Origin of the sequence: Nocardia sp. NPDC058705 (genome assembly GCF_042749305.1) — a bacterium.
Classification (GTDB): domain Bacteria; phylum Actinomycetota; class Actinomycetes; order Mycobacteriales; family Mycobacteriaceae; genus Nocardia.
This window is the reverse complement of the sequence record NZ_JBHYRN010000037.1, coordinates 1-52,801: the sequence shown is the minus strand read 5'-3', so window position 1 is coordinate 52,801 and position 52,801 is coordinate 1. Positions and strand designations below refer to the sequence as shown.

The window sequence follows — 52,801 nt, the reverse complement described above, 5'->3', positions numbered from 1 at the left end:
TGATCAGTCAGGCGCTCAACGTCCTACCTCGTGTCTCGAACCGCTGGGCGGCTGAGTCGGTGTCCGTGTCGCTCTGACTCGAATAAAGTTACGTGTCGACAATTGCAATGTCAAATCCCCTAGTCAGGGGATATTTTCGCGGTGTTCATGTAGGAAAGGGCGTATGGCGGACGAAGATAGTGGGGAGCGTCGGCGGTTGCGGCGCATCGCAAGGGCCGGACTTCTGTTGGCAGGTGGCCTCGTGTTGGTGACCGCGGGGGCGAACACTGCGACGTGGACTTTGTCGTCCGGTCATAGAAGTGATGTGTCGGCCGCGCCGAGCGCGCCGGTCGTGATCGTCCCGGGCGCCAGGGTCGCGCCGGATGGAACTCCGATGGCCTATCTACGGGGACGCCTCGATGTGGCTATCGAGTTGGTCGAGGCGGGCAAGGCCGGACAGATTCTGCTGTCCGGGGATGCCGGCGGCTCGTCGGGCGACGAGATCGCGTCGATGACGCGCTATCTCCTCGACCACGGCATCGACCCCGCCATTGTTCGGTCGGATGGTGCCGGTCTTTCCACCCGGGAGACCTGTGAGCGGGCGAAGTCGATGTTCCGGGTCGACCGGGCGATCATTGTCAGCCAGTATCAGCATCTGCCGCGCGCGGTGGCGCTGTGCCGGGCGGCAGATATCGAGGCCGAGGGCGTGGTCGCCTATTGCGACTGCAGGCGCGTCACCGAGGTACGCAACAACGTTCGTGAATGGCTGGCAGCACCGAAAGCCGTCGCGGAGATGATTCTGCGCTGATCGCGCGCCTGGACCGCAACGCGTCCACGAACCGACGCCACCGCGCAGGCCGTAGCTCAGGTGGTGCTGTGACCAGGTGAGGGGTCACCGGCACGTAAGGCGGGCCTGCCAGCAGGGTTCGACACGCTTGTCGGATCTGTTCGCGGATCGTCGTCGGATCGGCGAAGTCCAAGTACTCGGACAATGCCTCGAACTCGCGGGCCAGGCTTTCCAGTTCCGGTGCGAGCGGCTCCGGGTATCCAGCCACTTCCATAAGGTCCGCCGTGATCCAGCCCAGGTGATGGGCCAGCGAGCCCTCATCGGCCAGCAGAGCTGTCGTGTGGTCGCGCGCCCGGCCGACCCTGACATCGACCTCCCACGCCGCCCAGTCGTGCACCACATCCAGTTCGGCCAGCGCAGTGCGGAACAGTTCGGGCGCTGCGCCGCAGTCGGTTCGGTGCAGACAGGCCAGCTCGAGCAGCGCGGGGCTGTCGAGCCCCCGTGCGAGGGCCTCGGCAGCGACCATCGACAGGTCCTGCTCGTGCAGCTCACGGAGCACGAACAGGTCTGCGGCGCGGGCTAAGTCGTCCATGGTCCCAGCGTGCGCGGCCGACGATGGCGCGGTCAAAGGGTTTTCCCGGGTTTCGAGTCCGTCGGCGGGGCGGCGGACGCTTGCCGCGGCGGTAGGACCAGCGCCGATGTTCGCGCCACGGCGGGCGGGAGCGTCGGGGTAGCGTGCCGGTGCAATCCTGATCGCGTACCGTGAGCGGGGTTGTCTGCAATGATCGCCGACCGGATTGGGGTGCATCGTGGGCGGTTCCGAGCACGCCGCGCGGCTCGTGCGTTTCTGGCAGACCGTGGAATTGTTCGGTCCGCAGCTGGTGCCCGACGTCGAGACCGACGGATTGGTAGTCGATCTCGCGGCGGATGAACTCGCGCCGTGGGAGAACCCGGCCGCCCTGCCCGCATTGAAGACCGGGCGGGTGTGGCAGTTCATCGTGTACGGCGGCCTGTTCGAAGTGGGGCGCGCGCGGGAAGCGCTGGTGCGGACCTTCGGCGAGGATCAACTCGAAGCCGACGCTCGGCGGGCCGGGACCACAGCGGCTTTCGCGGCGACGCTGACCGACAGCGGAGTGGTCGTCGGGGGTTCGGCAACGTTGTCGGGGCTGGCCTGGGCGATCAATCGGCTGCGGGCGCCGGGTCCGAACGATGCGGGCTGGGCCGACGGGTTCGAGCACGATGCGGCGGCGTTCACCGCCGCACTCGACACGCTGTCACGCGAGGCGCAGCCCGATGCCGAGCAGACCGGTCCGGCGCCGCGGTGGCGTGCGCTGGATGTCGCGGGCCGGGGTGTGGCGGCTTCGGTGCTCGCGGCAGGAGCGGATGGGGTTATCTCGCCCGGGCTCGCCGGGATGTCGGCGTTGGCGTTCGCCGAGCGGTTCGCCGGTGAGCCGGGTGCCGACGACATTGTCGAGGCGCCCCGGCTGACCGGGCGTGATCTGCAGACGTTCACCGGCGAACTGTGTGCCGCGCTGGGGATTCGGTCGGAGTTACGGGCCGGCGGTGTGCGGGTGGAGTGCGTGCAGGTCGCGGCGCGTGATGCCGACAACGATGCCGTCGAGGACCGGTTGAACAGCGGGTTGGGCGACGATCTCGCCGCACTCGCGAAGGCCGTGGACCGCGGCGATATCGGAGCGGCGCTGCGCGACTACCTCGCCGCAGCGCAAGCATTGCCCGTCGACAAGCGGATCGATGTGCGGGAACGACAGGACGCGGTGGTCGAAGGGCTACTCCCCCAACATATTCCGGACGGGCGCTGGCCGGGCGACCCGCTGGTGTCGGGACAGCAGTTCGCGGTCGATCGAGCACTGTCCGAATTGCGGGGCGAGTCCGGGATTTTCGCGGTGCACGGTGCGCCGGGTACTGGTACGACGACCATGCTGCGCGACCTGCTGGCCGGGATTCTGGTCGAGCGAGCCGCGCAACTGGCGGCTTTCGACGATCCGATGGCGGTGTTCGCCGGGGTCACCGAGCAGGTGCAGGTGGCGAAGAACTACACGGTGGGCGCGCATCGGCTCGCGAACTGTGTGACCGGGTTCGAGGTGGTACTGGCGACGGACAGCGACGGGACCGCGGCCGATGTGGTGACCGAGATCCAGCAGCGTGGCGCGATCGACGGCGAACTCAACCACTTCACCGGCCTGGCCGAACTCGTCGGTGGCGAACCGGCGTGGGGGTTGGTGGCCGCGGCGCTGGGCGGGGCGCGCCGGACGTTCGCCGAACAGTTCTGGTTCGGGGATCGGTTCGCGGCCGAGCGGAAGACCGGAACCCCGAACGGCGGCATGCTCGACATTCTCAAACAGGCTGAGGCCGACCCGGATTCGATTCCGGATTGGTCGACCGCGGTGCGGGACTTCACGACTCGTCGCACCGAAGTGCGCAGGCTCGCGCAGGAGCGTCAGGACGTGGCCGACGCGGTCGCCGAACTGCCTGCGATGAACGCGGGTTTGCAGACGATGTCGGCAGAGATCGCCAATGCTGATGACGCACATGCGCATTGGCGCGAACGCCACCAGCTGGCGACCGAGCATCTGCGGGCCGCGCAGGCCGCCCATCACCGGGCAGGCAAGTTCCTCACCGAGCACGGCGGGCAGAAGCCGGGGTTCGTGGCGTCGCTGTCGACGGGGTTCCGGTCGGGTCGGCGGTGGAGTGCGCGCAGCAATGAACTGCTGCGGGAACGGCATATCGCCGAGGCGGACATGCGGCGGCGCCAGACCGAAGTCGAGTACACGCGCGAGCAGTGGGCGACGGCGGCCGAACACGGGCGCACGCTGATTCGTGAGCATGTCGAGTTGACCGAGCGGCGGGCCGCGGCACTCGAGGTGATCGAACGTGGGCGCGAGAACTGGTCGCGCACAATCCCGTTCGGTGATGTCGCGGGCGATGACGAGCAGTTCCAGTTGTGCAATCCGTGGGCGGACGAGCAGTACGCGGACGCGCGGCGTGAGCTGTTCCTGTCGGCATTGAAACTGCATCGAGCGTTCCTGCTCAATGCGGCGCCACGGGTTCGCGACAATCTGATCGTCGCCATCGCATTGATCCGCGGTGAGCTCGCCGCTGAACCGAAGCCGGAAACCATTGCGGCAGCGTGGCAGACGCTGTTCTTCGCGGTGCCGATGATCACGACGACCTTCACCGCACTACCGCGCTTGTTCGCCGGGCTCGGGTCCGAGGCGCTCGGGTGGTTGTTCGTCGACGACGCCGGTCAGGCCGCACCGCAGTCGGTGGCAGGCGGGTTGTGGCGGGCTCGGCGGGCGGTGATCGTCGGTGATCATCGTCAGCTGGGACCTGTTGGGGCGCTGCCTACTTCGGCGCAGGAAGCGTTGGTGCGGCAGTACGGGCTCGATGCGGAATGGATGCCCGATCAGGCCTCGGCGCGTCAGGCGGCCGATCGTGGGGTGCGGTACGGGACCTGGTTGACGCCGTCGGATTCGGTGGCGCCGGTCTGGGTCGGCGCGCCGTTGCGGGTGCATCGGCGCAGTGACAGGGCGATTTTCGAGCTCACCCATCACATCGCCTACGACGACGACCTGCTCGTATTCGGTACGCCGGATCGGCCGGCGTTCCCCGGTCAGGATCGGTGGATCGACGTCAGATCCGCACGGGCCGAAGGTAATTGGATACCCGGTGAGGGTGCAGCCCTCGGCGCGTTGCTCGCGCAGTTGACCGACGACGGGGTACCACCGAACGATATCCGTGTAGTCAGTCCGTTCCGGGATGTCGCGGACGGCGCACGTGAGGTCGCGCGGGAGGTGCTCGGGGTGGAGTTCGCGGAGCGCCAAGTGGGCACTGTCCATGCGATGCACGGCAATTCGGCCGAGGTGGTTGTGTTGATCCTGGGGACCTCGCCCGCCGCGGGCGGGTCGCGACGGTGGGCGGCGACGAATCCGAACGTGCTCAACGCGGCGGTGTCGCGGGCGCGGCGGCGGGTCTACGTGATCGGCAACTACCGATTGTGGAGCAGCCAGCGGTATTTCGCCGATCTCGCCCAACGCTGGACGGTGCAGACCGACGAGTTGGCCGATCAGGCGATGAGCCGGTAGAACCGCCAGAAGCCGAAATCTTCGATCGGGAGAACATCCACGGCGGTGAAACCTGCTTTGTCGGCGTACTCGGCCAAGGTCGTGGTGCGCATGACGGTGCCGGTACCGGCGGAATCGGCGTGGGCCATGCCGTCTGGCAGGCAGATCAGCAGGCTGAATCCGTACATCAGGCGATCGATGTCGCTCGCGGGTGCGGCGAATTCCGGGTCGACGGCTTCGTCCATGATGATCACCGCCCCGCCCGGACGCAGGGCTTTGCGCATCGCGGTCAGTACCTCCACCGGGTGCGGCATGTCGTGCAGGCATTCGAAGGCGAACAGCGCGTCATAGGTGGATTCGGGGAGGTCAGCGGCGGCGTCGGCATGGTGGAAGCGGACACGGTCGCCTAGGTCGGCGGCGTTGCGCGTGGCCATCTCAACCGAGGGTTGGTCGATGTCGTACCCGTCCACCGTCAGGTTCGGGTAGGCGCGAGCAAGGGCGATCGCGGACCAGCCGCCGCCTGAGCCGATGTCGGCCACGCGGGCGTCGGGGCGCGAGAGCAGGGCGTGGACGTCGGCGACGCCGGCCAGGTCGGTGGCGAGGCGCTGTTCGAACCAGGGGCGGTTCATGTCGGACTGCGATTCGCGCATCTCGGTGCCATATTCGGACCAGCCGACCCCACCGCCGTCGCGATAGGCCTGCACCAGCGCGGGCATCTGCACGGCGGCGCCCGCGAGCATCCGAGCAAGTGGCGCAAGGTAATCGAGGCTGCTCGGATCGGTGAGAACCTCCGCCGCTGCGGCGGGAAGCGCGAACCGCCCATCCGCGGTCACCGTCAGAATTCCGGTCGCCGCCTGCTGCTCGAGCCACTCCCGCGCATACCGGCGATCCCCACCCGCGCGTGCCGTCAACTCCACCGCATCAGCGGGTCCGCCGTCGGCCAACGCCCGATACCACCCGAGCCGATCCCCGAGATGCACGGCGAGAATGTCGACCGTTCCGAGCGCCGCTCCGAACAACCGCTCGGCGAACTCCCCACTGGTCTGCTCCACTGCGCTCACCGGTCAACCTCCTGCATCGATGCGACACGGATCGACGCCGACCCGCTGATACGAACTACGGGTCGGCGCGCCGAAAGGTTCAGCAGCAGGTCAGGGAGCTACGGCGAGTCGAACAGCAGGCCGCCGGTGTCGACGGTGGTGCCGATGGAGTCAGTGTAGACGGCGTCCTTGCCGGAGTCCATCACCACGACCGGGCAGATGACGGAGTAACCAGCAGCGGCAATTTTCGTCGGGTCGAAGGCGACGATGGGGGCACCGGCTGCCACCGTGTCGCCTTCGGCGGCGATGAGTTCGAAGCCTTCGCCCTTCAGTTTCACCGTGTCGATGCCGAGGTGAACCAGGACTCCCACCCCGTGACCGAGGACGACGAAGGCGTGGGGGTGCAGTTTGACGATCTTGCCGGAGATGGGGGCCGTCACCGTGAGTGTGCCGCGGGTGCGGTCGGGGTCGAGGGCGACGCCGGAGCCGACGATCTGTTCGGCGAAGACCTGATCGGGCACCTCGGACAGGGCCACGACCTTGCCTGGCAAGGGGGCAATGACCGGGATGCTCACAGAATGTCCTCGATGTCGTCGGCGAGAGTGTCCGCCTCGGGACCTACCACGACCTGCACAACCGAGCCCGACTTGAGGACACCGTGTGCGCCCGCGGCCTTGAGTGCGGCCTCGTCGACCAAGCTGCCGTCCTTCACCTCGGTACGCAACCGGGTGATGCAGGCCTCGATCTCGACGATGTTGTCCGCGCCGCCCAAGCCCTGGACGATCGCTTCCGCTTTGGACATATGTTCTCCCTTTCCGCGGTGGTTGCCAGTACCAGTATGGGAGCCTCGAATGTGCGCCACATCATATTCAGCGGTTGACATCCGAGGTCCACCTGGTCAAACTGACAACTGGTTATGACCGGACAGTACCCGTGAGGGACACCGGTTCACAACAGTTAACCCGGATCGGCCGGCCAGCCGGTCCTCCCTCGCCGAGACCGCCGGGAAGCCGGCACGAAGAAGGTCGACATGACTGCCGTTTCCGACACCCCCAAACAAGAATCGAAAGTGTTCGCGGGTTTGCAGCGCCTCGGTCGCAGCCTCATGCTGCCGATCGCGGTGCTCCCCGCGGCGGGCATCCTGCTGCGGCTCGGCCAGGACGATCTCCTCGGCCGCTTCTCCGCGATGGAGAACACCGCCTCGGTCATCTCGGCGGCCGGACAGGCCGTATTCACCTGGCTGCCGCTGATTTTCGCCGTCGGTATCGCGATCGGCTGGGCCAAGAAAGCCGACGGATCGACGGCGCTGGCCGCGGTGGTCGGCTACATGGTGATCAACGGCGTGTTCGAGGCGATGTCGCCGATCGTGCTCGAGGGCAAAACCGACCCAAAGGGTGCGCAGGCGCTGATCAACTACGGCGTCCTCGGTGGCATCGTGATGGGTCTGCTGTCGGCGATCCTGTGGCAGCGGTACTACCGCACGAAATTGCCCGACTACCTCGGCTTCTTCAACGGCAGGCGGCTGGTGCCGATCCTGACCGCGTTCACCGGCCTGACCGTCGGCGTCGCCATGTCGTTCGCGTACCCCGCATTCAACTCGGCGCTCACCTGGGTGGGTGAGGGCGTCGCGGACAACTCGGTCGTCGGTGGCGGCATCTACGGCGCGGCCAACCGCCTGCTCATCCCGACCGGTCTGCACCACATCCTGAACTCGACGGTCTGGTTCCTCGTCGGCGACTACACCGACGCCTCCGGCGAGCTCGTGCGCGGTGACCTCAACCGCTTCTTTGCAGGCGATCCGAGCGCGGGCACGTTCATGACGGGCTTCTTCCCGATCATGATGTTCGCGCTGCCCGCGGCCGCGCTCGCCATCTGGCGCAATGCGCGTCCGTCGCAGAAGAAGCTGGTCGGCGGCATCATGCTGTCCACCGGTCTCACCGCGTTCGTCACTGGCATCACCGAGCCGCTGGAGTTCTCCTTCATGTTCGTGGCGTGGCCGCTGTACGTGGTGCACGCGCTGTTGACGGGTACGTCGTTGGCGCTGGTGAACGCGCTCGGCATCCATGACGGGTTCACATTCTCCGCCGGTGCGATCGACTATCTGCTGAACTTCGGTAAGGCCACCAACGCCTGGATGCTGATCCCGATCGGGCTCGGCTACGCGGTGATCTACTACGTGCTGTTCAGTTTCGTGATCAAGAAGTGGAACCTGCGCACGCCCGGTCGCGAGGCCGAAACCGATGTCGAGGTCGGCGCGCCCGACACGGCCGTGCTCGAAGCGGAGACTGCCGCGACCGCCACCGGCGATACTCGAACCGACGCACCATCGGTCGCCGAAGTCGAAACCGACCTACACAAGAAGCTGGACAAGAAGCCGGAAGGTGAGTGAGGCAATGAGCACCCGCACCGTCATCGTCGGATCCGAGGTGGGGCTGCACGCGCGGCCCGCCGCGAAACTCACCCAGGCCGTGCAGGCCGCGGGGGTGCCGGTGCGGATTTCGTTGGGAGGCGGCGAACCGGTCGATGCGGCCAGCGTGCTCGCGGTGATGACACTGGGCGCGGGCCACGGAGCGGAGGTGACCTTGCACGCCGAGGGCGCCGACGCGGTGCTCGACCGGTTGGCGACCCTGATCGCCTCGGATCTGGATGCCGCCTGATGCCGGAACAGGTGATCCGGGGTCTCGGGGTGAGTCCTGGCGTGGTGTGCGCACCGTGGTTGCGGTTCGGTTCGCAGCTCGAGACCTCGGCGCAGGATCCGGTCGGCGGCTCTGTCACCGAGGAACTGGCGCGGGTCAAGGATGCGCTCGGTGGCGTGTCCGACGAGATGGCTGCCAGGGCCGCGCGGGTGAGTGGTGTTGCGGCGGAGATTCTTTCGATGTCGGCGACGATGGCCCGCGATCCGGGCATCGTCGCCGCCACCGAGAAGGAACTCACCGCCGGAATGCCGACCGCACACGCGGTGCACCTGGCGTTCGAGGGGTTCTGCGCGAAGCTGGAAGCGCTCGGCGGGTACATGGCCGAGCGGGCAACGGATCTGCGTGATATCGGCGGGCGGACCGTGGCGGTGCTGCTCGGGTTGCCGATGCCGGGCATTCCGGAACCGGGGTATCCGTTCGTGCTGGTCGCGCGGGATCTCGCGCCTGCCGACACCGCGATGCTGGGTGACAGTGACGTGGTCGGCTTGCTCACCACCGAAGGCGGGCCGACGAGCCACACCGCGATTCTCGCGAAGTCCCTTGCTTTGCCCGCGGTGGTGAATTGCCCTGATACCGACCAACTCGTCGAAGGCGCGCCGGTGCTGCTCGACGGCGCCACCGGTGCGGTCGTGATCGACCCGAGTGCGGAACAGCAGCGGGCCGCGCTCGAGCAGGCTGCGGCGGACAAGGCTCGGATCGCTGCGGCCAGTGGGCCGGGACGTACCGCCGATGGGTCGCCGGTGCAGCTGCTGGTGAACATCGGCACCGTCGATGACGCGGTGAAAGCGGGGCCGGTCGACAGTGAGGGGGTGGGGCTGTTCCGCACCGAGTTCATGTATCTCGGGAAGACAGCCGAACCGTCTTTGGATGAGCAGACTGCCTCGTACACAGCGGTTCTCGAACAGTTCGCCGGGCGACGAGTGGTGGTGCGAACCCTCGATGCCGGGTCGGACAAGCCGCTGCCGTTTCTCGACCTCGGCACCGAGGAGAACCCGGCGCTCGGTGTGCGCGGATTGCGGATCGGCACGGTATTTCCCGAGACGCTGTCCACGCAGCTCACAGCGCTGGCCCGCGCAGGCGCGGCGACCGGGGCCGAGCTGTGGGTGATGGCGCCGATGGTGGCCACCGCCGACGAGGCAGCCGGATTCGCCACGCTGGCACGGGAATCCGGGCTGACGAAGGTCGGGGCGATGATCGAGATCCCGGCGGCCGCATTGCGGGCCGCCGATCTGCTCGCGCATCTCGACTTCGTCAGTATCGGGACCAATGATCTGAGCCAGTACACGTGTGCGGTGGATCGGATGGCGGGTGGGCTGGCGCAGCTGCTCGATCCGTGGCAGCCGGCGGTGCTGGATTTGATCGCGATGGTCGGCGCAGCCGGTGCGGCGGCGGGCAAGTCGGTCGGGGTGTGTGGTGAGGCGGCCTCGGATCCGACGCTGGCGCCGGTGCTGGTGGGGCTCGGCGTGTCGAGTTTGTCGATGTCGGTGCCCGCCTTACCCGCGGTGCGGGCGGCGTTGGCCGCGGTGGATATGCAGCGGTGCCAGGATGCGGCGGATGCGGCGTGTGCGGCACGGAATCCGCAGATGGCGCGGGATGCGGTCGCGGCGATCATCGGGCGGGCGTGAAAAGAGTTGTCGGGGACGCGGTCCGGCCGTCGGCCGGATCGCGGTGTGGTGTTCGGCGGCGGTCCTCGATCGCTGCCGGTAGTCGAAAGGGTTCGTGGTGACGGGGTTCGTGCGCGGTCGACTCGTCGGGACGGCCGCGGGTGACATCGCCGATGGTGTGGTCGAGTTCGATGAGGGGCTGATCACCTGGGTCGGTGCGGCTGCGGATCATCCCGCGCCCGAACATCTTCCGGCGTCGAGCTCTGATCTGGTGCTTCCGGGTTTGATCGATCTGCACTGCCACGGTGGGGCCGGGTTCGGGTTTCCCAATGCCGACGCCGAAGGTGCCCGGGTCGCGGCGGCGCATCATCGGGCTCATGGCACCACCGGGTTGATGGGCAGTTTGGTGTCGGATCAGCCGGAGGTGCTGGTCGCGCAGGCGGCGATGCTGGCCGATCTCGTCGAGGACGGGGCGTTGCTCGGGGTGCATCTCGAGGGTCCGTTCATCAATGCGAGCCGGTGTGGCGCACAGGATCCCGCGGCGATCATCCCCGGCGACCCCCTGCTGTTCGAGCGGATCTACGCGGCGGCGCGTGGCACGGTGCGGTCGATGACCTTGGCTCCCGAGACCGCGCATTTCGATGAACTGCTGGCTGCGATGCGGCGTCATGATGTGCTGCCGAGCCTCGGGCACACCGACGCCGATGCCGCGACCACCGCGTCGCGCATTGCCGAAGCAGGCGGTCCGATCACCGCCACGCACCTGTTCAACGGGATGCCCGCACTGCATCACCGCTCCCCCGGGCCCGTCGCCGCCTGCCTGGCCGCGGCCGGGCGCGGTGAGATGGTGGTCGAATTGATCGCTGACGGTGTGCATTTGGCGCCGGAGACGGTGGCGATGGTGTTCGACACCGTCGGGCCGGACCAGATCGCGCTGGTGTCCGACGCGATGGCGGCGGCGGGTATGAGCGACGGCGACTACCACCTCGGGGCACTCGACGTTCGGGTTCATGACGGTGTCGCCCGGCTTGCGAGCGACGGCGGTGCACCCGGAGCGATCGCGGGTGGCACAGCTCGACTCGTCGATGTGCTGCGCTGGACCGTGCTGGCGGCCGGCGTTCCCCTGTCCGACGCGGTCATCTCCGCGACCCGCACGCCCGCTCGCGTTCTAGGCCTCGCGGGCGAACGCGGCAGTCTCACCGTCGGTGCACGCGCCGACATTCTCGTCACCGACCAGTCATTGCAGCCGCGACGGGTGTTCGTCGCCGGAACGGAAGGAAGCTGATGGAAATCGTGATCCGGGCGGACGAAAACGAGGTGGCGCGCACGGTCGCCGATATCGTCGGCGGCTATGTGCAGGGCGGCAATGCGATCCTCGGTCTGGCCACCGGATCGTCGCCGCTGGGGAGCTACCAGGAGCTGGCGCGCCGGTACCGCGAGGGTGAGCTGGACTTCTCCACGGCGAGCGCCTTCCTGCTCGACGAGTACGTCGGTTTGCCGAAAAACCATCCGCAGTCGTACTTTTCGGTGATCCGGTCGGAGTTCGTCGACCATGTGAACCTGGATCCGGCGCGGGTGCTGAGCCCGAACGGGGAAGCAGGTGACGTCGCGGGCGAGGGACGGCGGTACGACGCGGCCATCGCCGCGGCGGGTGGGGTCGACGTGCAATTGCTGGGAATCGGCACCGACGGGCACATCGGATTCAACGAGCCCGGATCGGCGCTGACCTCGCGCACGCGGGTGAAGACGCTCACCGAGCAGACGCGCGAGGACAACGCCCGCTTCTTCGACGGGCCGCAGGACGTGCCGCATCACGTGCTCACTCAGGGCCTCGGCACCATCAACGAGGCCGGGCACCTGGTGATGATCGCGCTCGGCGCGGGCAAGGCCGACGCGATCGCCGCCGCCGCCGAAGGGCCCTTGTCGGCGTTCTGCCCGGCCTCGGTCATGCAGTGGCATCCCCATGTCACGGTGGTGATCGACGAGGCGGCGGCGAGCAAGCTGAAGTTGGCGGATTACTACAAGTACGCGCTGGCGAACAAGCCCGCCTGGCAGCCGTTCTGACGTGACCGCGCTCGAGTTCGCGGTACAGGACGTGGCGGGTGCGCTCGGCGCTCGCCGGGTCGGGGCGGATCGGGTGGAATTGTGTGCGGCGCTGGGCAGTACGGGTGGGCTGACGCCGAGCATCGGGACGATCGAGGCGGTGGTGGGGACCGGGATTCCCGTCCACGTACTGATCCGGTGCCGGGCAGGCGGTTTCGTGTATAACGATGCCGAGGAGCTCGCGGTGATGAATGCTGATGCGCGCGCGGCAGTTTCGGCCGGAGCAGCCGGTCTGGTGGTCGGTGCGCTCACCCCTGACCACCGGGTCGATGTCGAGGGACTGCGCCGTGTTCTCGACAATGTTGGTGACATAGAGCTGACCTTTCATCGTGGGATAGATCAGATCCGCGACCGCGAGGCCGCGCTCGACACGTTGATCGCCGCAGGCATGACCAGGGTGCTCACCTCGGGTGGAGCAGCCACCTGCGCCGAGGGAGTCGATGAACTCGCCGCGATGGTCGAGCACGCGGCAGGGCGCATCCAGATCATGGCCGGTGGTGGGATCACCGTCGGTGACATTCCGGCACTACAGCGAGCCGGCGTAGACGCGATCCACCTCTCGGCCCGACGCGTCATCGCTGACGACGGCGGGCCAGGAGGCGGCGGCACAGCCGGTCATGAGCAGCTCGACGAGGACCTCGCGGCCGCCGCAGCCGCTCGGCTGTTCGCCGCGCGCGGCCCAACGACCCCGGGGCGCCCCTCCGCCTGAATCGCGCTACTCGATCACACACTGCCACGCGACTCAGGCGAGCTCAGCTGGGGTTTGCCCGGCTTTCGGGTCGACCGCCAGCTGACTGGTGTTTGTGCCCCCGGTCCGATCAGGCGCGCTCGGCCAGGATTAATTCTGCTTCGCCAGGGTTGCAGTCGAAGGCCGCTTGTACTGCCGCGACAGCCTTTTCGTGTTCGCCAGCAGCTACCAACTGGTCGATCTCGACCCACTGATCGGTGGGCGGAGCGACCGAGGGATCGAGGCGGCGGTCGAGGCGTTCCCACATGCTCGCCACGGTGGGGTCGTCGGCCAGTAGTCCACCGAGGTGGGCTTTGAAGGTGGGGTGTTCGGTGCGGTACATGCCCATCCAACTGCTGGCGGGCGGGCTGGCCTCGGCATTGGCGGTGCGGTCGGCGAGTTTGAGGATCACCGCGCGCGGGTGGGCGGCGATCTTGTCGTAGGCGTTCTGGTTTCGCGCCTTGCGGTCGGGGCCGATGCCGGTGACCGCCCACACCAGGTCGAGAACCGCACGGCCGAACCGGGCTTCGACATCCTCCGCGGTGACCGGGGTGTCCTCGATGACGTCGTGGAGCCACGCGGCCTGCGCTAGTTCACCGTCGTAACCGAAGTCGTCGAGGACACCGCGGACTGCGGCGAGATGGGTGGCATAGGGATGGTCGCCGTAGCGCTGATCGCCGTGTGCCGCGATCGCGAACTCCCGTGCTTCGATTTCGCGCTGATCGAACTCCATGCCGCACCCCCGTGCTCGAATGATCGTGTCGAGACCGACCCTAGCCGAGGGCACCGACAGGTTTCGCCGGATCAGTGGTGGACCACCGGTTTCACCGCGGTGAGGATGCCGGTCTGGTCGCGGCTTTGCCGATAGGTGAGCTCGGTGAAGCCGACCGCCTCGACCTGATCGGTGTAGTGGCGGATGTCGGCGTCGGCGAACGGGTCACCACCGCGGCCGAGAAACAGCGAGAGCACCGCCCGCATGCGGGGTGACGGCGACGCGTCGGCGAGCAGGAGTCGTCCGCCGGGCCGCAGCACCCGCCACATTTCGGCGATCGCGGCATCTCGGCGTGACTCGGGAATGTGGTGCATGACGAAAGTGCAGGTGACCACGTCGAATTCGGCATCGGGCAGCGGTAGTTCCTGCGCGGGTCCGACGACGTAGCGGTGCTGGGCGGCGCGATCACGGTCGCTGTTGTCGGCAACCGCTGTCGCCGAGGGGTCGACGCCGACAGCGGCACCGGTCGGCCCGGTCGCCCCACCGAGTGCGCGAACGAGTTTGCCAGGGCCACAACCGATATCGAGCGCGTGATCGCCCGGTCGCGCACCGGCGAGGGTGACGAATTCGGCGAGCAGTCGACGATGTCTACCGAGGAAGAACACCGAGGTGAACGCGTTGTAGCGGCGCAGGCCTTCGATGACGAGACCGGTGTCGGAGTCGTTGACGAACATGGGGGTGAGAAGCTGGTTTCGGGACATGAGTTCATGGTCGGGCGTGGCCGCACACGTCACCAGGAGCAGAATCGCCGGAGGTGTCCGTTATCGAACAGATCCGGGGAAACCGTGCAGGAGGAAGCGATGGCCGAGCACCCCGATCGCCGGGTTCGACGCACCAGGGACAGCCTGCACAAGGCGTTGATCGAGCTGATGATCGAGCGCGGCTACGACAAGGTGACCGTCAGCGACATCATCGGCCGCGCCGATGTGGGGCGGTCCACCTTCTACGCGCACTACCGCGACAAGGACGACCTGCTGCTGGTGAGCTGCACCGAATTCCTGCGCCGCGAGATCATCCGCACGACCACGCCCGGTTCCCCACTCGCGCCGCTGCGCGTGATGTTCCATCTCGCCGCGCAGTATCCCGAGGTCTATCGCCCGCTGATCGGACCGAAGGCGACCGCGACCGTCGTGCGCGCCTACCAGCAGTGTGTCGCCGAACTGGTCGGTGAACTCCTCGGCGACCAGCCGCCGGGCACGATCGAATTCCTCTCGTGGGGGTTGCTCGGCGTGCTCGGCCCGGTGATCGAGCCGACCTCACCGACACCGCCCGCCCAGGCTTGGCAGCGGTTCGAAACGCTAGCGCTGTACGGGCTCAGCGGGTCCGGCGCAGGTCCGGCCACGGTGGACGACGCAGAACCGCCAGTGTCGCGATGACTCCGGTGAGCAGACCGATCCACTCCCCCAATTGAGCGATGCGATTGGAGTCCATCGCGGGCGTCCAGTGCGCGCGTCCCTCGTGGACGACGAACAACCCGATCGGGCGGGGGTGCCGCAGGAGACCGCCACCGCGCGAGACAGTGATGACGGTCGTGCCGTCGGCCGTGTCGAACGGCTCGCCGAACACCACCGGCGGCTCGGCCACCAGTTGTTCGACGCGATCTCTGATCGTCATCGCAATCCTGTCTCGTCGTCCGGCATTGTGATCGAACATACGCGCCGCGCGTATCCGCCGCAGAGGTTCGCGCCCCGCGGCGCGTCGGCGTGGCTAGTGTTGCGAATACCCTTGCCACACAGGCCTTTCCGATTCGAGCGTCATCACGGGCACCCCGGCATGTGCCGCCTCACGAGAGCCCCGGCGCTGGGCTGCCATGATGGTCGGGTCATGTCCGTGACGGAAGGTGCACCGATGTCAGAGCAGACACTGTCGACACCATGGTCGCGATCGCTGGGGCTGCGCGTGCCGGTGGTGAACGCGCCGATGGGCGGCGCGGCGGGCGGACGGCTCGCGGCGGCGGTGCGCGCGGCGGGCGGGCTCGGGATGATCGGGATGGGTAGTGCGGGGTCGGTGACGGCGTTGCGGCGCGAGTTGGCCGTCGCGGGGACGCCGGACGGGATCGGGCTCGTCGACTGGGTCGCCGCCCGCGAAACCGGGTTGCTCGAAGCCGCGATCGCCGCAGGCCCACGGATCATCTCGGTCAGTTTCGGGACCGATTTCTCCTGGGTTCCACAGGTGCGGGCCGCGGGTATCCTCGCCGTCACCCAGGTGTACGACGCGCCCGGCGCGCACCGAGCCCAGGATGCGGGCATCGACGTGCTGGTGGCGCGCGGCAGTGAAGGTGGTGGTCACGGCGCCGACCGGCTGGCTCTGCTGCCGCTGCTCGACGCCGTCCTCGACATCGCGACCGTCCCGGTCCTGGCCGCCGGTGGTATCGGCTCCGGGCGCACGCTCGCGGCCGTGCTCGCGGCGGGTGCCGCGGGCGCATGGCTGGGGACCTGTCTGGCCGCCGCCGAGGAATCGCTGCTGTCCGAATCCGCCCGCCTCGCGATGCTGGCCGCGGATGCCGGCAGCACCACCGTCACCACCGCGTTCGACGAGGCACTCGAGCTGCCATGGCCATCGATCTATCCGGCGCGCGTGCTGCGCAACGAGTTCACGGACCCGTGGTCGGGACTCGACGAGCTGCCGGATTCCGAACGCCTCCGCGCGGCGATCGCGGCCGACGATCCCCGGCTCGCGCCCGTCGACGCAGGTCAGGGTGTTGGCCTGGTGACCCACATCGAGCCTGCCGCCGCCGTTGTCGACCGACTGTGCGGGGACGCTGCCGAACTACTGAGAACACACCGCGAGTAGACGACCAGCCACCTGTGGTCGTCCGCCGGTTGCGAAAATATGCAGATCGGTCTAGTTTTGCGGGTGTGGGCAAAAAGGGAACCGAAACGCGGTGCAAGTTGATCAAAGCGACGCGCTCGCTGATCGAGTCGCACGGCTACTTCGGCGCCGGACTCAACCAGATCGTGCAGGAGAGCGGAGCGCCGCGCGGATCGCTGTACTTCCACTTCCCCGGCGGCAAGGACGAATTGGTGGCCGCGGCGCTCGCCGCGAGCGGTGCCGATATCGCGGCGATCATCCGCACGATCGAGGCGACGGATGCGCGGGATTTCGCGCGAAAGATGGTGAACTTGCTCGGCGATCAGCTGGAAGCCTCGGACTGGACCATCGGATGTCCGGTCGCGACCGTCGCCCTGGACACCGCGTCCACCAATGCGGCTGTGCAGCAAGCCTGTTCGGCGACCTACCGACTGTGGGAAGAGGCGATTCGGGAGCGGCTGATCGGATTCGGCCATCCCGAACCCGAGCGGATCACCACGGTCGCGCTCGCCTTGATCGAAGGGGGGCTGGTGCTGGCTCGCACGCATCGGTCCCGCCAACCGCTTCGACACCTCGCCGACACCATCGACGTGTTGATCTGAGTTCGCCTCGACCTCTGGTCGCATCGCTTCAAAATATGTAAATCGGTCTACTGAAAGTAGGACACCATGGCACATACCGACTCGGTCGTCTTCGGCGCCGCCGGATTCATCGGCCGCTCACTGGTCGCCGAACTGCTGCGGGCCGGGCACACCGTCACCGCGGCGCTGCGTGCGGGCAGTCAGGATCGACTGCGGACCTGGCTCGACGCGCACAGCGTCGACACCGCCGGCCTACACATCACGACCACCGATATCGGCGAACCAGATCTCGCACTGGGCGACGCCGTCGACGGGGTGCGCGATGTGTACAACGCGGCGGCGTTGATGAAGTTCGGACTGGATGCGGAGGTGGCACGTCGGGTCAATCTCGACGGTGCGGTTCACGTGCTGGAATGGGCTGCGCGCCAACCGGATCTGCGACGCATCGTGCACATCGCCGGCTATCGCGCCGTCGAGGGAGCCGCGCCCGACTACGGCGACGGCGCGTACGAGGCGTCGAAGGTCGAGGCGGACCGCTTGCTGCGGCGGATCGCGGCCGAGCGTGACATCCCGCTGACCATGGCGAATCCGGCCGGGGTGCTCGGGCCGGGCCAGTTCTTCGGACTCTCCGACATCATCGACAATCTCTGGCAGGGGCGGCTGCCCGCACTGCCTGGCTCCGCCGACACCTTCGTTCCGGTCGTCGATCTCGACTACGTGGCCCGGTTCATCGTCGGGCTACCGACGCAGCCGGACACAGCAGGACAGTCGTATCTACTACTGGATGCGACGACTCCCGCACTGCCCGAACTGATTCGGCTCGTCGCCGACCATCTGCATGTTGCCGCGCCACGCTTCACACTGCCGACGGCGCTGATCCGCCGACTGCCCCGGGCCGTGACCCATGCCCATCCCGAAGCGCTGTCCTTCCTCAGCACAGACCGGTACGAAACCAGCGAAAGTGATGTCGTCGCACGGCGTCTCGGCATCAGCCATCCGCCGGTCGGTGACCTGCTGCGCACTTATGCGGACGGGATCGTCGCCAGCCGCAACGGCACCGGCACGCCCGCACCTCAATCCGGCTTTCGCGACGGCACATGGATGATCGGCGAGCAGGTCGAGCCGGAATATGTCCTGCTGCACGGTATTCCGCTCGACAGCGACTCGTGGACGGATGTCGCGCGGGAGTTGGATGCTCCGGTGTTGGCGGCCGACCTCCCCGGGCTCGGGCGCTCGGCGGCGTCTTCGCAGTCGACCGGTGACTGGATGGAGGAACTGATGGCGCCGGTGCGGACTCGACCTGTCATCGTCGGCCATTCGTTGGGGGCATGGGCCGCAATCGAATTCGCGCTGCGCCATCCCGATCGGGTGGCTCGGCTCGTGCTCATCTCACCGGCGTTCCTGCAGCGGCCTGCTTCTCGGATCACGGGTTCACCCATCGCCGCTGAGGTCGTCAAACGGATGTCGGCGGCGACATTGGCTGCGCGACTGGGCATTCCGGATGGATCCGCCGTCACCTCAGCTGTCGCTGACTTGCGGCGGCCCGGCGTCGCCCAGCGCACCTTCGCGGCCCTGCGCGCAGCGGGTGCTTCGCGAGACGAGCTCGCCGCTGCGCTGGCCCGTGTCACGGTTCCGGTCGACATCATCGTCGGTTCGGACGACCCGCTGGTCGAGCCGACCGACCGGCCCGTCATCACCATTGCCGGCGCTGGCCACTACCCACAGTTGACTCATCCCGGCTCGGTCGCGCGTGCGGTGCAGGGCGAACAGGTCTCCGCCGCAACATAAACCGCTGGCTCACCCGATCGGGGCAAGCTCGATGCGAAGCGTGGGGTCGTTCAACATGTCCGGCTGGAGTGCGATCGCTTCCGCTGTTCGCCACCTCGCGTGCCAGGTGGGAACGCCGCCGGGCAGATTCAGCTCGCGCGGCGTGGTGAGCAGGGGCAGATCCAGGCGAGCGGAAGTGACGGTGACGGTCGCGTTCGTCGGCGTGTGCGACCACACGTCGTCGACCGCGTTGGTGATTCGGACACCCAGTCGGTGGCCGGTGGCCAGGCGGGCGTCTTGCCAGAGCAGCCGTACCGCGGATTCAGCACGGACCTGAGCGATGCCGCGGGTGATGACGGTGGCGTGACCGTCGGGCGCGATGTCGTAAAGCTCCAGTGCGACAGTCGCTTCGGGCGGGCCGGACAGGGTCAGCGCGGCGGTGGCTCGGCCTGCGAGGTGGACAGGCTCGGATACCGGCGCCGAGATCGACCAGATTTCGCGGTCAGCACCGGGTAGCAGACCACGATCGCTGTAGGCACCGGTGCGCAATGTGACCGACTCGCTCCGGGAATCCGTTGGCGGCCAGACGGTTTCGCTGCGCCATCCACCGTCGAACTGGCCCACGGTCACGGGCGGACCCGGCACCTCGACATCGGCACCCGCCACGTGTTTGTCCAGGAAGGCGTAGAGCTCCGAGGCGAAGTGGGGTGTGGCGCACCTTTCGCTGCAGTCCGAATGGCCCCACTGCCCGAACCAGGCGCGGTGCTCGCCAGGGCCTCTGGCTTCCCACGCCTCGATGATGCGGTCGGCTCGGGTGTTGGCATCGAGGAAGCCCTGGCCGAGGAACATCGGGATGGTGTTGCCGCGGACCGCCTCGACCATGTCGCGCTCGCGCCAGTCCGGGTTGGCGCCGTTGTGGTCGGTGGTGAGGGCGAGGTAGCGGGCGGCGCAGTCCTGTGTCATCGCCACGGCGTTGGCCTTGTATTCGTCGCTGTCGGCCGGGTGGCCGGGGGTCGACGCGACGGCCAGGTGTTCGGCGCCCGTGGTGTCGGCGGGGCGAATTCCGTCCTCGGTCAACGGTTTTCCGCCGAACTTCCACGCGGTGCCCTGCATGTAGAGGTAGGAGTACGGGTCGACAACCGGCGCGAATGCCGCCACCGCCGCCAGCCCCTTCGGCTTCGCGGCCAGCGCCATCATCCCGGTCCACCCCTCATACGACGTCCCGACCATGCCGACGCGACCCGTCGACCACGGCCTGCTCGCCGCCCACTCCACCGCCGCCGCCACATCCGACCGCTCCCCCGGACCACCGTAATCCGGGCACCCGTTGGACCCACCGAACCCGCGCAGATCGACGATCACATACGTGTATCCGGCCCGCAGCGCCCATTCGACCGGCAAGTTCTCGGTCGACGGCCCACCCTCCGGTCGCGGCAGGGACAGATATGCCAGATGCGCCCGATACGGACTGGCGGTGAGCAGCACCGGAGTTCGCTCGTCGGCCGCCACCCCGGGCGGTCGCAAGACGTCGGCATGCAGTCGTGTCCCGTCGGGCGCGGTGAAATACTCCTGCGTCCACGTGTACGCCGACTCGGCGCTCACCGGCGCCGCCATCCCGAGCACCAACGCCACCCCGACCACTACCCGAGCCGCCACCACACCCAATTTCACCCCCGGACTATTGCCGGTCCCCGGCCCGGCGTCCAGCCCCGATTATCCGGGGCGCCGATTATCGGCCCGCTCGAGCATCCAGCTCGGCGAGCAACTCCACACTGTCTCGATAGAGAGCCTGCTGCGCCGGTTCGTCACAGGACGCCGCGGAGGATCGCGCCGGTGCTCGGCGTACCAGATATTGACCGGTCATACCCTCGCGGTCCGGTGCCGCGACCAGCCAAGCGAGATCCGCACCGGACGCGCGCGGTGTGCGAACGCTAGGCAAGACGACAAGGGCGCGGGCGATCGTCCTCCAGGCAATCCGTTGGAAAGCGCTTGCGTCCCTGGCCAATCCGGTTCCCGGCATCAGGCCTGGATCGAACGCGTTCACCGTGATGCCACGCGGAGCCAGCTCGCGGGCGAGGTAGTACGCGGTCCGCACGTTCGCCAGCTTCGAGGTGGTATAGCGGCGGCGAGCGTCACGCTGGGCGGATTCGCTCGGCGATGGCGGGTAGGCCAGATCGCGTGCGGTGTCGTCCAGCGGGTGCGGCATCCCGGTGAACTGGTCGGGATCATGAGTTCCCGAGGACACCAAAATGATTCGGGCGGGCGCGGTGAAGTGGTCGAGCAGGTCGGTGATGAGGCCGAGGTGACCGAGGTGGTTGGTGGCGAAGGTCGCCTCCATGCCGTCCGCGGTGAGGGTTCTGCGGGTGAACTGCACGCCCGCGTTGCACACCAGACCGAACAGCGGTGGTCGGTCTGCGGCAACGAGTTCGGTGACGAACGCGCCGACCGACGCACGCGAGGACAGGTCGAGCGCCATCCCGTGTGCGCCGATCCTCGCGGCCATGTCGCGAGTTCGAGACGCATCGCGCCCGGTGATCACCACCGTGTTGCGCGGGTCGCGGGCGAGGTCCTTGGCACATTCGTAGCCGAGCCCGCTGGTACCGCCGGTCACCACGATCATTCTGTCACTTGATGTCATATGGCATAGTCTGCCATATTCTGACGCCATGCGACACTGTCTCGATGTCGCTGCGGGATCTCAAACGGGAACGGACCAGGCAGTCCATCGTCGACACCGCGTTCCGCCTGTTCGCCGAACGAGGCTTCGACGGCGTCACGGTCGCCGAGATCGCGGCCGCCGCGGAAGTCGGCACCCGCACCCTGCACCGCTACTTCGCCAGCAAAGAAGAACTGGTCTTCCCCGAAGACGACGACCTGCGCGCCGACCTGACCCGCCTACTCGCCGAACGCCCTGCCGGCGAACACCCCGAAACCACCCTCGCCGTCGTCATCGGGCCCCTGATCGACAGATTCGGCGGCGAACAACTCACCACAGCACGCACCCGCGACGCCCTGATCGCCGACTCCCCCGCCCTGCGCGCCCGCGACCTGGCCAAACAAGCCGCCGTGGAACAGCTCATCGAACAGCATCTGGCCCGCCAGCTCGGCGTCGCCCTCGATTCCGATGTCCGCCCAGCACTCTGGGCCAAGATCGGTATCGCATGTTTCTTCTCCGCGTACCGAGTCTGGCTCGCGCAGGGCGGCGACCTCGCCGACCATCTCGCCGCCGCCCGCGCGGCACTGGCCGATTCTGTTGCGCGACACCCATGATGGGTGCTCGAACCCGACTTCGACCTCGGCAATGCCTCAAATACCGCTTCGCTGGCGCGCCGACGATCGGGTGGAGCTCGACCTGCTCAGCCGGTCGACGACGAGCTGGTCGACGCTGAATCGTCCCGGCCCCGTCAACAGCAATGCCAACGACGCAGCACCGAGAATCAGGACGAATTCGTATCCGCCGTTCTCGACGAAGAATCCGTTCGACGCATGCGCGAAGATCCACGCGCCACCCATGATGAACACATATCCGGCAGCGACGACGCGGGTGAGGGCACCCGCGATGAACAGTAGCGAACCGAAGGTCAGCCAGATCGGCACGAACCGACCACTCATCTCGTTGAGGGGAATGCCGGCCTCGCCCTGCATCGCGACGATGTTCGATAGTCCGGTCTGAAAATCATCGAGCCCGTGCACCAGGAACACGACCGCGATCCCTAGCCGCAGAACAAGCTTCCCTGCGTCATCGGCGAGCGGTGAACTATCGGTGAGCAATGTGGTCTTCATTGTTGGCCTTCCGCACTGAACCGGATGTTTCGGACATGTCCATCGCAACAGAGGACTGTCCGCCGAGGAAGGACAGATCGGGTTGCCGCCTATACCCTCGGGGTATGGGGGATCTCGAAGTGAGAGAACTTCGATACTTCGTCGCCGTCGCCGAGCACTCGACGTTCTCGGGTGCCGCGGCGGCACTGGGAATGGCGCAGCCACCACTCTCGCGAGCGATCCGTCTGCTCGAACGGCGACTCGGCGTCGAGCTCTTCCTCCGGAGCGCACAGGGCGTCACCCTGACCGACGCGGGACAGACGTTGCTCGACGAGTCGTTTCGCGCGCTGGCCGCCATCGAGTCGGCGGCGGCCCGCACTCAGCGCGCAGGAATGAACCGATCGACGCTGGTCGCGGCCGCGAAACCTGGAATGGCATCCGGTTTGTTGAGGCGCGCCATCGACGCATTCGCTGGGGCGCACGAGAGTCCGGTGGTGGAGATCCTCGTCGCTGGCCACCGCCGCCAAGCCGACATGGTGCGCGACGGTCGAGCTGACGTCGCGATCGTCGGGTCGCCGTTCGACAGCCGTGGCCTCGAATCCGAGGTGCTCACCGAGGAGCCCCGCATCGCGGTGGTCGCCGCCGACCACCGCCTTGCCGCCCGGCGCGAACTGCGCTGCCGAGATCTGCTCGGCGAGACCATCCCGGTATTCCAGGACGCCACCCCGGACGAACGCCTCTACTGGTCCGGTCGGGACCTGCGCAATCCCGTCGAGTTCGCCGAACCAGTCGAAGCCCGCACCACCGAGGTAGGTGACATCACCCAGGTCATCGAGCTCGTCGCGCTGGGACACGCGGTCGCCCTGCTGCCACTGTCTGTGGCGAATGCCTATCCACGGACAGACATCGTCCACCTCCCCACCATCGACGCGAGCCCGCATGTGAACTCGGTCGTGTGGCCGGCGGGATCGAGATCGCGATCGGTGGCCGAATTCGTCTGTTTCACAGTCGAATTCGCCAGGACAGAGCAGGCAAGCCTGCGCCGCGGCGCTTCCTGACACCGGCGCGTTCTCACAGCCAGTACAGGCAGATCTTCCCGGAGAGATGCGACTCCCGCACGCTGGGGGTCATGCCGTGAAAGGGGGTGCGGGTGTTGAGGGAGTCAGCGAGGGCGGCGAAGAATTCGAGCAGCGTGTCGGCCCACAGGGTGCCTTCGAAAGCGCCTGAGCCGATACCCAATTCGATGACGTGACCGTAGGTCGGTCCGGGGCGGTGCTCGACGAACAAGATGCCGGCGTCGATGGAGTGTGCGATCGGAACCCATTGGTGGGCATGGCCGTAGAGGTCTTCCTCGCCGATGCCCGATGCTCGGTTCTCGGCGCTGAAGGTGGTTCGCCACTCGTGCCCGGCGAGGATCTGGTCGACCGAGTCGAGCATGTACCCCATCGGCAGGAAGTCGACGCCTTCTGCGGAACCCCCGTATTCGGCGTACACAGTGCCGTTGTGATGTTCGAGCAGCGCACGGACATCGGGGTGCAGCGCGAAACCGTGGGCTGCTTCCAGGTGCGCGATCTGCTCGGCGGTGGCGCCCGGCTGTAGGGTCGCAACGGCGGTGGGCGAGTACACGCCGAGGAGATGGCGGAAACGGGTCCATACCTGGTCGAAGGTAGGTGGCGCGGGGGTCATACGGTAAGCCTTCACACTCAACTGTTCTGTGCAACAGTCCCTTTAGTACACGTCAGCCGCGCGTCCGTCACTACGATCTGGTAGCTGCCACGACGCCGACAGCGTCCGGCCGTTCTACTACCCGGCGATCAGAGCTAGTCGTCGGGCGAGGCGCGCCGGTTGCGTTTGGTGACGCCGCGACGCTTCTTCGCCGAAATCCGACGTTCCTTCGCTCCACGCGAAGGTTTGGTTGGGCGGCGAACCGGTGGCGGGGCGGCAGCGGCGTCACGCAGTAGCGAAGCCAGGCGTTCGCGGGCGGTAGCACGGTTCTGCAACTGCGCACGCTGCTCCGAAGCGGCAACCGTGAGTACCCCGTTGACCAGACGAGTAGCCAGACGGTCGAGCATCCGGGTGCGCAACCACTCCGGCACCGAGGGCGAATTGGCGAGGTCGAACGACAGCTCGACCCGGCTGTCGGTGGTGTTGACGTGCTGCCCTCCCGGACCCGACGACCGCGAGAACCGCTCGCGCAACTCGGACCCTGGTATCACCAGTCCCCGAGTCACGATCAGGTCCTCCGCCATGATCCGACGCCGTTCTCTCCGATTCGCGAGTCGACTCGACCATGTCGGTCCAGTAGCGAGCTTGCCGTTCACGATAGCGATGAGGTCGTCGACGTGCTGCGAGCAGGGCGTCTGTCTATTCGGGTCTGCGACGCAGAGTAGGGCACCCCGAAGCTGTCGACACCTCCGCGCTGGTGACGTAGCGGAGTTCTGCAGGCTTGCCGTCGACGCCGAGCATCACGACTTCGTAGACGAGTCCAGGTTGGCGTGGTCTGGGGATATCGTCAGCCGGTGGAGGAGGAAGGTAGTAGATGGCGCGGTTTCCGAGTTTGTTGACCGTGTAGTTGCGCGTTCCTGCGAGTGGGCCGTCGAGGAGGAGACCTGCACAGAAGGGGATCCGGGGTGCGTGGATAACGAGGTCCAGGTCGAAGCGGGTTTTGATCTCGTCATCGGTCAGGCCCGGCTCGATACGTCGGCTTCGGCCGTCATCGAGGAGGAGCAGGCGGCGACCCTCGTTATCTGGGGGAAGCGCGCTCACTACCCCAATTCGATCAGCCACGCCGCATTCTCCGTCAGGCCCTTCTCTGCTGAACGAACACAGAAACCTGGCCGTCCAGCAGGCGGCGTATTTCCTCGTCCGGATATAGGGTGCTCCGGCTCGTCTGCTGGAACGCAAGCATGAACGCCGACATCTCAGCGGCGATCGGCGACTGCCGGAGGAGAACTGCGGCAGCTCCCTCGGGGACGCCCTTCGGCGGCTGGCCTTCCGCGATGGCGCGCACCATCGCGGCGCGTGTCTGCCGGTCGTCCCGACGGAGCCCGTACAGGGCGGTGAGCAGCCAGTTCGACAGGTAGGTGGCGGTGAAGCCGCGGTCATAGCTCTGGTGCTGGTCGAAGAACGCGGCTTCCCGCGGCGCGAGGTCGAACCCGGCGGAGAGGGCGAGGCCGTAGTCGGCGAAGTAGAGGCGGTGACCGTCGGTCAGGATGTTGTGGAAGTGTGCGTCGAGGTGCAGGAGCCCGCGGCTGTTCATGAACGCGGTGCCCGCGGCAAGCTCGCGCTCCACCATGGCGCAGGCCCGGTCGGTGGCCGCGTCGCCCGCCTCGATCTGGGTGTTCAGCCATTCGTGCAGGGTTTGTGGGATGTACTCCAGGAACAGTGCGATGCTCGCCGAAGAGTCACGCACGGCCTCGATCCGGTGGCGGATCTGGGGTCGGCCGTCCCAGTAGGTGACGGCGCGATCGATGTCGGCGAGCTCGGTCGGCAGCGGCGTCGCGTCGGGCAGTACCCGCCAGTGGTACATCAGCGGGAAACTCTCGCCTTCGGCGGCGAGCACCCAATTCGTCGTCATGGTGTGTACGGCGAGCTCGCGCCAGGCCCCGAAGCCCGCTCCACCGATGAGGCCGACGCCGTAGTGGTAGAACATCGGCACATCGAACATGTTCGCGGTGGACCGGACGTGTTCCGGCTGCCGTTCCAGGTCGGTGAGGGGCACTCGCTTCACGAAAACCGGAGTTCCGGCGATCTCCAGCAGCGCTGACTTCCCGCCGATACCGGAACCGATCGGCACGGCCGCATCCACGAGCTCGCGCAGCGCGTGATCGCTGTGCAGGGCCAGGGCTGTGGAGACGGCACTGTGGGCGTGCAGACGTTCCGGGCGTGACATGTCACGGGTCGCCGCCGCGTCGCGGGATATCGCCTCTCTGCCGCGCATCACCACCTCCCCCTTCACTCGCGATTCCCCCGCAACAATATTCAGTCTGCCCGAGCGGAATTCCGGCACCGATCCGTTCGACCTGCTCGGTCGATTCCTTACCGAATGCGACTGCGTCGCTTGAACATTCGCATATTCCACGTCGCATGCTGATCGAATCGGTCACGACAGTACTTGAAATCCTTGCGGCGCAGTACTTTTCCAGTTTCGGTGTCAGTAAACCCGGAAGTTGGTGATGCTCGGGGTGTGGGGGAGGTCGGTGGTGAGGGTGAATTCGACTTGGCCCGGTCCGGTCACGAGGCGGAGGTTGCCTACGACAGGGGCCGACCAGAAGAAGGGTTGCCAGGCACCGAGGGACGTGGAGGCTTGGCCGGTGGCGCCGGTGTCGAGATTGCGCCAGTGGACTGTCGGGGCCAGGGTGCACCAGGGGGCGGGGACGCCGAAGACTTTCAGCCAGCCTTTGAGCTGGAGATCTACTGTGCCGGGGACGTCGCCGTCGGGGTAGACGTTGCCTACCGCCCAGACGTCGCCGGAGCAGCCGAGGCCGTGGGCGCCCGTAATGGTCATGGGGAGCTCGACCGGGATGTAGTTCGAGGCTGCGGCGGGCGCACTGGTGGCGATGAGCGCGGCTACTACCGCGCCACCGGCGAGGGCGATCTTGGCACTTTTCCGATGCGACATTTCAGCCTTTCAACTGCGATTGCTGCAAGGGCGATGGCACGAGGCTCGAATCCATTGTTACATCGGCTAGCGCATTAGCGTCGTTACCGCGGCGAACAAGAGATCCCCGGGCACCTGTGGCCCCGATGCCGAGCTCGACGAGTACTGCTGATCAGCTGGATCGAAGGTCGGCCCGGTCGTGTTTCGTGCGAGCTCGCGCGACATCGTCGGCGTGCCTGCGGATCCACGCCATGAACGGCTCCAGCGATTCGGCAAGGCTGTGTCCCAGCGGGGTGAGTTCGTAGCTCACTCGTGGCGGCGTAGCGGGTTCCACGGTGCGTGTGACCAGACCGTCGCGTACCAGCGTGCGCAATGTCTGCGAGAGCATTTTGTCGCTGATGCCCTCGATCTCGCTCTGTAGCTCGAAGAACCGTAATGGCCGCTCGCGCAAGATGTGCAGGATGGGGCTGACCCAGCGGCCTGCGAGGTCGACGGTCTCGCGCCACGCGCACTCGGGGTGAAATCCGTCACCCACGCCACCGGCATCGGACTGCGAGACCTGCGGGCCTACCGTCATTTCGGCAGCTTACCTCCAGGTAGGTCCTCGCCTGGGACTCGCTCGGCTGCCTACCCTCCTGGCATGTCGACAGTCGTTTTCGGAGCAAGTGGAAATGTCGGGCGCCATGTGGTGGGCCGCCTGAATTCCGTTGCCGCACACGTTCGAATGGTCAGCCGTGACCCCGATGCCGCTCGGTTTCCGATGGGGGCCGAGGTGGTCGCGGCCGATCTGGATCGGCCCGAAACGCTGCCTGCCGCTCTCGAAGGCGTAGACAATGCCTTCCTGTACGCGCGGCCCGCGGGACTGGACGGCTTCGTCGCGGCAGCCGAAGCTGCGGGGGTGCGCCACGTCGTGCTGCTGTCGTCCGCGGCGGCCACGGATCCCGACCCCGAGTCGAATCCGATTGCCTGGACGCACTTTCGGTGCGAGTCCGCGCTGCGAGACTCGACATTGACGTGGACGTTCCTGCGGCCCGGCATGTTCGCCACGAACCTGATCTGGTGGTGGCAGGAGTCCATCCGGAAACACGATGTGGTGCACCTGCCCTATCCCGATGCGCGGATAGCCGCCGTGCACGAAAAGGACTTGGCCGCAATGGCAGTCACGGCACTGACCGTGCCTGGACACCGCCAGGCCGCCTACCCGGTGACCGGACCCGAGGCGATCACCATGCGCGAACAGGTGCGCTACATCGCCGCGGCCGTCGGCCGGAACATCGCGGTCGTGGAGTCGTCGGTCGAACAGGCGCGGGCAGAGCTGGAGCGGACCGTGCCGCCGGTTGTCGCCACGGCGATCCTGGCAGGGTGGCGGGAGGCCACCGAGATCGCGCCCCCGGTGTCGACCACGGTCGCGGACGTTACCGGTTGTCCCGCACAAACTTTCGAGGAATGGGTACGCGACCATGCGGCCGACTTCAGTCGCGGTTGATGTCAGGCGGTGATGGCGTCTATCGCCGACACGGCGGGCTATAGGCCTGTCTCATTCGCTCTGCGTCGGTGTCCAGTCGCGGATTGCGGCGACGAACCGCCCCCAGTCCTGGCCGACCAGAGTGACCAGTGTGGGGCCGGTCCCTCGTCGGTGTAGTGCACGGTGTGGCCGCCGATATCGACGAATCGGCTGTCGAACGGGAACAGTTCGTCGTCGACCCAGCCGGGCCGCACGCTCTCGGTGATATCGGCCATGGCGGGCGGCTCGGTGGTGCGGTCAGCTTCTCGCGCTCACCGCTGGGCCGACGGGATCAGGCCGGGGGCCGTTTTGAAGGAGATCGCCTCCATCAGCGGTTTGCGTTTCGTGTTCTGGAACGCCGCGACGCGCCACTGCCCGGACGACTCGCGGACCAGGGTGTAGGTCTGCAGCTTGGTCAACTTCTTGGGGCGGGCGCCTTTGTACGAGTCGCCGCGTCCGGTGACCACGGCCGTGTCGGGGCCGAGGAATCGAACATCGAGGATTTCGTCGGCGAGCTGGGTTCCCTCGAGGTACTTGGCGAACAGCGTGCGGTGGCTTTCGACGATGTCACGCCGCCCCTGGTAGTAGGTGCCGACGAAGGTGATGTACGTGGCGTCCTGTGTGAAGGCCGCTCCGTAGGCCTCGGCGTCGTGGCGACGCCAGGCGTCTACGAGGCCGGCGATCACCTCGGTAACCGCGCGCCGATCGTCCTGGGTGCTGGTGGCCATGATTTCCTCCGGGTAGGGTTCAAGTTATCTGCATGCAGTAAGTATCTGCACGCGTGCAACTATCAGAGTAGGAGGCTTCGAGCTTCATGGCAACCAGTGCACAGCAGAACTCCGAAGAGGAGGTCTTCCGTGCCTACCTCGATGCCGTGGGACTGCACGGCATGGCAGGCGCGGCAGCGGCGGGACTACACGCTTCCGAGTGGTACGCGCTCAGCCAGCTCGCACTGGCAGGCACCCTGACCTCCGGACAGCTGTCGGAGCGAACCGGCCTGACGACCGGCGCGACCACCCGCCTCATCGACCGACTGGAACGGGCGGGTTACGTCCGCCGAACAGTCGACCCGACCGACCGCCGCAAGGTCGTCGTCGAGCCGGTCACCGAGGCTCTCGCGGGAATCGGTGAGCTGGTGGCACCCGCACGCCGCAGAATCGCCCAGGTCCTCGACCGCTACACACCGGAGCAGCGCGCAGTGCTCTTCGACTACTTCGCGCACGCCGCACCCGCCTTCCGTGAAGCAACCGAGGAGATTCGAGCAGGCCGATCGCAAACAGCCGAGTGATCACAGGGCCCGCAGCACGACGATTTACAGTCCGCCGATCCACGTCGAGTGTCATCACTGGTCGCAAACCTCGAAAAAGCACGAATCCCCCTGGCCGATAGCCAGGGGGATTCGCTGCGGACCTACTGCGGAAAGAAGGGGCTGTTTCACCCCTTCACGCAGGTCAACGATCACACGTCGTAGTAGAGCTCGAACTCGTACGGGTGCGGGCGCAGGTTGACCGGGGCGATTTCGTTGTCGCGCTTGAGCTGGATCCAGGTCTCGATGAGGTCGGGAGTGAACACGTTGCCCTCGGTGAGGTAATCGTGGTCGTTCTCCAGACGGTCGATGACCGCCGACAGGCTGGTGGGGGCCTGCGGGATGTTCTTGGCCTCCTCCGGCGGGAGCTCGTAGAGGTCCTTGTCGACCGGGGCCATCGGCTCGATCTTGTTCTTGATGCCGTCCAGGCCGGCCATCATCATGGCGGCGAAGGCCAGGTACGGGTTGCCCGAGGAGTCCGGCGCGCGGAACTCGATGCGCTTGGCCTTCGGGTTGTTGCCGGTCACCGGGATACGCACGGCGGCCGAGCGGTTGCGCTGCGAGTACACCAGGTTGATGGGGGCCTCGTAGCCCGGCACCAGACGGTGGTAGGAGTTCACGGTCGGGTTGGTGAACGCCAGCAGCGACGGGGCGTGGTGCAGGATGCCGCCGATGTAGTGACGCGCCAGGTCCGACAGGCCGCCGTAGCCGGCCTCGTCGTGGAACAGCGGCTTGCCGTCCTTCCACAGCGACTGGTGCACGTGCATGCCCGAGCCGTTGTCACCGAAGAGGGGCTTGGGCATGAAGGTGACCGACTTGCCGGCCTTCCACGCGGTGTTCTTCACGATGTACTTGAACAGCTGCAGGTCGTCCGCAGCCGAGAGCAGCGTGCCGAACTTGTAGTTGATCTCGGCCTGACCGGCGGTGCCGACCTCGTGGTGGCCGCGCTCGAGCTCGAAGCCCGCGTTCTGCAGGTTGGTCGAGATCTCGTCGCGCAGGTCGACGTAGTGGTCGTACGGGGCGACGGGGAAGTAACCACCCTTGTTCCGGACCTTGTAGCCGAGGTTGCGGCTGCCGTCCGGGTTGAACTCCTTGCCGGTGTTCCACGAACCCGAGACGGACTCGATCTCGTAGAACGAGCCGTTCATCTCCGAGCCGTAGCGGATGCCGTCGAAGATGTAGAACTCGGCCTCGGCACCGAAGAACGCGGTGTCGGCGATACCGGTCGAGCGCAGGAACTCCTCGGCCTTGCGCGCGATGTTGCGCGGGTCGCGGGAGTAGGCCTCACGGGTGAACGGGTCGTGCACGAAGAAGTTCATGTTGAGCGTCTTCGCGTTGCGGAACGGGTCGATCCGGGCGGTGCTGAAGTCGGGGAGCAGGAGCATGTCCGACTCGTCGATCGACTGGAAGCCACGCACCGAGGAGCCGTCGAACGCCAGACCCTCTTCCGCCAGGTCGGCGGTGAACGCCTTGGCCGGGATCGAGAAGTGCTGCTGGACGCCGGGCAGGTCGGAGAAGCGGATATCGACGTATTCGATGTCCTCTTCCTTGATGTACTGGATGACCTCTTCGGCCGTGCTGAACGTCACTTGCTCTCCTTACGAATCGGTTCCCAGCCAGTCGCGATGCTGGCCCTTTCGAACGACCTGCGCGCAGTCGCTACGAAGGGGTTCGTCGCGACCTGACGCTAAGGACGCGGTGTTTCCCAACAGTCAAGGCTGTGTTTCGCCAGTGTTACGCGAACCGGATGCCTGGGTGATGTCAGCCATCCGGGCGCGTCCTTCACGCTAATCCTGCCATCCGCGCGATCACGCGCTGACGTGACCTCCATTAATGCGGTCGTGGGCGGCCGATCGCGCGCCTCTATCCTGGGAGCCATGGCGCGTATTACCGGCACATGGCTCTCCGGCCCCCCGGCCGACCCCGGCGGCTCGGAAACACCCGGCTACCCGGGCGAGCTGTACGGGCTGCCGCGCGAGGGGGCAGGCTCGCTGGCACCGACCTGGCGCCGGGTGGTCGCGCTGTTCATCGACTGGTTCATGGCGGTCGGAGTCGCGGCGGTGATCACGGGCAGCTTCGTGTCGTCGTCGGTGCCGCTGCTGGTGTGGTTCGTGGTCGGCGTGGCAGCGGTGACGCTGTTCGGGTTCACGCCGGGCCAGTACTTCATGAAACTGCGAGTGATGCGGATCGACGCGGCCGTGCCGGTCGGGTTCGTGCGCGCGCTTGCCCGGCAGGTGCTCGTGGTGTTCGTGATCCCCGCCCTGTTCACCGACGCCGACGGTCGCGGCATGCACGACCAGGCCACCGGCACAGCACTGGTCAACGCCCGCTGAAACGCCGCGAGCCCGCCACCTGCGATCAGGTGACGGGCTCGTGACGATAGTGCGGATCAGCGGCGACGGATCGCGCGCTGCATGCCCTTCATCTTCGCGCCGGGGGGCATCGGGCCCTTCGGCATCGCGGGACCGCTGCGCGAGCTCAGGGCCGTGAGCCTGCCCTCGATCTGGTCGATCCGCTTGACGTCGATGTTGCGCGGCAGCTTGGTGAGGTGTTTCTGCAGCTCCTTGAGAGGAATCTGGCCTTCCTCGTTGCCGACGATGACTTCGTAGATGGGGGTGTCACCGACCAGGCGGGCGGTGCGCTTCTTCTCCTGCTGGATGAGCGACTTGACCCGCTGCGGCGAACCCTCGGCGACGAAGATCACGCCGGGCAGGCCGATGACGCGGTGCACGGCGTCGAGCTGGGTGGTCGCGGCGACGCCGTTGGCGACCCGCCACTTGCCCTGCAGGTTCTCCAACACCCACGCCGCGGCGCCCGCCTGACCTTCGGCCTTGCGGTACACGTTCTTCTGCACGCGGCGCCCGAACAGGATGAATGCCAGCAGCACACCCAGCAGCAGACCCAGCGGCAGCAGGAACCACTGCATGTCGAAGATCAGCCCGATGAGGAAGAAGATCACCGTGGTGCCGACCAGTGCGCCGATCATCAGCGGCAGCAGCGCCTTGTCTTCCTTGCGCTGCATGTTGAACGCCTGCCACAACTGCTGACGACGTTCGCGTGATGCCTGCTTACGGGCCGCTTTAGCCGCGGCCCTGGCTTCCTTCGACGGCTTGCCGCCCTTGCCTCCTGCCATGGTGTCAGCTTAGATGGCGCGTCGCCGGAGCGTCTGACCGCATCACACCGCACGACGATCCCGGCGTTTCGGGCGTCTTTGCCGGGCGCAGGGCGGCGTGGCGGGCCACAATGGCACGGATGCGCCCGATCACCGAAAACCCCGCCCTGTCCCCTGTCACCGAGGGCGTCGACGACGAGGTCGCCCGGCGGCTGGCCGTCGCGCTGCAGTGCGTGACGGTGTCGACCGAAGATCCCGCGCACACCGCCGACGCGGAGTTCGTCCGCCTGGCCGCCCACCTGGAAACCTCGTTTCCCCGCGTGCACACCGACCTGGCGTTGACCACCTTCGGGCACAGCAGGCTCTACCGCTGGGACGGCGCCGAGCCGGGCGCGGTGTCGGCGATCCTGCTCGGCCATCAGGACGTGGTGCCGGTCGACGACGAGCAACGCTGGACCCATCCCCCGTTCGCCGGTGTCGTCGACGACGAATTCATCTGGGGCCGTGGGGCGATCGACGACAAGAGCCGCGTATTGGCCGTGCTGGAAGCGGTCGAATCGGCCCTGGAAGCCGGAATTCGCCCGCGCCACACCATGTTCCTGGCCTTCGGGCACGACGAAGAGGTCTTCGGCGACGGCGGCGCGGTGCGGATGGCCCAGCACCTGCGCGACCAGAACGTGCGTGCCGAACTACTCCTCGACGAGGGCGGAGTGATCACCGAAGGTGTCGCCGACGGCGTCGACCGGCCGGTGGCCAGCATCATGCTCGGCGAGAAAGGCTATGCGACGGTGCGGCTTTCGGTCACCGAGACCGGCGGCCACTCCTCGATGCCGGGCAAGCAGACCGCGGTGGGACGGCTGGCACGCGCGGTCGCCCGGGTGCAGGATCATCCGATGCCGCTGCGGCTCACCCCGGTGATCAGCGACATGCTCGCCCGCATGCGCGAAGCGCTGCCCGAACCGCGACGCCGACTGCTCGAACTCACCGATGCGCGCGGGCTGTCCAAACTGACCGGACCGCTCATCGCCCGGATCATGGCGACCGGCCCGACCACCGAGGCCCTTGTTCGCACCACCACCGCACCCACGGTGATCAGCGGCGGAGTGAAGGCCAATGTGCTCCCGCAGAGCGCCGAGGCACTGGTGAATTTCCGTATCCTGCCCGGTGATTCGGTGGCGGCCGTGCTCGCGCACTGCACCCGGGTGATCCGCGATATCGGGGTGGCGATCGACCTCGTCGGACCCGCGTCGGAGCCCTCGCAGTTCAGCGAACCCGGACCGGCCTTCGACCTGATCGCCGAGCTGGCGTCGAGCCTGGTGCCCGGAATCGTGACGACCACCGGAATCGTGCCCGGCGCCACCGATTCACGCCACTACGACGGTCTGGCCGTCACCCGCTGCAATTTCGCGCCGATCGTGTTGACCTCGGCCGACCTCGAACGGATCCACGGAACCGACGAGCGGATCTCGCGACTCAACTACGCTCGCCTGATCGAGTTCAACCGGCGTCTCATCGAGCGGCTCGCCGCGGCGCCCGAAGCAACAGGAGCGCCACGATGACAACCGACACCGGCGAGTTCGCGGGCCACGGCGGCAAGATCGCCTGGCGCGCATGGCAACCCGAGAGTGCCCCGCGCGCGGTGGTGGTGCTGGTGCACGGCGTCGCCGAACATTCGGGACGCTACGAGCATGTCGGCGACGAGCTGGCCGCGGAAGGTTTCGCGGTCTACGCGCTCGACCACATCGGGCACGGTCTGTCCGAGGGCGCGGCCGCCAATATCGGTTCGATGCAGAGCGCCGCCGACAATGTCGCGGCGCTGCTCGATCTCGCGGGCACAGCCCATCCCGGTGTCCCCCGGTTCCTGCTCGGGCATTCGATGGGCAGCCTTGTCGTCCTGCATCAGGCGACCCGCGGACCAGTCGACGTGGCGGGCATCATCGTGTCCGCGCCGCCACTGGACATCGCGGTCGGCAACCCGCTCCAGCGCCTCGCCGCTCCCCTGCTCACCCGGTTCGCGCCGAATCTCGGTGTGCTGACCCTGGATTCATCCACGATCAGCCGCGATCCCGAGGTGGTGCGCGCCTACGACGACGACCCGCTGACCTTCCGCGGCAAGCTGCCCGCGCGCACCGCGGTGGAGATCCTGCAGCACACGGCACTGGTGAAGCAGCGGCTCGGCGCGCTCACCGCTCCCCTGCTGGTCCTGCACGGCACCGCCGATGTGATCGCGTCACCGTCGAGCGCCGATCTGCTCGAACGCGACGCGGGCTCGACCGATGTGACGGTGCTGCGCTACTCGGGACTGTTCCACGAGGTTTTCAACGAACCCGAGCGCGCGAAGGTGCTCGGCGACGTCACCGACTGGCTGTCAGCGCATGTTACCGACCGGTAGCTTTTCGTTGTGGTGACCTAGTAGACTCCGAGCATGACCACGTCTACCGGCGCCGTTGCCTTCATCCGGGCGAGCTGGCACAGCTCCATCGTCACCAAGGCGCACGAGGGTTTCCTCGCCGAATACACCGGCTTCGGGTTCGACCCCGATGTCGTCGAGGTGTTCGACGTCCCCGGCGCCTTCGAGATCCCGCTGCACGCCAAGCGCCTGGCCCGCACCGGCCGCTACGACGCGATCGTCGCCGCGGCGCTGGTTGTCGACGGCGGCATCTACCGCCACGACTTCGTCGCCTCCGCGGTGATCGACGGCCTGATGCGCGTGCAGCTCGACACCGATGTGCCGGTGTTCTCGGTGGTGCTCACCCCGCACCACTTCCACGAGCACAGCGAGCACGTGGACTACTACACCAACCACTTCGTGACAAAGGGAGCCGAGGCTGCCCGCGCGGTGGCGAACACCCTCAGCTCCCTACGGTCACTGCCCGCGGCTATTTGAACTGGTTCAGGCAGGCCTGTTCGCCGCTGAGGACGCCGGTGCGGAACGCCTCGAGGCGCTGATATCCGCTCGGCACCACCTTGCCGTCGACGTCGGAGGCGGCGAGTCCGTCGGCGAGCAGGCCCGAGACCGCTTCGTCGAGGTCACCGGCCGACAGGCGCGGATCACTGTTCGGCTCACTGAGTTTCGTGGTGAGCACGCCGGTCAGGCACGCGGTGCGCAGGCCCGCCGAGTCGGCGCCGGTCAGTGACAGCTTGCGATCCTGCTGCACCGCGAGGGCATAGCGGGACACGAATACCACGGCGGCGTTGTAGTCGCCGGTGACGACGGCCGACAGCGGTTCCTCCTTGGTGCTCGCACCCTCACCGGCCCGCTTGGCCATCGCCAGAATGTCGGTGCCGATGGTGTTCGAACCCGGGCAGTAGGACACCGGTTCGGTGGTGGTCGTCGACGAGCAGTTGCGGGTGACGCCGGCGTAGTCGAACTTCGGCGCGTTCTTCACCGGCATCGACTTGCCCAGCTGGTTGGCCAGGATCGTCAGGTTTTCCTTGTCCACCGGGAGTTGCTTGTCGCGTTCATCCTCTTCGAAGGTGACGGGCAGTCCGCTGCGACGCTTCTCGATCTCGGCCTCGTTGATGTCCTTGCAGGACTTGGCGCCGTCGGTGTAGCCCATCTGCACCGCGCTGACCCGCTCGAACGCCGAACCGTGCACGGCGTCGGGATCGTTGGGGTCACGGTCGCGCACGGCCACGGTCGCGCCGAGCACGCCGTTGAGGCCGTCGGTGGTGTTGAGCGTGAAGTGCTTCGAATTGCCTTCGGCCACATGGCGAAGGAACACACCGGCCAGGCAGTCGGCCTGCTGTTCCTTGACCAGCGCGTCGGTGAAGAAGCCGCGCAGCAGGTCGGCCTGTGACTGGATGGCGTGGCCGTACTCGTGGGCCAGCACCATCACCACCGACATCTCCTTGTACTTCTCGACCAGCAGCGGCAGCAGGACGGCGCGGTCCCAGCCGATGGTGTGGTCGAGCGGGCAGTAGGCGGCGTTGACCAGCTTGTAGGTGCTGGACTTACAGAACTGCACCGACTCCGCCTCGGTGGCGCGGGCCGACCACGAGATGACCTTCGAGGCGGGCTTGAAGTCGCCGCGGAAAGTCTTGGGGTACTCGGTCTTCCAGTACTCCTCGATGTCGGCGAGGGCGTTGAGAGCGAGCTTGTCGATCTTGCCGTTGTCCCCGTTCTCGGCCTTCTTGTCGGTGTCGGGCACACCGGGACGCGAACCGCTGGGGCCGGTGGACGACGCCGCGCCCGCCACCTCCCACGGGTTGTCCATGACCGGCTGTGCCTGGTCGCTCGCGACTGTGGTTGCACTACAACCGGATACGAGCATGCCGATACTCACCAAAGCTGCCATGGCCGCGCCGAACCGATGTCTTCTCACGCGCTGTCCTCCCCATAAAATGACGCGAACGCTGTGCGGTCCGCTATCGAGCGCTCACATGGTAAACGACTGGTGTCACAAGTCCATTCGGATCGTGGCCAGCACCGCGCGGTGGTCGGAGCCGGGGATGGTGAGGGTGCGGATCTGTTCTGCCACCCCACCTGCGACGAGAATGTGATCGATGCCGATCACCGGGCCCCACCGGCGATCGGCCGGGAAGGTGAGCAGGACACCGTCGCCGGTCTGGTCGGCGGCCGAGGCGAACGCACCGTCGAGCAGGGCACGGTAGGCCGAATGGTCGTGTGTCGCATTGAAATCCGCGCCGACGATCGCGGGCGCACTGGTGGCCGCGAGGATCTCGTCGATCTTGCGCATCTCCGCCGACCAGGCGGCGAAGTCGAGGTTCGGCGGGATCGGGTGGAAGGCGAACACCGGCATCGGGCCGCGCTGCGGGTGCTCCATGATCGCGGAGATATTGCTCATGGTGAAGCCGTCGTATTTCTTGGTGTCGCGCAACGGGTATCGGCTGTAGATGCCGGTGCCGCCACCACCGGATTCGGTGGCCTCGGTGTAGAAGTAGGGCAGTCGTTCTTCCAAGCCCGCCTCGCGCAAGCGCACGATGGAGTCGTGGGTCAGTTCCTCGACCGTGAGCACGTCGACGTTGTTGTCGCGCACCGTCGAGACGACCGCGTTCGGATCGGCCAGCCCGAAGAGAATATTCGACTGCAGCACAACGATTTCCGGCCCGGCGGCTGCCCTGGCCTCGGGAATGTAGGACGGCACCACCAACCACGCGGCACCGGCCAGCACCAGCGCCGCCGCCCCCGAGCTACGCCAACCCCGTGCGAGCAGCATCAGCACCAGCCCGACGACCGCGCCGAGCATCAACCACATCGCCCCCGAAGCCAGCAGCACCATCGACTTCTGCGACCAGTCCACGACGTGCAACACGATCCCGATCACCGCCGCGACGACCGCGCCCCACCCCAGTACGAGCAACGATCGCTGCACCCATTTACGCATCATGCGGCCACCCTAAGCGGGCTCACTTTCGACTCCCTTGTGACCGCCTTGAAGGTTCTCTGAGGCCTAGACTGCGGCCGTGTACATCGAAGAGTTCACCGCCGGGGGTCCGCTCACCGAGCACGCCGTCGAGGAGCTGATGACCGTCGCGAACAAATACCGCACGTCGATCACGCTCACCGTCGGCGAACGCACCGTACAACTGCCGGTTCTGCCCGTCTGCTGGGACGAGTTGCCCGTCCGTGCGGGCACCTCGATCACCGTCGAAGCCGACCGCGGCGCCGACCTCGAGAACCGCACCGCGCTGACCGACTTCGTCACGACCTTCCAGCGCGCAACCACGCCCTAGAGCGGCAGACCCGCTTCGATCCAGTTGTAGGCCTGGATCTTTCGTGACGCCGGATCGTTGACGACCTGGTTGATGAGGTCGTTGATCTGGTCGGTGGACAACGGGTAGCCGTAGTGTTCGGCGGCGCCCGCCGACGCCCAGAGGGACGCGAAGAGGCCGGGACCGCCGAGGATGTGGGACAGGGCGGCGGCGACCTCGTCGACGGTTTCCAGGACGCCGTGGACCAGGGCGATCGCGATGTCCTCGTCGCCGGGCGGCATGCCGGGGGCCAGCGCACCGGATTCGACGGCGCGCTGGGCCAGCCAGGCGCGCGGGACCAGCGGGCTGGGGCCGATGGCGTCGCCGAGGTAGTAGCGCCACTCCCCTGGGTTGCCCTGGTCGAAGGCGTGGATGTAGAAGGTGCGGGTGAGCGCCCACAGGGCGATGTAGCGCAGGGCGAGGTGTTCGGGGCCCAGGTGGGCGTCGGGGCCCTCGGCGCGGTCCTGTTCGAGCTGATTCCAGGCGAAACGGAACCAGACCTGTTCGGAGTTGCCGACCCAGGTGGCGGGCAGGCGGTCGGCCAGTGCGGCCAGGTCGCCGACCGGGCCGTCGAGGACGGTGTCGCCGGAGGCTTCCACGCGCAGGTTGTCGACGTACCCGCGCAGGGCGTCGACGGAGGTGAAGACCGCGTAGCCCAGTTGCGCGAAGCGGGTGAGGTCGGCGTTGGACGGTTCGAGCACCAGCACCACCGGCATACCGACACCGGGCTGCAAGCCCTCGGGCCAAAACGCTTCGGCGACAGCGAGTTCGCGGCCGGTGACCGGGTCGGACACCTCGCTGTCGAGCAGCGGAAAGCCGAAACCGTCGGCGATGAGGTCGTCGACGAGCGCGTTCACCTGGTCGACCGCCGGATCGCCGATCGTCACCCCAGCGACGCCCACCGTCAGCAGGGTCGGTCGGTGCAGCTTGCCGGTGCGCAGCTTCTCGAGGAAGGCATCGGCCGAGGCGGACAGCAGTTTGCGGCGCGCGCGCAGGAACTCGCGATAGTTCTCCACCCGCCACAGCGACGGGTCGGTCGGAATCCACTGCGAGGCAAGCACACCCGGGTTGCGGCGCTCCACCTCGGCGAAGTAGTCGGCGGGCTCGCGTTCGCCGAGTTCGGCTTCCGACCCGGGGCTGAGGAAGCAGAAGTTCGCGATCGCGTTGATCTCGTTGCGTTCGTAACCCGCGTCGCGCAGCAGGGTTTTCGGGAACAGGTAGTGCACCTGCACCGGGCTGCGCTCACCGAACTGCTCGATGCCCAACTCGGAGCCGGTGCCGAGATCGCGCGAGCCGTCGACGCGGGTGAGCATGTACAGCAGCGGATAGAACCGGGAACCGCGAGTGGCACCGGCGAAATCGTCGGCGCACAGGTCGAGCGAGCCGCCGCGCAGCCGTTCCAGCGAACCGATCAGCGCGCTGATGCCGCCGCGTTCGAGGGTGTCGTAATCCTGCTGCAGGAACGTCTCGGTGGACCCGCTGAACCGGCCCCACAGCGCCGAGTGCACGTACCAGTACAGCACCCGGTCGCGGTGCAGGTCGTCGTCGAAGCCGCCGCCGTTGAGGAACAGCAGCCGGGTGATCACCGGAATCGCGTAGCGCCCCATCAGAACTCGGTCGTGATCGAGGCCGAGCCGGCCGGCCACCGTGTCGAGGAAGGTGTCGACTTGTTTCGTGGTGGCCACCAGAGCCTGCTCGAATTCCGCGGGAGCCAGATCACCGAGCGCGTCGAAGTGCGCGCGCCCGTTGCCGACCGCGATCACGTTGCGCAGCAACCAGTCCAGGGTGAAGGTGTAGCCGTCCTTGTCCCAGCGGATCAGGTGGTCGCGCAGGTTGCCGCGGGCCTGCGGCCACTGCGCGCACAGCGTTGCCAGCGCGAGGTCGCCCTTGGACAGTTTGGTGCCGCCGGAGTTGACCCGGTTGAAGATGTCGACCACCTCGTCGACCGTGCGATCGGACCCGGTGATGGTCTCGACATTGAACTCGCGGTGGGTGATCTCGCGAACCTTGTTCAGCCGGTCCAGGTACAGGGCAAGGGTTTCCGGCGATTCGTCGGGGAACCTGGCCAGGTAGTGCATCGGGCCCTGGGAGAACAGTTCGGTGATGTCGATCCAGGCGGGCGCGGTGTCGCGACCGGGCACCTGGAATTCGAACAGCTCCCGCTCGACATCGAAATGCAGGCCGGTGAACGCGATCTCGTCGCCTTCGAAGAACGACGGCGCAGTCCCGCGCACGATCCCGTAGAGGGTGGTGATGCGCTGCTGGCCGTCGAGCAGCAGCTGACGCAGCCCCGAACCGGTCGTCGACCCGCGCACCGCGATCTCCTCGGACCCGGTCTCCCACACCAGCAACCCACCGACCGGGTACCCGAGATACAGCGACCGCATGAGTCCACGCACCTGGTCGCGGTTCCACACATAGCCACGCTGGAATTCGGGCAACAGCACAGCACCGGAGTCGATCTGGTCGAGCAGGGTGGACAGACGTGTCACGGCAGCCTTTCGATCGAGATCCGGTGGCGGACAAGCGCCCCATCGTTGCACGGATCGTACCGACACATCCCGACATGCCAGCGGCCGAACGGAACTGGCTGTTGTTACTCCGTCCCGGACACCGCGGCCCGGAAGGCGTCGGAGGCGTAGAACGGAGCCAGCCTGCGGCGCAGCACGGTGTCGAGATAGCCGCGCTCGTCGAGAGTTTCCAGGACCGGCGGGCCGAACCGCAGCGCTTCCTCGATCATGTCGGCGCGGCCGACGCCCAGTTCAGCCAGCAATTCGGCAAGGGGGGTGTCACCGTATTTGTCGAAGACGTGGTCGACACCTTCGTCGAGCAGGGCGTGGAAGTAGTCGGTGTCTCGGAAGGAGCGCCAGAATTCGAAGGCGAGCACGACGATGTCCTCGACATCGTCGGCCGAGACCAGTTCGCGGAACGAGCCGACCGCGTCGCCGGTGTGTTTGCGCCAGGTCTCGCGGGCACTGTCGAACAGCACCTCGTCAGCGTCACTGCTGTTGCCGCGCAACACGAATCGCGCGCCCGTGCGGGTGAGCTTGCCGACGCCGCTCTCGATCACCGGCATCGCCGGTTCGGCCAAGCGCGACAGCGCGCCGCGCAGCGATCGGGTCAGACCCGAGCCCTCGGCGTGCTTGCCGTCGTCGACCGCGGTGACCACCGCGCGCTGGACCGCCTCGACACACGCGTCGACGGTGACCGGGCTGTCGAGCACGAGCCGCACCAGCCGGTGGGTGAGGTCGAGATCGGCGACGGCATCGATCAGCTCGTCGAAGCGGCGGTTGTCGACGAGCTCGCCGACCTCGATCTCGTCGTTGGCGCGATGGTTGTACAGGCGGGTGGCGATCTCGCCGACGAGTTCGGGAATCGCGCCCTCCACCGGAACCTGCACGGCGAACTTGTGCGCGACCGCCTTGATCTGCTCGCGGGTGACCGCCTCGGCGAGCGTCAGGACCGCGGCCTCCTCGAGCGCGCCGTCGACTTCCTCGGTGGCGAACTCCAGGAAGCCGGCGGGATCGCGCAACTGCTGCTTGGTGAACGCCACGTGCGCGTCGAGCACTCGCATGGCCAGGTCGACATGCCCGCCGTTCGTCTCACCCATACCGCCCAGATTGGCACAGTCCGCGCCGCGATGTGAAAAGGCCTCGAACATTGGCTGCCCGCAGGCGCGACACGCCGTGTGTGCACCACAAACTCCGCCCACACCGCTGTGTGACAATCTGCAAGGCGCGGTTTGCTGGCGAGTATGGCATACTGGGTTGCTGAGACTGGGCTGATCGCAAGTGATCGCCATGGCTCACCTACGGAAAAGACTTTTAAAACATGACTCAAGGCACCGTCAAGTGGTTCAACGGCGAAAAGGGCTTCGGCTTCATCGCCCAAGACGGAGGCGGCCCCGACGTCTTCGTTCACTACTCGGCTATCGGCGGCTCGGGCTTCAAGTCCCTCGAAGAGGGACAGCGGGTGGAGTTCGAGGTCGGCCAGGGCCAGAAGGGCCCCCAGGCCCAGGACGTCCGCGCCATCTGATTTCGGCGTGAACTGAAAAAAGCCCCGCACCACTGGTGCGGGGCTTTTTTCGTGGCCTCACTCGCCGCCGAACACGCGCTCGACGACTGCTTTGGCGCGCCGGGTGATGCGCATGTAGGTGTCGAGGAATTCGCTGCCGTCGTCGTTGGGCCAGCCCGCTACCCGGGCGACCGCGGACAGCAGTTTGCCGGGGCCGGGGAGTTGGTCGGACGGTTTGCCCTTGACCAGCACGAGGGCATTGCGGGCGGCGGTCGCGGTGATCCACGATTCGCGCAGCAGCGCGACGTCCTCGGGGTCGAGGATCCCCTCGGCCTCGATCACGTCGAGTGACTGCAGGGTCGAGGTGTTGTGCAGGGCGGGGACCTCGTGCGCGTGGCGCAACTGCAGCAGCTGGACGGTCCATTCGATATCGGCGAGGCCACCGCGACCCAGCTTGGTGTGGGTGGACGGGTTGGCGCCGCGCGGGAGGCGTTCGGCATCGACGCGGGCCTTGATGCGGCGGATCTCGCGCACCGACTCCTCCGACACCCCACCGGTCGGGTACCGGATCGGGTCGATGACGTGCAAGAAGCGCACGCCAAGGTCCTGATCGCCCGCCACCTGGTGTGCGCGCAGCAGCGCCTGCACCTCCCACGGTTGGGCCCATTGCGCGTAGTAGGCCTGATAAGCCGCCAGCGTGCGAACCAGGGGCCCGTTGCGGCCTTCGGGGCGCAGGCCCGCGTCCACCTGCAGTGGCGGGTCGACGCTCGGCGCGCCGAGTAGCCGCTGCACCTGTTCGGCGATCCCGTTGGCCCACTTCACGGCGGTGGCCTCGTCCTCGCCGGGGCGCGGATCGCAGACGAACAGCACGTCGGCGTCGGAGCCGTAACCCAGTTCCATGCCACCGAGCCTGCCCATGCCGATCACCGCGAAGTCGGCGGGCGCCGGTGCGCCGCGTTCGGCCTCCGACGCCCGGATGACCGCGCTCAGTGCCGCTTCCAGGACCGCGACCCACACCGACGACAGCGCCGCGCACACCTGCGCGACGTCGAGCAGGCCGAGCACGTCGGCCGAGGCGACGCGGGCCAGTTCGTGGCGGCGCAGCGAACGCGCCGCTGCCACAGCACGTTTCGGGTCGTCGTAGCGGGCGGCCGCGGTCTGCATGCCGCGGGCGACGTCTTCGGTTCTGGTCTCGAGCAGCTGCGGGCCGGTGGGTCCGTCGGCGTACATGCGGATGGTGTCGGGGGCGTTGATCAGCAGATCGGGCAGGTACTCCGAGGAGCCGAGCACGATCATCAGCCGTTGCGCGACGGCGCCCTCGTCACGGAGTTCGCGCAGGAACCAGATCTGGTCGTCGAGACCTTCCGACACCCGGCGGTACGCGAGCAGGCCCGCGTCGGGATTCGGTGTGTCGCCGAGCCATTCGAGCAGAGTCGGCAGCAGCAGCGCCTGGATGCGACCCTTGCGCGAGACTCCGCCGGTGAGCGCTTTGAGGTGGCCGAGCGCGTTGGCCGGTGCGGCGTAGCCGAGGGCGGCGAGCTGGCGGACGGCGGCGTCGGGGCTCAGGCGCAGGGCGTCGGAGTCCATCCGGGCGACGGCGTCGAGCAGCGGGCGGTAGAACAGTTTCGCGTGCAGGCGCCGCACCCGCACGGCGTTGCGGCGGATCTCGGTGTCGAGCACACCGACCGCGTCCTGGCGGCCGTCGGGGCGGATGTGGGCGGCGCGGGCCAGCCAGCGCAGGCCGTCGGCGTCGTCGGCGGCGGGCAGGGTGTGGGTGCGCTTGAGCCGCTGCAATTGCAGGCGGTGTTCGAGCAGGCGCAGGAATTCGTACGAAGCGGCGAGGTTGGCGGCGTCGTCGCGGCCGACGTAACCGCCCGCGGCCAGAGCCGTGAGCGCCTCGATCGTGTTGGTCACGTGCAGTGCGTCGTCGACCCGGCCGTGCACCAATTGCAGGAGCTGCACGGCGAATTCGACATCGCGCAGGCTGCCCGCACCGAGTTTGAGTTCGCGCTCGCGCATGTCGGCGGGGACCAGGTCCTCGACCCGGCGGCGCATGGCCTGCACATCGGCGACGAAGTCGGGGCGTTCGGACGCGGTCCAGACCATCGGCATCAGCGCGTCGCGGTACTGCTTGCCGAGTTCCAGATCGCCGGTCATCGGCCGGTTCTTCAACAGCGCCTGGAACTCCCAGGTGCGCGCCCATCGCTTGTAGTAGGCGAGGTGGGAGTCGAGGGTGCGGACAAGGGCGCCCGCTTTGCCTTCCGGGCGCAGGGCGGCGTCGACCTCGAAGAAGGCCGAGCTCGCGACGCTCATCATCTCCGCGGCCAGCCGGGTGGCGGTCGCGTCGGCCGGTTCGGCGACGAAAACCACGTCGACATCGCTGACGTAATTGAGTTCGCGCGCACCGCATTTGCCCATCGCGATCACCGCGAGACGCACCGGCACCGGGCCGTTCTTGCACACCCTGGCCACCGCTACCGACAGGGCGGCGGTGAGCGCGGCATCGGCCAGGTCCGACAGGTGCTTGCCGACCACCAGGTACGGCGGCACCGGCTCGTTCTCGACCGTGGAGGCGAGGTCGACGGCGGCCAGCAGCATCAGCTGATCGCGATACCTGCTGCGCAGCAACGCAACTGCCTCCGGACCGGGTATGCCCGCACGGAACAGCATCGGACCCGCGTTGGGTCCGGTCTCGGGCGTCGCGTCGACCGCGTCGAGCAGGTCGGCGATCAGCTCGTCTCGGGTGGGAAGTTCCTTCTTGCGCAGGATTTTCCACGCGGCCGGAACAGAGACGAGGTGGTCACCGAAAGCCGTCGACGAACCGAGCAAGCCGAACAGCCTGCCGCGTAACGTCGTATCGGAGCGGATGGCCGAATCCAGTTCGGGCCACGCGTCTTCCAGGGATTCGCGTAGCCGCACGAGCGTGGACAAGGCGAGATCGGCATCGGGCGAACGCGACAGCGCCCAGAGCACGGGCACACTGTCGACGTTGTCCCAACCGAGCTGGTGCAGGGAAGCCGCTGCCGCCGGTTCGAGTAAACCGAGCCGGCCGACGCCGGGAACAGCGGAGCGGGCAGTCGGAGGCCGGACCATGGGGACAAAACTACAGGGTCCGCGCAACGACGGCGTCACGTCCCGGGCGCACCGTCGGTTCCCGGCACAACAGGCCGAGAACCGACGCTGCCGGGAGCTAGAGGCTCAGGTATTCCTTGAGCTCCCACGGGGTGACCTGCGAGCGGTAATCGGCCCATTCGCGGCGCTTGTTGCGCAGGAAGAAGTCGAAGACGTGCTCGCCGAGGGTTTCGGCGACCAGCTCCGAGCGCTCCATCGCCTGCAGGGCCTCGTCGAGGGTTCCGGGCAGGGTACGGAAACCCATGGCGCGACGCTCGGCGTCGGTCAGCGACCACACGTCGTCTTCGGCCTCGGGAGGCAGGGTGTAGCCCTTTTCGATGCCGCGCAGACCGGCGGCCAGCAGCACCGCGAAGGTCAGGTACGGGTTGCAGGCCGAGTCTGGGCTGCGGATCTCGACACGTCGCGAGGACGACTTGTTCGGGGTGTACATCGGCACGCGCACCAGCGCCGAGCGGTTGGACCGGCCCCAGGAGGCCGCGGTCGGGGCTTCGCCGCCGTGGATCAGGCGCTTGTAGGAGTTGACCCACTGGTTACTGATCGCGCTGATCTCGGGGGCGTGCTCGAGGATGCCCGCGATGAACGAACGCGCGGTGCCCGAGAGGTTGTTCGGATCGTCGGGGTCGGCGAAGGCGTTGTTCTCGCCCTCGAACAGGCTCATGTGGGTGTGCATGGCCGAGCCCGGGTACTGGGAGAACGGCTTGGGCATGAACGTCGCGCGCACGCCCTCGTCGATCGCGACCTCTTTGATCAGGTAGCGGAAGGTCATCACGTTGTCGGCCATCGATAGCGCGTCGGCGTAGCGCAGGTCGATCTCCTGCTGGCCGGGGGCGCCTTCGTGGTGGCTGAACTCGACCGAGATGCCCATCGACTCGAGCGAGTCGATGGCGTGGCGGCGGAAGTTCGGCGCGGCGTCGTGCACGGCCTGGTCGAAGAAGCCGCCGTTGTCGGCCGGGGTCGGCTCGTAGCCGTCCTTGAGCTGGTTCTTCAGCAGGAAGAACTCGATCTCGGGGTGCACGTAGCAGCTGAAGCCCGCGTCGGCGGCCTTGTTCAGCTGACGGCGCAGCACGTGGCGCGGGTCGGCCCAGGACGGCGACCCGTCGGGCATGGTGATGTCGCAGAACATCCGCGCCGAATGCTGATGGCCCTTGGAACTGGCCCACGGCAGCACCTGGAAGGTCGACGGATCGGGCCGCGCGACCATGTCCGCCTCGGACACGCGGGCGAAGCCTTCGATGGCGGAGCCGTCGAAGCCGATGCCCTCCTCGAAGGCGCCTTCGAGCTCGGCGGGGGCGATGGCGACGGACTTGAGGTAGCCCAGCACATCGGTGAACCAGAGACGGACGAAGCGGATATCCCGCTCTTCGAGCGTCCGCAGCACGAATTCCTTCTGGCGATCCATACCGGCGAGCGTAAGCACCCGGCGTTAAATCCGTGTTACATACGCGGACGGGTTTGCGATCTCGTCACATCGTTCGCACATCTCACCGGCTACGACCGGGCGTGGTGAGAAAAAGTCGGTCTCAGCATGTGAGACCGGGAGTGGGCGTGGCGAGATCGACGAGGTAGTCGATCACTGCTTCGTCGAGGCACTTGTCCCCCGCTGTCAGCGCGGCGGTGTGCCGGTTGCCGCGGAAGGTGATCAGGTCCGCGCCCAGTTGAGCGGCCAGATCGACGCCCGCCTGGTAGGGCGTGGCCGGGTCCTCGGTCGTCGAGACCACCACTACCTTCGGCAGGCCCTGCACCGAGATCCGGTGCGGGGAGCTGGTGTTGGCGACCGGCCACGAGGCGCACAGTTCCAGCGGTGCGGCGCCGGTGCCCCTGCCGTCGTCGAGGAACGGCGCGGCCTTGCGGTATTCGGTGTCCTGACGGCCTGCCACCGCGGGATCGGTGATGCGGGGATCATCGATGCAGCGGATCGCGTTGAAGGCGTCTTGGGTATTGGTATAGGTGCCGTCCTGGTTACGGCCGTCGTACCCATCGGCCAGTTGCAGCAGGGTGTTGCCTTGTCCGCCACGCAGTTCGGTGAGTCCCTGGGTGAGGATCTGCCACATCTGGTCGCTGTAGAGGGCCTGCTGGACACCGGTGATCGCGTCGTTGTAACTGAGTCCGCGCGGATCATCGGTCCGCGCCGGGGTCTGTTCGAGCGGGCCGACCAGCTCGCGGAAGCGCTTGACGGCCTGGGCGGGATCGGTGCCGAGCGGGCAGTCGGCGTTCGCGGCGCAGTCGGTCGCATAGGCGTCGAACACGCCCTGGAAGCCCGCCGCTTGGCGCAGCGATTCCTGGACCGGGTCCTGGGAGGAATCGACGGCGCCGTCGAGCACCAGCGCGCGCACGTTCTGCGGGTATTTCTCGGCGTAGGCCGAACCGAGGCGGGTGCCGTAGGAGTAGCCGAGGTAGCTCAGTTTCGCGTCGCCGAGGACGGCTCGCATGACGTCCATGTCCTGGATCGCCTCGCGCGTACCGACGTGTCCGAGCAGGTCGACGCCCGAGCGCTGGGCGCAGCGGTCGGCGTATTCACGGTTGTCGGCTTCGGCGTCGGCGATGCCGGCCGGGGTGTTGTCGGTGGGCGGCTCGGCGCGTTCGGCATCGGCCTGCTGCGGGGTCAGGCACACGATCGACGGCTGCGACGAGCCGACACCGCGCGGGTCGAACCCGACCCGATCGAACTTCTCGGCCAATTCGGTGCGCGTGCCGATGCCGACCATCGACAGCCCCGAAACGCCGGGACCGCCCGGGTTCATCAGCAGCGAGCCGACCTTCCTGCCGGTGGCCGGAATCCGCGAGAGCGCGATCTGGGCGGTCGGGCCGTCCGGGCGCGCGTAGTCGATCGGCACGGTGATCCGCGCGCACTCGGTCTTGGGCGGCAGCCGGTCGTCCGGGCTGCCGTAGCCCTCGCACGAGCCCCAGCTGATCTGCTGGTCGTAGAAGGTGTTCAGGCCCGGCGGCGGTGGCGGCAGTTCAGCGCGCGGGGTGCTGTCCTGGCCGGTACCGCATCCGGTGACGATCAACGCAGAGACAGCGCCGAGGAGCACGACGAGCCGGCCTCGCTGCACAGTGGGCCCACCTTTCCGCGCCCTACGGCGCACACGATGCGCCCGGCAACGGGCTCGCCTCACGGTAGCCGAATCGATGATGTGACCGATCACACCGACACCGGGCCTTAGAACGGTGCGTGTGCAGGTGGCACACTGGGAGTGTCAGAAAAGCCCGGGGACCCGGTATGGGCCTCGAGGAACCAGACGAAAGGGACGATGATGTCCGTATCCGATGAGCAGAGTCCTGCCTACGGTGCCACTCCCGCCGCCGAGTCCAAGCCGCGCCGCAAGACCCGCGTCCAGCATCTGCAGCAGATGAAGGTCGAGGGCGAGCGCTGGTCGATGTTGACGGCCTACGACTATTCGTCCGCCCGGCTGTTCGAGGAAGCCGGTATCCCAGTTCTGCTGGTCGGCGACTCCGCCGCCAACGTCGTGTACGGCTACGACACCACCGTGCCGATCACCATCGACGAACTCATCCCGCTCGTGCGCGGAGTCGTGCGCGGCGCACCGCACGCCCTCGTCGTGGCCGACCTGCCGTTCGGAACCTACGAGTCCTCGCCACAGCAGGCCCTCGCGACGGCCATCCGCTTCATGAAGGAGGGTGGCGCGCACGCGGTGAAGCTCGAGGGCGGCGAACGGGTCGCCGAGCAGATCGCGCTGATCACCTCGGCGGGCATCCCCGTGATGGCCCACATCGGTTTCACCCCGCAGAGCGTGAACACCCTGGGCGGTTTCCGGGTCCAGGGCCGTGGCGACGGCGCCGAACAGTTGGTCGCCGACGCGATCGCCGTACAGGAAGCCGGCGCGTTCTCGGTGGTCATGGAAATGGTCCCCGCCGACATCGCAGGCCAGGTCACCCGCAAGCTCACCATCCCCACCGTCGGCATCGGCGCCGGCGCCGACTGCGACGCCCAGGTACTGGTCTGGCAAGACATGGCCGGCTACACCAGCGGCAAAACCGCCAAGTTCGTCAAGCGCTTCGGCAACGTAGGCGACGAACTCCGCACCGCCGCAGCCACCTACGCCGCCGAAGTCCGCCAGGGCACCTTCCCCGGACCAGAACACAGCTTCTGAGTTTCCGTCGTGCGGCCGCTCCCGAGGTGGGGCGGCCGTTCGCGCGAAGGGTGCTTGTCAGCGGCTGATGGCAGACTCGTTAGCGACACTGTTCGACTATCAGAGGTACCGATGCCGCGACGCCGTTGGATTTCTCGTTCTGTGCTGTTGATGGCGGGTTCGCTCGCTGTCGCCTCCCTGACCGCGTGTGGAGGTGCACAACCGGCACCGTCCGGCAGCGCGGCCACCACCACTTCGGCCGCGACGACGACCGCCCCTGCGGAGACCCTGACGATCAGCCCCTCGTCCGCCACCCAGCTGTGCGACATGATCAAGCCCGAGCTGTCCAACTTCCGCGTACAGGGCCCCACCCTCGGCCGGATCTCCCTCAACGCCATGGTCCACGACTGGGGTCTGCGCAACGGCGGCATCAACGGCCACGTCCTCGCCGACAAGGCGATGATCGACCGGGTGACCACCGAGAGCTGCCCGGAGGTTCGTACCGAGGCGCTCACCGCCCTCGAATTGCCCTCCCTCGCGGCCGGATTGGCGTTCTGATGCGCACCCTCTACCCCGAGATCGAACCGTTCGAACAGGGCCTTCTCGACGTCGGTGACGGCCAGTCGGTGTACTGGGAGGTCAGCGGCAACCCCGACGGCAAGCCGGTGGTCTTCGTGCACGGCGGACCCGGCGGCGGCACCGGTCCGCTGCAACGGCGTTTCTTCGATCCGGCCGTGTACCGGATCGTGCTGTTCGATCAGCGCGGTTGCGGAAAGTCCATGCCGCACATCGCCGATGGGGCCAGTCTCGACGACAACACCACGCCCAACCTGATCGCCGATATGGAACTGTTGCGCGAGCGGCTCGGCATCGACCGCTGGCAGGTGTTCGGCGGTTCGTGGGGTTCGACCCTCGGCCTGGCGTACGCCCAAGCCCACCCGGAGCGCGTGACCGAGTTGGTACTGCGCGGCATCTTCTTGCTGCGGCGCAAGGAAATCGACTGGTACTACAACGGTGCCGCGGGCAACGTGTACCCGGCCGAGTGGGCGAAGTTCCTGGCTCCGGTGCCGGTCGCGGAACGCGGAGACGATCTCGTCGAGGTGTATCACCGGCTGCTGCACTCCCCCGATCCGCAGGTCGCCCTCGATGCCGCCGTCGCCTGGTCGACGTGGGAGGGTGCGACGAGTTCGCTGCTCCCGCAACCGGATCGGGTCGCCGAAACCGCCGAGGCACGCTTCGCCCTCGCCTTCGCCCGGATCGAAAACCACTATTTTCGCCACGGTGGATTCCTCGAGGAGGGACAGTTGCTGCGAGACACAGATCGGATCGCCGACATCCCCGGTGTGATCGTGCAGGGCCGCCACGACATCGTGTGCCCCGCGGTGAGCGCATGGGATCTGCACAATGCGTGGCCGTCCTCGACTTTGCACATCGTCGAGGACGCCGGACACACCGCGCACGAGCCCGGCATCACCCACCACCTGGTGGAGGCGACCGACACGTTCGGAAAGCGAGGCTGACATCATGGCGCCGAAAGCCGGAAAAGCCGTCGTCGCGGCACTGCGCGAGGACATCGACCGGCTGTTCGCCGCCGAACCCGATGTCCGCGCCGATGCCTACGATTCGGTGCATCAGATGCGGGTGGCCACGCGCAGGCTGCGCAGTGTGCTGCGTTCGTATCGCAAGCTGTTCGACGCCGACGAAGCCGCCACCACCGAAGCCGAACTGAAGTGGCTGGCGGACTTGCTCGGCGTGGCCCGTGACGCCGAGGTCCGCGGTGAGCGATTCACCGATCTACTCGCCGAGTACGACGAGGTCCCGACCGAGGTCACCGAAGCGCTGGTAGTCGCCGCCCGCCAGGCCTACACCGATGCGCACGCCGAGATTCTGACCGCACTGGACGGCAAGCGCTACCGCAGCCTGCGCAAGGTCCTCGACACCTGGCGCACCGATCCCCCACTGGCCTCCGACCTCGCCCGCGAAGTCGCATCAGCGGTCTTCGACAACGTCCTGCGCCGCGACCGCAAACGCCTGCGCAAACTGGTCTTCGCCGAACCCACCGCCACCCCCGCCGACCGGGTCGAGCTCCTCCACGACATCCGCAAGGGCGCCAAGCGTTTACGTTATTCCTGCGAAGCCGCGAGCTCGGTCCTCGGCCCCGACGCCACCGACCTCGGCGCCCGAGCCAAACGCCTGCAATCGGTCCTCGGCGACCACCGCGACGCCGTCGAATCCCGCGAAGCGATCCTGGCAGTGGCCGAGGGCACCCGCGCCCCCGCATCCACCGTCTACGAACTCCTGGCCGACACCGAGGAAGCAGCCGCAGGCCGAGCCATCGCCCACTACCCCGCAGCCGCAGCATTCATCAGCGTCACCAACTAATAGACCCACCCCACACCGCACACCCCAGATCCGGCCATCCCCACATTCTCAGCCCCGCACGACCCGACCTCGAGGAGGGTCCGCCGCGCAGCGGCGTAGCGGCCCAGCGACGAGTTAGCCGCCGTTGCGTCCGAAACCCCTGATCCGCCATAACCGCACTCCCAGCCACCACGACCCGACCTCGAGGAGGGTCCGCCGCGCAGCGGCGTAGCGGCCCGGCCGCGAGTTAGCCGC

General features: G+C 67.2%; 52 protein-coding genes. 26 read left to right on the top strand and 26 right to left on the bottom strand.

Features of this window, described 5'->3' with window-relative positions; translation table 11 throughout:
* Nucleotides 1-304 precede the first annotated feature (304 nt).
* On the top strand, nucleotides 305-787 hold the full coding sequence (locus ACFW6D_RS29230) for a vancomycin high temperature exclusion protein (protein ID WP_379333408.1): 483 nt from the start codon (nucleotides 305-307) through the stop codon (nucleotides 785-787).
* Here the strand turns inward: ACFW6D_RS29230 and ACFW6D_RS29225 are convergent.
* On the bottom strand, nucleotides 714-1,358 hold the full coding sequence (locus tag ACFW6D_RS29225; RefSeq protein ID WP_379333406.1) for a hypothetical protein: 645 nt from the start codon (nucleotides 1,356-1,358) through the stop codon (nucleotides 714-716). The two genes, ACFW6D_RS29230 and ACFW6D_RS29225, sit on opposite strands and share 74 nt — an antisense overlap.
* Nucleotides 1,359-1,575: 217 nt before the next feature.
* On the opposite strand from ACFW6D_RS29225, the gene ACFW6D_RS29220 reads away from it, so the two are divergent.
* A complete protein-coding gene (locus tag ACFW6D_RS29220) occupies nucleotides 1,576-4,869 on the top strand; it encodes a DEAD/DEAH box helicase (RefSeq protein WP_379333404.1) in 3,294 nt (1,097 codons plus the stop codon).
* Here the strand turns inward: ACFW6D_RS29220 and ACFW6D_RS29215 are convergent.
* From ACFW6D_RS29215 to ACFW6D_RS29205, 3 genes are all read right to left on the bottom strand, one after another.
* Nucleotides 4,851-5,909, bottom strand: a complete 1,059-nt coding sequence (locus ACFW6D_RS29215; protein ID WP_379333402.1) for a class I SAM-dependent methyltransferase — start codon at nucleotides 5,907-5,909, stop codon at nucleotides 4,851-4,853. The two genes, ACFW6D_RS29220 and ACFW6D_RS29215, sit on opposite strands and share 19 nt — an antisense overlap.
* Nucleotides 5,910-6,007: 98 nt before the next feature.
* The gene (locus ACFW6D_RS29210; protein WP_379333400.1) at nucleotides 6,008-6,463 is read right to left on the bottom strand and encodes a PTS glucose transporter subunit IIA; all 456 of its coding nucleotides are present in this window, start codon (nucleotides 6,461-6,463) and stop codon (nucleotides 6,008-6,010) included.
* On the bottom strand, nucleotides 6,460-6,690 hold the full coding sequence (locus ACFW6D_RS29205) for a glucose PTS transporter subunit EIIB (protein ID WP_379333398.1): 231 nt from the start codon (nucleotides 6,688-6,690) through the stop codon (nucleotides 6,460-6,462). Before ACFW6D_RS29205 ends, ACFW6D_RS29210 begins: the two co-directional genes overlap by 4 nt.
* A gap of 228 nt (nucleotides 6,691-6,918) precedes the next feature.
* Here ACFW6D_RS29205 and ACFW6D_RS29200 point away from each other — a divergent pair, with 228 nt between their 5' ends.
* The 6 genes from ACFW6D_RS29200 to ACFW6D_RS29175 all read left to right on the top strand — a co-directional run bounded on the left by ACFW6D_RS29200 (nucleotide 6,919) and on the right by ACFW6D_RS29175 (nucleotide 13,000).
* Nucleotides 6,919-8,277, top strand: a complete 1,359-nt coding sequence (locus tag ACFW6D_RS29200; RefSeq protein ID WP_379333396.1) for a PTS transporter subunit EIIC — start codon at nucleotides 6,919-6,921, stop codon at nucleotides 8,275-8,277.
* A gap of 4 nt (nucleotides 8,278-8,281) precedes the next feature.
* The gene (locus ACFW6D_RS29195; protein WP_379333394.1) at nucleotides 8,282-8,545 is read left to right on the top strand and encodes an HPr family phosphocarrier protein; all 264 of its coding nucleotides are present in this window, start codon (nucleotides 8,282-8,284) and stop codon (nucleotides 8,543-8,545) included.
* Nucleotides 8,545-10,209, top strand: coding sequence for a phosphoenolpyruvate--protein phosphotransferase (ptsP, locus tag ACFW6D_RS29190; RefSeq protein ID WP_379333392.1), 1,665 nt, complete (start codon nucleotides 8,545-8,547; stop codon nucleotides 10,207-10,209). Before ACFW6D_RS29195 ends, ptsP begins: the two co-directional genes overlap by 1 nt.
* A gap of 94 nt (nucleotides 10,210-10,303) precedes the next feature.
* Complete coding sequence (locus ACFW6D_RS29185; protein ID WP_379333390.1) at nucleotides 10,304-11,473, top strand: N-acetylglucosamine-6-phosphate deacetylase; 1,170 nt, start codon at nucleotides 10,304-10,306, stop codon at nucleotides 11,471-11,473.
* The gene (gene nagB, locus ACFW6D_RS29180) at nucleotides 11,473-12,252 is read left to right on the top strand and encodes a glucosamine-6-phosphate deaminase (RefSeq protein WP_379333388.1); all 780 of its coding nucleotides are present in this window, start codon (nucleotides 11,473-11,475) and stop codon (nucleotides 12,250-12,252) included. Before ACFW6D_RS29185 ends, nagB begins: the two co-directional genes overlap by 1 nt.
* 1 nt (nucleotide 12,253) lies before the next feature.
* Nucleotides 12,254-13,000: a copper homeostasis protein CutC gene (locus ACFW6D_RS29175; protein ID WP_379333386.1), complete on the top strand. Its 747-nt coding sequence runs from the start codon at nucleotides 12,254-12,256 to the stop codon at nucleotides 12,998-13,000.
* Nucleotides 13,001-13,109: 109 nt separating this feature from the next.
* Here the strand turns inward: ACFW6D_RS29175 and ACFW6D_RS29170 are convergent, their stop codons facing one another.
* Both ACFW6D_RS29170 and ACFW6D_RS29165 read right to left on the bottom strand, forming a co-directional pair.
* A complete protein-coding gene (locus ACFW6D_RS29170; RefSeq protein WP_379333384.1) occupies nucleotides 13,110-13,751 on the bottom strand; it encodes an HD domain-containing protein in 642 nt (213 codons plus the stop codon).
* 71 nt (nucleotides 13,752-13,822) lie between these two features.
* Entirely contained in the window at nucleotides 13,823-14,491 is a 669-nt protein-coding gene (locus ACFW6D_RS29165; RefSeq protein ID WP_379333382.1) for a class I SAM-dependent methyltransferase, read from the bottom strand.
* A gap of 99 nt (nucleotides 14,492-14,590) precedes the next feature.
* On the opposite strand from ACFW6D_RS29165, the gene ACFW6D_RS29160 reads away from it, so the two are divergent.
* Complete coding sequence (locus ACFW6D_RS29160; protein WP_379333380.1) at nucleotides 14,591-15,166, top strand: TetR/AcrR family transcriptional regulator; 576 nt, start codon at nucleotides 14,591-14,593, stop codon at nucleotides 15,164-15,166.
* Here ACFW6D_RS29160 and ACFW6D_RS29155 read toward each other — a convergent pair.
* Nucleotides 15,105-15,404 carry a hypothetical protein gene (locus tag ACFW6D_RS29155; RefSeq protein ID WP_379333378.1) on the bottom strand — a complete coding sequence of 100 codons (300 nt, stop codon included), beginning with the start codon at nucleotides 15,402-15,404 and terminating at the stop codon, nucleotides 15,105-15,107. The genes ACFW6D_RS29160 and ACFW6D_RS29155 overlap by 62 nt on opposite strands.
* A gap of 234 nt (nucleotides 15,405-15,638) precedes the next feature.
* On the opposite strand from ACFW6D_RS29155, the gene ACFW6D_RS29150 reads away from it, so the two are divergent.
* From ACFW6D_RS29150 to ACFW6D_RS29140, 3 genes are all read left to right on the top strand, one after another.
* Entirely contained in the window at nucleotides 15,639-16,583 is a 945-nt protein-coding gene (locus ACFW6D_RS29150; RefSeq protein WP_379333376.1) for an NAD(P)H-dependent flavin oxidoreductase, read from the top strand.
* A 65-nt stretch (nucleotides 16,584-16,648) separates the two neighbouring features.
* Entirely contained in the window at nucleotides 16,649-17,203 is a 555-nt protein-coding gene (locus ACFW6D_RS29145; protein ID WP_379333374.1) for a TetR/AcrR family transcriptional regulator, read from the top strand.
* 66 nt (nucleotides 17,204-17,269) lie between these two features.
* Nucleotides 17,270-18,970 carry an alpha/beta fold hydrolase gene (locus tag ACFW6D_RS29140; RefSeq protein ID WP_379333372.1) on the top strand — a complete coding sequence of 567 codons (1,701 nt, stop codon included), beginning with the start codon at nucleotides 17,270-17,272 and terminating at the stop codon, nucleotides 18,968-18,970.
* 9 nt (nucleotides 18,971-18,979) lie between these two features.
* Here ACFW6D_RS29140 and ACFW6D_RS29135 read toward each other — a convergent pair whose 3' ends face one another.
* Both ACFW6D_RS29135 and ACFW6D_RS29130 read right to left on the bottom strand, forming a co-directional pair.
* A complete protein-coding gene (locus tag ACFW6D_RS29135) occupies nucleotides 18,980-20,620 on the bottom strand; it encodes a CocE/NonD family hydrolase (protein ID WP_379333370.1) in 1,641 nt (546 codons plus the stop codon).
* Nucleotides 20,621-20,678: 58 nt separating this feature from the next.
* A complete protein-coding gene (locus tag ACFW6D_RS29130; protein ID WP_379333368.1) occupies nucleotides 20,679-21,587 on the bottom strand; it encodes an SDR family NAD(P)-dependent oxidoreductase in 909 nt (302 codons plus the stop codon).
* 44 nt (nucleotides 21,588-21,631) lie between these two features.
* Between ACFW6D_RS29130 and ACFW6D_RS29125 the strand changes: the two genes are divergently transcribed.
* Nucleotides 21,632-22,219 (top strand): TetR family transcriptional regulator, encoded by a 588-nt coding sequence (locus tag ACFW6D_RS29125; protein WP_379333366.1) that lies wholly within the window; start codon nucleotides 21,632-21,634, stop codon nucleotides 22,217-22,219.
* Between the two features lie 36 nt (nucleotides 22,220-22,255).
* Here ACFW6D_RS29125 and ACFW6D_RS29120 read toward each other — a convergent pair whose 3' ends face one another.
* Complete coding sequence (locus ACFW6D_RS29120; RefSeq protein ID WP_379333365.1) at nucleotides 22,256-22,732, bottom strand: DoxX family protein; 477 nt, start codon at nucleotides 22,730-22,732, stop codon at nucleotides 22,256-22,258.
* Nucleotides 22,733-22,836: 104 nt separating this feature from the next.
* Here ACFW6D_RS29120 and ACFW6D_RS29115 point away from each other — a divergent pair, with 104 nt between their 5' ends.
* Entirely contained in the window at nucleotides 22,837-23,769 is a 933-nt protein-coding gene (locus ACFW6D_RS29115) for a LysR family transcriptional regulator (RefSeq protein WP_379333363.1), read from the top strand.
* 13 nt (nucleotides 23,770-23,782) lie between these two features.
* On the opposite strand, the gene ACFW6D_RS29110 is transcribed toward ACFW6D_RS29115, so the two are convergent.
* The 6 genes from ACFW6D_RS29110 to ACFW6D_RS29085 all read right to left on the bottom strand — a co-directional run bounded on the left by ACFW6D_RS29110 (nucleotide 23,783) and on the right by ACFW6D_RS29085 (nucleotide 27,888).
* Nucleotides 23,783-24,397, bottom strand: a complete 615-nt coding sequence (locus tag ACFW6D_RS29110; protein ID WP_379333361.1) for an SMI1/KNR4 family protein — start codon at nucleotides 24,395-24,397, stop codon at nucleotides 23,783-23,785.
* A gap of 134 nt (nucleotides 24,398-24,531) precedes the next feature.
* Nucleotides 24,532-24,960, bottom strand: a complete 429-nt coding sequence (gene arfB, locus ACFW6D_RS29105; protein WP_379333359.1) for an alternative ribosome rescue aminoacyl-tRNA hydrolase ArfB — start codon at nucleotides 24,958-24,960, stop codon at nucleotides 24,532-24,534.
* Between the two features lie 115 nt (nucleotides 24,961-25,075).
* Nucleotides 25,076-25,498, bottom strand: coding sequence for a hypothetical protein (locus tag ACFW6D_RS29100; protein ID WP_379333357.1), 423 nt, complete (start codon nucleotides 25,496-25,498; stop codon nucleotides 25,076-25,078).
* Between the two features lie 13 nt (nucleotides 25,499-25,511).
* Nucleotides 25,512-26,651 carry a protein kinase family protein gene (locus ACFW6D_RS29095; RefSeq protein ID WP_379333355.1) on the bottom strand — a complete coding sequence of 380 codons (1,140 nt, stop codon included), beginning with the start codon at nucleotides 26,649-26,651 and terminating at the stop codon, nucleotides 25,512-25,514.
* 213 nt (nucleotides 26,652-26,864) lie between these two features.
* On the bottom strand, nucleotides 26,865-27,332 hold the full coding sequence (locus ACFW6D_RS29090) for a hypothetical protein (protein WP_379333353.1): 468 nt from the start codon (nucleotides 27,330-27,332) through the stop codon (nucleotides 26,865-26,867).
* Nucleotides 27,333-27,483: 151 nt separating this feature from the next.
* The gene (locus tag ACFW6D_RS29085) at nucleotides 27,484-27,888 is read right to left on the bottom strand and encodes a winged helix-turn-helix transcriptional regulator (protein ID WP_379333351.1); all 405 of its coding nucleotides are present in this window, start codon (nucleotides 27,886-27,888) and stop codon (nucleotides 27,484-27,486) included.
* 63 nt (nucleotides 27,889-27,951) lie between these two features.
* Between ACFW6D_RS29085 and ACFW6D_RS29080 the strand changes: the two genes are divergently transcribed.
* On the top strand, nucleotides 27,952-28,797 hold the full coding sequence (locus ACFW6D_RS29080; RefSeq protein ID WP_379333349.1) for an NAD(P)H-binding protein: 846 nt from the start codon (nucleotides 27,952-27,954) through the stop codon (nucleotides 28,795-28,797).
* Nucleotides 28,798-29,087: 290 nt separating this feature from the next.
* On the opposite strand, the gene ACFW6D_RS29075 is transcribed toward ACFW6D_RS29080, so the two are convergent.
* Nucleotides 29,088-29,543: an SgcJ/EcaC family oxidoreductase gene (locus tag ACFW6D_RS29075; RefSeq protein ID WP_379333347.1), complete on the bottom strand. Its 456-nt coding sequence runs from the start codon at nucleotides 29,541-29,543 to the stop codon at nucleotides 29,088-29,090.
* A gap of 86 nt (nucleotides 29,544-29,629) precedes the next feature.
* On the opposite strand from ACFW6D_RS29075, the gene ACFW6D_RS29070 reads away from it, so the two are divergent.
* Nucleotides 29,630-30,103, top strand: a complete 474-nt coding sequence (locus ACFW6D_RS29070; protein ID WP_379333345.1) for a MarR family winged helix-turn-helix transcriptional regulator — start codon at nucleotides 29,630-29,632, stop codon at nucleotides 30,101-30,103.
* A 170-nt stretch (nucleotides 30,104-30,273) separates the two neighbouring features.
* Here ACFW6D_RS29070 and glnA (ACFW6D_RS29065) read toward each other — a convergent pair whose 3' ends face one another.
* Nucleotides 30,274-31,710, bottom strand: coding sequence for a type I glutamate--ammonia ligase (gene glnA, locus ACFW6D_RS29065; RefSeq protein ID WP_379239142.1), 1,437 nt, complete (start codon nucleotides 31,708-31,710; stop codon nucleotides 30,274-30,276).
* 288 nt (nucleotides 31,711-31,998) lie between these two features.
* Between glnA (ACFW6D_RS29065) and ACFW6D_RS29060 the strand changes: the two genes are divergently transcribed.
* Nucleotides 31,999-32,454, top strand: a complete 456-nt coding sequence (locus tag ACFW6D_RS29060) for an RDD family protein (RefSeq protein ID WP_379333343.1) — start codon at nucleotides 31,999-32,001, stop codon at nucleotides 32,452-32,454.
* A gap of 56 nt (nucleotides 32,455-32,510) precedes the next feature.
* On the opposite strand, the gene ACFW6D_RS29055 is transcribed toward ACFW6D_RS29060, so the two are convergent.
* Nucleotides 32,511-33,254, bottom strand: coding sequence for a DUF4191 domain-containing protein (locus tag ACFW6D_RS29055; RefSeq protein ID WP_379333341.1), 744 nt, complete (start codon nucleotides 33,252-33,254; stop codon nucleotides 32,511-32,513).
* Nucleotides 33,255-33,373: 119 nt separating this feature from the next.
* Here ACFW6D_RS29055 and ACFW6D_RS29050 point away from each other — a divergent pair, with 119 nt between their 5' ends.
* Genes ACFW6D_RS29050 through ACFW6D_RS29040 form a run of 3 tightly spaced genes read left to right on the top strand, consistent with a single transcriptional unit; the run spans nucleotide 33,374 to nucleotide 36,120 of the window.
* On the top strand, nucleotides 33,374-34,792 hold the full coding sequence (locus ACFW6D_RS29050) for a M20/M25/M40 family metallo-hydrolase (RefSeq protein WP_379333339.1): 1,419 nt from the start codon (nucleotides 33,374-33,376) through the stop codon (nucleotides 34,790-34,792).
* Nucleotides 34,789-35,625, top strand: coding sequence for an alpha/beta hydrolase (locus ACFW6D_RS29045; RefSeq protein ID WP_379333337.1), 837 nt, complete (start codon nucleotides 34,789-34,791; stop codon nucleotides 35,623-35,625). Before ACFW6D_RS29050 ends, ACFW6D_RS29045 begins: the two co-directional genes overlap by 4 nt.
* A gap of 33 nt (nucleotides 35,626-35,658) precedes the next feature.
* Nucleotides 35,659-36,120: a 6,7-dimethyl-8-ribityllumazine synthase gene (locus tag ACFW6D_RS29040; protein ID WP_379333335.1), complete on the top strand. Its 462-nt coding sequence runs from the start codon at nucleotides 35,659-35,661 to the stop codon at nucleotides 36,118-36,120.
* On the opposite strand, the gene ACFW6D_RS29035 is transcribed toward ACFW6D_RS29040, so the two are convergent.
* Together ACFW6D_RS29035 and ACFW6D_RS29030 are read right to left on the bottom strand one after the other, a co-directional pair.
* On the bottom strand, nucleotides 36,113-37,558 hold the full coding sequence (locus tag ACFW6D_RS29035; RefSeq protein ID WP_379333333.1) for a metallopeptidase: 1,446 nt from the start codon (nucleotides 37,556-37,558) through the stop codon (nucleotides 36,113-36,115). The genes ACFW6D_RS29040 and ACFW6D_RS29035 overlap by 8 nt on opposite strands.
* A gap of 75 nt (nucleotides 37,559-37,633) precedes the next feature.
* Nucleotides 37,634-38,584, bottom strand: coding sequence for an endonuclease/exonuclease/phosphatase family protein (locus tag ACFW6D_RS29030; RefSeq protein ID WP_379333331.1), 951 nt, complete (start codon nucleotides 38,582-38,584; stop codon nucleotides 37,634-37,636).
* A gap of 76 nt (nucleotides 38,585-38,660) precedes the next feature.
* On the opposite strand from ACFW6D_RS29030, the gene ACFW6D_RS29025 reads away from it, so the two are divergent.
* The gene (locus ACFW6D_RS29025; protein WP_379333329.1) at nucleotides 38,661-38,930 is read left to right on the top strand and encodes a hypothetical protein; all 270 of its coding nucleotides are present in this window, start codon (nucleotides 38,661-38,663) and stop codon (nucleotides 38,928-38,930) included.
* Here the strand turns inward: ACFW6D_RS29025 and ACFW6D_RS29020 are convergent.
* Both ACFW6D_RS29020 and ACFW6D_RS29015 read right to left on the bottom strand, forming a co-directional pair.
* Nucleotides 38,927-41,440 carry a DUF262 domain-containing protein gene (locus ACFW6D_RS29020; RefSeq protein ID WP_379333327.1) on the bottom strand — a complete coding sequence of 838 codons (2,514 nt, stop codon included), beginning with the start codon at nucleotides 41,438-41,440 and terminating at the stop codon, nucleotides 38,927-38,929. The two genes, ACFW6D_RS29025 and ACFW6D_RS29020, sit on opposite strands and share 4 nt — an antisense overlap.
* A 104-nt stretch (nucleotides 41,441-41,544) precedes the next feature.
* Nucleotides 41,545-42,558 (bottom strand): hypothetical protein, encoded by a 1,014-nt coding sequence (locus ACFW6D_RS29015; protein WP_379239132.1) that lies wholly within the window; start codon nucleotides 42,556-42,558, stop codon nucleotides 41,545-41,547.
* Nucleotides 42,559-42,779: 221 nt separating this feature from the next.
* Between ACFW6D_RS29015 and ACFW6D_RS29010 the strand changes: the two genes are divergently transcribed.
* Nucleotides 42,780-42,983: a cold-shock protein gene (locus ACFW6D_RS29010; RefSeq protein WP_056821080.1), complete on the top strand. Its 204-nt coding sequence runs from the start codon at nucleotides 42,780-42,782 to the stop codon at nucleotides 42,981-42,983.
* 57 nt (nucleotides 42,984-43,040) lie between these two features.
* Here the strand turns inward: ACFW6D_RS29010 and ACFW6D_RS29005 are convergent, their stop codons facing one another.
* The 3 genes from ACFW6D_RS29005 to ACFW6D_RS28995 all read right to left on the bottom strand — a co-directional run bounded on the left by ACFW6D_RS29005 (nucleotide 43,041) and on the right by ACFW6D_RS28995 (nucleotide 49,147).
* Nucleotides 43,041-46,055: a bifunctional [glutamine synthetase] adenylyltransferase/[glutamine synthetase]-adenylyl-L-tyrosine phosphorylase gene (locus ACFW6D_RS29005; protein WP_379333326.1), complete on the bottom strand. Its 3,015-nt coding sequence runs from the start codon at nucleotides 46,053-46,055 to the stop codon at nucleotides 43,041-43,043.
* 97 nt (nucleotides 46,056-46,152) lie between these two features.
* A complete protein-coding gene (gene glnA / locus ACFW6D_RS29000) occupies nucleotides 46,153-47,493 on the bottom strand; it encodes a type I glutamate--ammonia ligase (RefSeq protein ID WP_379333324.1) in 1,341 nt (446 codons plus the stop codon).
* 121 nt (nucleotides 47,494-47,614) lie between these two features.
* Nucleotides 47,615-49,147, bottom strand: coding sequence for an alpha/beta hydrolase (locus tag ACFW6D_RS28995; protein WP_379333322.1), 1,533 nt, complete (start codon nucleotides 49,145-49,147; stop codon nucleotides 47,615-47,617).
* A gap of 201 nt (nucleotides 49,148-49,348) precedes the next feature.
* On the opposite strand from ACFW6D_RS28995, the gene panB reads away from it, so the two are divergent.
* From panB to ACFW6D_RS28975, 4 genes are all read left to right on the top strand, one after another.
* Nucleotides 49,349-50,206, top strand: coding sequence for a 3-methyl-2-oxobutanoate hydroxymethyltransferase (gene panB / locus ACFW6D_RS28990; protein ID WP_379333320.1), 858 nt, complete (start codon nucleotides 49,349-49,351; stop codon nucleotides 50,204-50,206).
* Between the two features lie 150 nt (nucleotides 50,207-50,356).
* Nucleotides 50,357-50,743, top strand: coding sequence for a hypothetical protein (locus tag ACFW6D_RS28985; protein ID WP_379333318.1), 387 nt, complete (start codon nucleotides 50,357-50,359; stop codon nucleotides 50,741-50,743).
* Nucleotides 50,743-51,705 carry a prolyl aminopeptidase gene (pip, locus tag ACFW6D_RS28980; protein WP_379333316.1) on the top strand — a complete coding sequence of 321 codons (963 nt, stop codon included), beginning with the start codon at nucleotides 50,743-50,745 and terminating at the stop codon, nucleotides 51,703-51,705. Before ACFW6D_RS28985 ends, pip begins: the two co-directional genes overlap by 1 nt.
* 4 nt (nucleotides 51,706-51,709) lie before the next feature.
* Nucleotides 51,710-52,567 (top strand): CHAD domain-containing protein, encoded by an 858-nt coding sequence (locus ACFW6D_RS28975; protein ID WP_379333314.1) that lies wholly within the window; start codon nucleotides 51,710-51,712, stop codon nucleotides 52,565-52,567.
* Nucleotides 52,568-52,801: the final 234 nt, after the last annotated feature.

Coding starts and splice junctions, on each gene's coding strand:
- ACFW6D_RS29225 (WP_379333406.1), bottom strand. CDS start 1,358: ATGGACGACTTAGCCCGCGCCGCAGACCTGTTCGTGCTCCGTGAGCTG.
- ACFW6D_RS29160 (WP_379333380.1), top strand. CDS start 14,591: ATGGCCGAGCACCCCGATCGCCGGGTTCGACGCACCAGGGACAGCCTG.
- ACFW6D_RS29075 (WP_379333347.1), bottom strand. CDS start 29,543: ATGGCCACCAGCACCCAGGACGATCGGCGCGCGGTTACCGAGGTGATC.
- ACFW6D_RS29055 (WP_379333341.1), bottom strand. CDS start 33,254: ATGGCAGGAGGCAAGGGCGGCAAGCCGTCGAAGGAAGCCAGGGCCGCG.
- ACFW6D_RS29165 (WP_379333382.1), bottom strand. CDS start 14,491: ATGTCCCGAAACCAGCTTCTCACCCCCATGTTCGTCAACGACTCCGAC.
- ACFW6D_RS29090 (WP_379333353.1), bottom strand. CDS start 27,332: ATGTCGCATCGGAAAAGTGCCAAGATCGCCCTCGCCGGTGGCGCGGTA.
- glnA (WP_379333324.1), bottom strand. CDS start 47,493: ATGGATCGCCAGAAGGAATTCGTGCTGCGGACGCTCGAAGAGCGGGAT.
- ACFW6D_RS29155 (WP_379333378.1), bottom strand. CDS start 15,404: ATGACGATCAGAGATCGCGTCGAACAACTGGTGGCCGAGCCGCCGGTG.
- ACFW6D_RS29095 (WP_379333355.1), bottom strand. CDS start 26,651: ATGCGCGGCAGAGAGGCGATATCCCGCGACGCGGCGGCGACCCGTGAC.
- ACFW6D_RS29070 (WP_379333345.1), top strand. CDS start 29,630: ATGGCAACCAGTGCACAGCAGAACTCCGAAGAGGAGGTCTTCCGTGCC.
- ACFW6D_RS29015 (WP_379239132.1), bottom strand. CDS start 42,558: ATGGGTGAGACGAACGGCGGGCATGTCGACCTGGCCATGCGAGTGCTC.
- ACFW6D_RS29120 (WP_379333365.1), bottom strand. CDS start 22,732: ATGAAGACCACATTGCTCACCGATAGTTCACCGCTCGCCGATGACGCA.
- ACFW6D_RS29045 (WP_379333337.1), top strand. CDS start 34,789: ATGACAACCGACACCGGCGAGTTCGCGGGCCACGGCGGCAAGATCGCC.
- ACFW6D_RS29010 (WP_056821080.1), top strand. CDS start 42,780: ATGACTCAAGGCACCGTCAAGTGGTTCAACGGCGAAAAGGGCTTCGGC.
- ACFW6D_RS29005 (WP_379333326.1), bottom strand. CDS start 46,055: ATGGTCCGGCCTCCGACTGCCCGCTCCGCTGTTCCCGGCGTCGGCCGG.
- ACFW6D_RS29115 (WP_379333363.1), top strand. CDS start 22,837: ATGGGGGATCTCGAAGTGAGAGAACTTCGATACTTCGTCGCCGTCGCC.
- ACFW6D_RS29205 (WP_379333398.1), bottom strand. CDS start 6,690: ATGTCCAAAGCGGAAGCGATCGTCCAGGGCTTGGGCGGCGCGGACAAC.
- panB (WP_379333320.1), top strand. CDS start 49,349: ATGTCCGTATCCGATGAGCAGAGTCCTGCCTACGGTGCCACTCCCGCC.
- ACFW6D_RS29110 (WP_379333361.1), bottom strand. CDS start 24,397: ATGACCCCCGCGCCACCTACCTTCGACCAGGTATGGACCCGTTTCCGC.
- nagB (WP_379333388.1), top strand. CDS start 11,473: ATGGAAATCGTGATCCGGGCGGACGAAAACGAGGTGGCGCGCACGGTC.
- ACFW6D_RS29050 (WP_379333339.1), top strand. CDS start 33,374: ATGCGCCCGATCACCGAAAACCCCGCCCTGTCCCCTGTCACCGAGGGC.
- ACFW6D_RS29125 (WP_379333366.1), top strand. CDS start 21,632: ATGTCGCTGCGGGATCTCAAACGGGAACGGACCAGGCAGTCCATCGTC.
- ACFW6D_RS29085 (WP_379333351.1), bottom strand. CDS start 27,888: ATGACGGTAGGCCCGCAGGTCTCGCAGTCCGATGCCGGTGGCGTGGGT.
- ACFW6D_RS28985 (WP_379333318.1), top strand. CDS start 50,357: ATGGCGGGTTCGCTCGCTGTCGCCTCCCTGACCGCGTGTGGAGGTGCA.
- arfB (WP_379333359.1), bottom strand. CDS start 24,960: ATGGCGGAGGACCTGATCGTGACTCGGGGACTGGTGATACCAGGGTCC.
- pip (WP_379333316.1), top strand. CDS start 50,743: ATGCGCACCCTCTACCCCGAGATCGAACCGTTCGAACAGGGCCTTCTC.
- ACFW6D_RS29030 (WP_379333331.1), bottom strand. CDS start 38,584: ATGATGCGTAAATGGGTGCAGCGATCGTTGCTCGTACTGGGGTGGGGC.
- ACFW6D_RS29060 (WP_379333343.1), top strand. CDS start 31,999: ATGGCGCGTATTACCGGCACATGGCTCTCCGGCCCCCCGGCCGACCCC.
- ACFW6D_RS29195 (WP_379333394.1), top strand. CDS start 8,282: ATGAGCACCCGCACCGTCATCGTCGGATCCGAGGTGGGGCTGCACGCG.
- ACFW6D_RS29130 (WP_379333368.1), bottom strand. CDS start 21,587: ATGACATCAAGTGACAGAATGATCGTGGTGACCGGCGGTACCAGCGGG.
- ACFW6D_RS29040 (WP_379333335.1), top strand. CDS start 35,659: ATGACCACGTCTACCGGCGCCGTTGCCTTCATCCGGGCGAGCTGGCAC.
- ACFW6D_RS29200 (WP_379333396.1), top strand. CDS start 6,919: ATGACTGCCGTTTCCGACACCCCCAAACAAGAATCGAAAGTGTTCGCG.
- ACFW6D_RS29150 (WP_379333376.1), top strand. CDS start 15,639: ATGTCAGAGCAGACACTGTCGACACCATGGTCGCGATCGCTGGGGCTG.
- ACFW6D_RS29140 (WP_379333372.1), top strand. CDS start 17,270: ATGGCACATACCGACTCGGTCGTCTTCGGCGCCGCCGGATTCATCGGC.
- ACFW6D_RS28975 (WP_379333314.1), top strand. CDS start 51,710: ATGGCGCCGAAAGCCGGAAAAGCCGTCGTCGCGGCACTGCGCGAGGAC.
- ACFW6D_RS29080 (WP_379333349.1), top strand. CDS start 27,952: ATGTCGACAGTCGTTTTCGGAGCAAGTGGAAATGTCGGGCGCCATGTG.
- ptsP (WP_379333392.1), top strand. CDS start 8,545: ATGCCGGAACAGGTGATCCGGGGTCTCGGGGTGAGTCCTGGCGTGGTG.
- ACFW6D_RS29170 (WP_379333384.1), bottom strand. CDS start 13,751: ATGGAGTTCGATCAGCGCGAAATCGAAGCACGGGAGTTCGCGATCGCG.